Source organism: Cupriavidus sp. D384 (assembly GCF_001652915.1).
Taxonomy (GTDB): Bacteria; Pseudomonadota; Gammaproteobacteria; order Burkholderiales; family Burkholderiaceae; genus Cupriavidus.
Genome location: NZ_BBQI01000030.1, coordinates 57,672 through 115,342, shown reverse-complemented (window position 1 = coordinate 115,342; position 57,671 = coordinate 57,672). Strand labels below are relative to the sequence as shown.

Sequence of the window (57,671 nt, the reverse complement as noted above, 5' to 3'; positions counted from 1 at the left end):
TGCCCCACATCTTCTTGCGCAAGGCCTTACCTTGCCGTGTGACGGACACGAACGCGGCGCGGCCGTCTTCCTCTGACCGGATACGGGTCACCAGCTCTTCACGCTCCAGCCGGTCAATCAGGCGAGTCAGGTTGTACCGCTCGATGGCAAGCACATCGGCCAGCTCATGCATCCGGCGGCTTTCCTCCGGCCCGCTTTCAATCCCCCACAGCACGTCGTACCACGCGTAGACAGGCAGTCCAGCCTCGGCAAGACGCCGATCCACCTCACGTATCAAGGCCCGGTGCGACCGTACAAACGAAAACCACAAATCCGGCTTCTCAGTCGACATGGTATCTCCAATAGTTGCAGTTGCAATTATGCCGCAGAGCGCTCACAATGCCCAGACGATTGCAACTGCAATTTATTTGAAGCGCAATGGCCACGCCTATCCGACCGGGCCTGATGCGAACCGAAGCCCCGTCAATCCCATGGAGACAGAGATGAATGCCCCGGTGTTGCCGCTACACGTATTGCCGCTGGATGTGGACCCGCAGGAAACCCAGGAATGGATTGAGGCCCTGGCCGCCGTGACCGAAGTGGAAGGCCGCGAACGCGCCCACTACCTGATCGGCCGCCTGCATGAATCGGACGCGGCCCGACACGGGGATTTCCATGGCGCAATCACGACGCCCTACGTCAATACGATTGCCGAATCGGGCGAGCAGCCGTACCCAGGCGACACCTCGATCGAGCGCCGACTGGCCGCCATGGCGCGCTGGAATGCCATGGCGATGGTGTTGCGGGCGGGCAAGCACTCCAACGTCGGCGGGCATATCGCCACATATGGGTTCTCCGCTTTCTTCTGATGTCTACGGGTCGACCTTCGATTCTGTTGTTGAGGGTAAACCCCCCTTTGCGCCACATAGGTAGGCTACCTAACATTAGCCACCAATCGCCCTCGGAGATATTTCCATGACGGAGTCGCCTGCTCCCACCCCTTCCTCCAACCCATCTTCCGCGGTAGAAGGGCGCTGTCCTTTTGATGCGGCTGCGAACGAGCCGAAATCAGCGTGTCCTTTTCACGCTGAGGGCGACAGCGGCGGAATCCCAGATTTCCCCCCTAAGCGCGTAGATCCCTTGGCGCCGCCGCCGGTGTTCTTCCAGATGCAACAGAAGGGCGAATTGGCACAAGGTAAGCTTTGGGACGGAAAGATCGCTTGGCTTGTCACGCGTTATGACGATGTTCGCGCTGTCTTGTCGGACTCTCGCTTTAGCTCCGACGTCTCACATCCGGGATTTCCCTCTTCCAGCGCCGCAGTAAAGGTTGTTCGGAGTAGTAACCGGACCTTCATTACCATGGATGAACCCAAGCATTCAGAGCAACGGCGGATGCTGACCAGCGAATTCACGATCCGAAAGATCGAGAATCTGCGGCCGCGACTTCAGGCCATCGTGGACAAGCTCTTGGAAGATTTTGCGATGGGGCCGCAGCCTTCTGACCTGGTTAGCGCCTTTACATTGGCGACACCAGCATTGGCTATCTCAGAGTTGCTTGGTGTTCCATACGACGATCACGACTTCTTCCAAGAACAGGCGATGATCATGACGTCGAGCACCGCGACGAGGGAAGAGGCTAGCGCCGCGAATCAAGCGTTGTGCGAATACCTGCGTGAACTGGTGGCGAAGAGATCCGAAAGCCCCGGGGAGGACATCCTCAGTCGCCTTATCGTTAATCATGTACGGAAGGGCGATATCACTGAAACAGACGTGGTCTCGCTTGGAAGGCTTCTGCTGATTGCCGGGCACGAGACGACGGCAAATACGACGTCGATGGGGGTGCTCTTCCTACTTCAGAGGCCGGACATCTGGGAAGAGCTTCGCCAGAATCCAAGCCTCGTTCCAAACGCGGTGGAGGAGATGCTACGCTTCCTGGATGTCATACAGTCCGGGACGCGACGTGTCGCACTGGAGGACGTTGTCGTGAATGGGCAATTGATCCGAGCCGGTGATCCCGTTGTCGTGCTTAGTATTTCCGCAAATCGCGACCAGGAGCAGTTCAAAGATCCCCACGTCTTTGACCTCCGCCGTGATGCCCGGACACAGATCGCATTCGGATACGGCCCGCATCAGTGCATGGGACAAGTTCTCGCCAGAGTCGAAATGCAGATCATGTTCACCGCCCTACTGAAGCGCCTGCCGAATCTTCGGCTGGCCGTGCCCATCGAGAGCCTCGCGTTCAAGAGCGATTCGCTCATGTATGGTGTTAGGGCACTGCCCGTTAGCTGGTAAATCCACTACGGCGAATCACGATGAAAATCACAATCTATCCCGAAAAATGCTGCGGTTCCGGCCAATGCGTCGTCAATGCGCCGGATCTGTTCGACCAAAAGGATGACGGAATCGTCATTCTTTTGAATGCCGATCCGTCGGCCGATCAATACAAAATCTGCACGCTTGGCTGCTGGGATCTGTCCGGCGTTGGCAATCGAGATTCACGAGGCTCTCTGATGATTCCCCTAAGCAAATCGTAGTCATCGGGGCAACGGCCGCCGGCATCACGGCGGCACGAGCAGCCTGCGCGCGCGAGGCTGGGGCGGATGGTACTTCCATCGCAAAAGAGGGCGGCCTGCCCAACGGCCGCCCATCTCTTTCGAAGCGGTTGATGGCTGGCAAACGTTCAGTAGAGCTCCTCTAAATAGATCGCCTAGCGGGCATAAAATTTCATTCCGCAAATAACATCTGCCGAAACTTTAAATCTATTATAGAAAGATGACTCAAAGTCATAGGATTGGCTCCACCCAATTCTGTTCGAAATATCCGGTATAGATCTTTCCAGTCCTGCCAATTCGAACAGCGAACGCATAAGCCGCTGCGTGTTACATATTTCCGTGAAGCAATTGCCCTGGCTGAAGAGGGTCCGCCTGACTCTCGAGGATGTTGTCTGCAAACTATCCGCTATATCTGCAATATTCCAAGCTTCCTTTGGATTCATAAACACCGACAATGAAATTGCCTCCCAAAGCGGCCTGGAATCCCACAGATCGTGCATTGGTTGATCACGCACCACAGAATAACTAGTTACATCCAGATCGAAGCTGCAATGCGAGCTCTTAAAAATAGAGCCGCCCAAGAACAGACTCGCAGGAGAAAAAGCGGGGAGCTTCACGAACTTCCCCTCTTTAATTACGCGTGAATAGCCTTGTCGGATGATTATCTGCTCGCCACTCAACGAAGTCACTTTCATTGGAATTGGAAGAAAAATATCATGGATCCCGACTTGGCTTCGTGACTGAAGTTGCGTCTGCATCAATTACGCTACTATCCCGGTCCGATACTATGAGCAGCGCGAGGATGTACCACCGCGCTGCCGGAAACGATGAGGGTCACCCGCCATCGCAATTCATCGAGCACTTACTCTTCGCGGCGCCTTAGGCAGCCTTGTCAAGCTCGGGATGCATGGAGTCCGACATCTGCGCCAGATGATGCAGCGTATCTCCGAACACCGATTCCATTTGGGTAAGGCGTCTAAAATAGTGGCTGACGATATACTCATCCGTCATTCCAATCCCACCGTGCAATTGCACGGCCTGCTGGCCGACGAATCGCATCGACCCGCCCAACTGATATTTCGCTTGTGCCATGGCGCGACGTCTCTGGTTCGCCGGCGCGTTGACGTTGAGCGAGGCGTAGTAGCTCATAGACCTCGCGAGCTCTAGACTCATCTTCATATCTGCGACGCGGTGACGCAACGCTTGGAAGCTCGCGATAGCGACGCCGAACTGCTTGCGCGTCTTCATGTAATCCACCAGAGCCTCCAGGGTTACGTCCATCACGCCCACGGCCTCTGCACACGTCATTGCAATGCCAAGATCCACGGCATACGACAGGCAATCCTGGCCTTCGCGGGTGACTAGCGTGCCCGGCGCCTTCGACAACGTCAGCTCCGCGGCGCGCGAGCCGTCGACAGTTTGATAAGGGTGTACCAATACACCTGGGGCGGAGCGCTCCACAAGGAACGCTCCGAGAGTGTCAGCAATCATGGCGGGTACAATGTACGCAGCAGCATGATCGCCAACCGGCACGAGGCTCTTACTCCCAGTAAGCTCCCAACCTTCCGCCGTCTCGACTGCTCGCGTCTCGCACGTATCGATGCGATAACGATTCGCGCGCTCCTGCTGGGCCAGTACGACCAGACTTTCTCCAGAAGCGATCGTAGGCAGCCACGCCGCACGTACGCTTGCTTCGGCGTAGTTCGACAGCACTGCACCCGCAAGTAGAACTTGCGCCAGCGGTTCGAGTACGATGCCCCGCCCCAGTTCCTCCATAACCACCATAACGTCGACCGGCCCCATACCGACGCCGCCATACTCTTCTGGGACGTAAAGTCCAGTCAGCCCAAGCTCCGCAAGCTCCGAATACGCGTCCGGGGAAAATCCGCCGCTGCTCTCGGAACTGCGACGGTGCTCAAACGTATAGCTACGCTTTACCCACTTTCTTACTGCATCTCGCAGTTGGTCCTGGTCGTCAGTGAATTCGAAATCCATGCTCTACTCCTTTATCCGAGGACCACTTGCGAAACAATGTTACGCTGCACTTCATTGGAGCCACCGTAGATAGTGGTTTTCCGCAGATTAAAATATGTCGCGGCAAGCGGAGCGTTCCGTCGCTCTCCACCTGGGAACTCGCCATCCCACTCCGTCAACATAGCGTCTTGAATAAATGGGAGGCTATAGGGACCTGCAGCCAGCATCATCAATTCACTGTAGCGCTGTTGAATCTCACTGCCTCGGATTTTCAGTAGGCCTGCGATATCCAATGGATTCTTCCCGGATTTTTCTGCCGAGATAACGCGAAGAACCAGCATTTCGAGCGCGATAATATCTACCTCGAGCTTCGAAACCTCGTCTTTGAAACGAGGGTCGTCCATCATGCCTTCTGCAGCCGCGATTCGCTTCAGGCGTCGGAGCTCACGCTTGGCACGCCCGACTTCTGCAATGTTCGAGCGTTCGTGACTGAGAAGGTGTTTGGCATAGGTCCAGCCCTTATTTTCTTCGCCAATCAGGTTCTCAACGGGGACCTCAACATTGTCGAACCAGACCTCATTGACCTCGCACTCGCCGTCCAGCAGCTTAATGGGCCGAACCGTGACGCCAGGCGAACGCATGTCAATGAGCAGGAAACTGATCCCTGCCTGCGGCTTCCCTTCTGTATTGGTCCGGACGAGACAGAAAATCCACTCCCCGTACTGAGCCAACGTGGTCCAGATCTTTTGACCATTGACTATGTACTTGTCTCCCTTTCGCTCCGCTCGTGTCTTGAGCGAAGCCAGGTCGGAACCCGATCCCGGCTCGCTGTAACCCTGGCTCCACCAAACATCGCCCGTCACAATGCCGGGCAAGAAGCGCGCCTGTTGCTCAGCGTTACCAAATGCCATGATGACTGGTGCCACCATGACAGGCCCATAGGGCACGAGTCGCGGTGCTCCTGCCAACGCGCACTCTTCCTCGAATATGTGCCGCTGCACTGGTGTCCAGCCCGTGCCGCCGAACTCGACTGGCCACTTATACGTCAGCCAACCCTTTTTCCCCAGAATTTGGTGCCAACGCTGCATATCGGTGCGGGATAGCTGCAGTCCGTTGTGCACCTTGTGCGAGATCTCCTTCGGCAAATGGGCGTCGATCCACGCATGTACCTCTTTTCTAAATTCCTGCTCTTCTTCTGTGAAATTCAGATCCATTTCTCAGTCCCCTACTGTGTTAGTTAGTCCTAGCGGCCCACGAAAACGGGAGCGCGACGCTCCTTGGCCGCCAACGCCCCTTCCCGGGCGTCTTCACTCCTGGCCAGCATCTGAGCTTGGTACTGGGCGCTATAGCCTGCCTCAACCAGTCCTACCGGAATCGAGTGTCTCGCCGCCTGTTTGAGGAAACGCAGTACCAGCGGCGCTGCGCTCGCAATCTGACGCGCTGTCACTAGAGCTGCCTCTGTTTCGCTTCCTGGTTCACAGAGTTCGTTTACGAATCCGACTTCATAGGCCCGTTGGGCGGATACCGGGCGCCCGGTCAACATGAGCTCCATCGCGATCTTGTGGGGAATCCGACCGACCAGCGAGCTAATCAAGCCGGCTGCCATGCCTAGGCGACCTTCGGGATAAACGAAGGTCGTTGCCGAAGTCGCTACACAAAGATCGCAGAATGCAAGCATCGATACGCCCGCCGCTATCACGGGGCCATTAACCGCTGCAATAACCGGCTTTCCAATGTCAAATGCGACATTGGGAATGGCATGCCAAAAGGAATCCGGTGGATCGTTCGTGTCGAGGCCTGCCGTAAACACCGACCCCTCTGCACGTAGCAGGGCAACGCGATCCTCTGAGCCCGCGAAGTCTTGCCACGCGTCGTGCAACGCGTCGCACATTTCCGAGTTCAGCGCGTTTCTCTTATCCGGCCGATTCATCGTAATGACCCGGACGAAATTTTCTGATTCGATTTTTATCAACTCGGCCATGGCGTTCTTAACGCTTCTTGTTCAGGAAGGATTTGAAGATTTCCTGAGTGGCTTCGGTATTCAAGAGTTCGGCGAACATCTTCACTTCCAGGTCGAGCGCAGAACCCACAGCGGCACGATTCTCGTGGTTCAACATCCGCTTTGTCGCGCGTACCGAAGCCTTGGGAAGCTTTGCCAGTTCGGCAGCCGTTTCGCGCGCCCGTGCAAGGGCTTCCCCGTCCTGCGTCAGCGACGTCAGAAGCCCGGCATCGAAAGCTTCTTCTGCATCAAAGAACTTTCCAAGCATCAACCACTCACGTGCCTTCCGGACACCTACCAGCGATTCGAGCAGGTAGCTGGATGCGCCCTCGGGGCACAGACCCAGCGATACGAACGGCATGCGGAAGCGCGCATCTTGGGATGCGTAGGCAAAATCGACGTGTTGCAGCATCGTGGCGCCGATTCCAATCGCCAGTCCCTCGACTGCTGCGATTAGCGGCACATCGATCGCGGCCATCTTCCGGAGAAGCGTGACAGCAGGGGAATCTTCATTACCCCGCCGGGTCTGGAAATCATTGATATCGGCACCGACAGTGAAGTGTCCGCCCGCACCATGCACGATGACTGCGGCACATTCCTTGTCCGCGTTGGCCTCATCCAGAAGACGGGTCAGTTCCTGGTACATCGCGGCGCTGATCGCATTGCGCTTTTCTGGACGCGCAATGCAAATCTCCAGGACGTTTCCGACATTATTAGCTTGGATGCTCATGATTGCTCCTGAAGTGTCTTTTTTGACGTTTGGCAACTAATCACCCCACGTTCTTCGAGACCGGCGATGTGGTCCGCGGAAAGTTCTAGCAAGTCGGAAAGCACGTCTTCTGTGTGCTGACCGAGTTTCGCGGGCGCCCGAACGTAGTGCACCGGCGTTTTACTGAATTTGATGGGATTGGCGATGCCCCGTACCGAGCCGATACCTTTGTCAACCGGCACGTCGATCGCCATCTGACGGTGGATGACCTGTGGGTGAGCAAAGGCTTCCTTGTAGGTATTGATACGACCGTGCGGGATATCCGCTGCGGAGAACGCGGCAAGCCAATGCTCGGTTTGGCGCGCCGCAAGAACCGACGACACCTGCGCAATTAGCGCCTCTCGATTCCGAATGCGTCCGGATGCGGAATAGAACGTCGAATCCCGGGCCAGTTCTTTGGCGTCGATCGCTTGGCAAAAGCGTTGCCACTGGGAATCGTTCCCCACAGCAACTACCACCTTACCGTCTGCCGTATCAAAGACTTGATACGGTACGAGAGACGGATGCGCGTTCCCCCACCGGTGCGGTTCGGCGCCATTGATCAGGCACGACAATCCCTGATTCGACGACAAGCCAACCAGACAATCGAGCAGTGCCAAATCGATGTGCTGACCTTCTCCCGTGACATTCCTGTGGTTCAACGCGGCGAGGATCGCGACCGTCGCATACAGTCCCGTCGTCAGATCAGCAATGGCGATCCCGACCTTCTGTGGCCCACCACCAGGCTCGTCATCACGCTCGCCCGTTATGCTCATCAGCCCGCTTTCCCCCTGGAAAACGAAGTCGTAGCCGGGGCGGTCAGCGTACGGCCCGGATTGGCCGTACCCGGTGATAGAGCAATAGATCAGGCGCGGATTGATCTTTTTCAGACTGTCGTAGTCAAGCCCTCGACGAGCCAGATCACCAACCTTAAAGTTCTCTACAAAGATGTCGCACTCAAGAACGAGCTTACGGATCAGATCCGCACCGTCTGGGTTGGCGATGTCCACGCCAACCGATCGTTTGTTCCGATTTGCGGAAGCGAAGTAGGTGGAATCCTCAAGCACTTCCGCTTCACTCGTCATCGCATACGGCGGCCCCCACTGCCGCGTATCATCCCCTCGCGATGGGTGCTCAATCTTGATGACATCGGCTCCCATGTCGCCCAGCATCTGGGTACACCATGGCCCTGCGAGCACTCGCGTCATATCCAATACGCGAATGTTCCCTAGAGCTTGTTTCTGCATAAGAGACATCCCGTCATCCCTCGTTCATTTGGATAGATTTGTACTCGAGGAACTCATCCAAACCGACGTGACCCGCCTCCCGGCCAACACCGCTTTGTTTGAAGCCGCCGAAGGGCGCTACGGGGTTGAATCGGGCGCCGTTAATATCGACCTGTCCTGCACGAATCTTCTTAGCGGCGTCGAGTGCGAGGTCAGGATCGCCCCAAACGGCCGCCGCCAGGCCATACACCGTTGCGTTGGCGATGCGGATGCCGTCGTCGATTTCGTCGTAGGGAATCACGCAGAGCACGGGGCCAAACACCTCTTCCTTGGCCAGATAGTTATGTTGATCTGTGAGAAACACCTTCGGGCTGACGAAGAATCCTGCAGGCGGAACATCCTGGCCTGACGCGATGAGCGTGGCGCCCTCCGCTACCCCTTTTTCCGCTAGTTCCTGCACGCGGTCACGCTGCTTGCCAGAAATGAGCGGGCCGATCCGATGGCCTTCGACGAGGCTGGATCCGACAGAGAACTTGGCGAGTTCTTGCTTCACCAGGGCTTCGACGGCCGACACATCACGCGAGTGAACAATCAACCTGGTCAGCGCGCTGCAAGTCTGACCGTTGTTGAGGAAGCAGGAAGCGAGCGTTCCCTTGACGGCCACAGTCAGGTCCGCACCCGGCAATACCAAGGAAGGCGACTTGCCGCCCAATTCCAGCGTCACCTTCTTAATGGTCGACGCGGCCAAGCAAGACACTGCACGACCCGCTTCCGTGGATCCTGTGAAGCTAACCATGTCCACGCCGTCAGCTCGCGCCAACGCTGCGCCCACTACCGCACCCAAGCCGTTCACAACGTTCACCACGCCCGAAGGAAAGCCTGCGTCATTGATGGCATCGCAGATAAGGCGCGTTGTTCGGGGCGTCAATTCACTTGGTTTGAGCACGACTGTGTTCCCGGCCAGAAGCGCGGGCACCACCTTCAGAATGATCTGATGAAGCGGGAAATTCCATGGCGTGATACATGCCACGACGCCGAATGGCTCCCGGACGATGACAGATGGGCCCGTTCGCGATTGCCATGGAAATCCTTCCGCCAGCTTTACGAAGTTCCCAATGTTCCGAATGGGCGAGTCGACTTGAACGATGCGTGAGATCTTCAAGGGCGTGCCAACCTCAGCCGCGATAGCATCGGCCAACGACTCCTGCCGATTTGTGAGTTGGTCTTTTAGGCGATTAAGAATTGCGCATTTGTCCGACACGGATGTTGCGGACCAGCTGGCCAATGCGTTCTGCGCGGCACCCAAGGCGAGACCGACGTCCTCCTCGGTACCTGGAAGAATTTGGGCCGATACCAGGCCAGTATTCGGGTCCTCTACGTCGATGAGCTGTGTGCCAGAAGCACGGCGCCACGATCCCCCGATGTATTGCTGATCGAAGATCTCCGGCATCACGACTGCACCTCTGAAATCTCTTCGACTTTCTCGGGGCTACCGGACCATCCCCACGCCAACGAGGTTCGGGATACACCAAGTAGGACGCCATTCAGCGCGCTCGGATGGATCCAGAGGCCGTCCTGCTCGGGCTTGCCCGTGTCGGTCCTTCGGGTCCACTTTGCGTTGCGCGATTCGAGTCGCCTGATTACGTCCGCCAAATCATGCGTTTCGATGTAGCACATGTAAAGTGCGTCACCTCGCTTGCCCGAAAACCTGCCCATGGCAAAGGCGGGATCATGCGCTTCAGCCAATTCGATGCGATCGAGACGATCCGGCGCGAACATCAGCAGCGTGCCTTCATAGCCAAATCGCGCGAACGTGATGTCTACTGCCTTGTCGCGCTGCAGGCCCAGTTTTCGCGCGTAGCAATCCGCGACTTCTCGCCAGTCGGTGCTGAGAACCATGGTGAGCTCGTACAGAAACGACACAGGACCATTCGCTCGAACCCGCGCTGCCGCTTCGCTGACAACGAGTGGCATGCCATAGAGGCCGCCCGCGTTCAAATAGAGACGGCCGTCGGCTTCAGCAAATCGGATACCTTGCTCGGCAAGGAACCTCTGGCATTCAGCCAGGCTAGCTGTCGAGACCCCTCCAAAGAAGAGGCCTTCCCCGAAGCTATCAAGATGATCACTTACGACCCCTGCTCCCCGCGGGGTCCAAAGTTCGACCGTGCTTTCGCCGATTACCAGGCTACGGCCACGGGCATTCAGATGGTCGCTTGCAAGCTCATCAAGATACTGCGCCCCAAGTACTTCCCTGTAGTTCTGCTCTGCTTGATCGAGGTCGCGCACCGCAACGAGGATTCTGTCAACCGAGTTCAACATTGCTTCTTCCTTAAAGTAACTGACCTACTGCACGGTGATGTGCGCGGTACGAATGAGCTTTTGCCATTTCGCCGACTCCTGCTGGATGAATCGGCCGAACTCATCTCGTCCTGCGCCAGAGATGATTCCGCCGATGTCGCCAATCTTGCTGCGGACGTCAGGCATCTTGAGTACAGCTTGAATTTCGGCATCCAAACGGGTGACGATCGGCTTCGGCGTTGCGGCAGGTACCAAGACGCCGAACCAACCAGTGATCTGATAGTTGCTCAGACCAGCTTCAGTCATCGTTGGGACGTCCGGCAGCAACGGGGAACGGACAGCACTCGTGATGGCGAGTGCGCGAACCTTTCCGCCTTTTACGAGATTCAATGCCGAAGGCATGTTGTCAAACATGATCGGTACATGGCCTGCCATCGTGTCGTTCAGGCCGGGGCCGCTACCGCGGTATGGCACATGAACCATGCGCAGGCCCGCTGTCGAAGCGAACAGTTCACCCGCCAAGTGCAAAGATGTTCCGTTGCCAGGCGTTGCGTACGACAAGGGATTGGGCTGTTGCTTCGCGTACTGAACGAGTTCCTTCACCGATTTGACCGGCAGTTGCGGGTTGACCACCAGCAGGTTGGGAACCTCCGCCAGGAGCGTCACCGGCGCGAGATCTCGCGTGGGAGAAAAGCGAGCGTCGGGAGTAAGCGTGGGGTTGATGGCAATAGGACCAATATTGCCCATAACGATGGTGTATCCATCAGCGGGCTGTTTCGCAACATAGGCCGTGCCAACATCGCCCCCAGCGCCTGGCTTGTTCTCGATCACCACGGGCTGCCCGAGTCGTTCAGAGAGCTTGGCACCGACGATACGTGCCAGCATGTCAGTGGTGCCGCCCGGCGGATACGGCACGACCCACTTGATCGGGCGACTCGGCCAGGACTCGCTGGCGTTCGCAACAGATTGACCGGTCGCTGCCCAGCACCCCACCACAGCGGCGCTAAAGCCCAATATCCATCGTTTCATTCGTTGTCTCCTGACCTCAAGAAGCAGGTTGCATCTCAAGGGCACCTGGTTTATGATGTTCACTAGGTGAACTAGCGGTACACAGGGTGTACGAATGAAGAATAATAGATCGATCCAACGCTGTCTAGCGGTGCTGCGCGCTTTCCGAGAGAACGGGCGACCTACGTTGGCGGAGTTGTCGCGTGCCGTAGACCTGCCGCACCCGACCGTTCTGCGCTTTCTATTGACTTTGGAGGAGGAGGGATATGTCGCGCGCGAGGGCAACCAATGGCGCTTGACTACCCGAGTCTTCGAAATCGGCTTTGCTGCTTTGGAAAGTTTGGGAGTGACAGACTCGGTTCAGCAGATGCTCCAGCAACTGGCTGACACGTACGCAGGAACATCCAACCTGGGTGAAGCGAACCCCGACGGGGTGATCATTATTGGAAGGGCGATGGCACTCGCGGAACGCCGTCGCCTCGTGGTGATGAATCTCCGGGTTGGAAGCATCCTGCCTCCAAGTAGCGCGCTCACACAGGCGTTGACCCTCGGGGTCGGTGAATGGGCGATGGTCGAGTATCCAGAGAGCAATCAGATCTCAGTTGCAGTCCCGCTTGCTCGGGTTGGCAACCGCCAGCTGGCTATCGGGATTTCCACATCGCCAGCCGAGGCGACACCCGAAAGGATCGAGAATGAAATCATTCCAACACTTCAGAATGCCGCAGCGATGGTCTCAAGGCTTGTTGGGATGGGGCCAGCGTAGGGAGTTCGCTCATCGCCCCGGGTGCGGAACCGTCGACTGATCAACACGAATCTGCCCGCTTGGCCGCTGGGATCTGTCCGGCGCTTGCAATCGAGGTTCACGAGGATCTCTGATGATTTCCCGTGAGCACATCGTAGTCGTCGGGACACCCGCCGCCGGCATCACGGCATCACGGCATCACGGCGGCACGAGCGCTGCGGGCGCAAGGGCTGGCCCGGACGCCTTACTCTCATCGGAAAAGTAGGCGGCTTACCCTAGCATGGCGCTCATTGGACACGCCGACGAGGCCAGTTTCGCGACGGCTTGTGAAACGCGACGCATCATACTGACGCACGATTCTGATTTCTTGGATGATCAGCGCTTCCCATTTCACCGTAACCCAGGCGTGGTCGTTCTACTAGCTGCAACTGGCAATGGGACGCTGGAAATCGCATTAGCAGATCACTTGCGCATACTAACGCCCCGTACGGCAACGCCCATGTTGGCGCCAATATCTTCGCAACAGACGATCGAGAATGGACCGTCCGCAGGCATACTCGCGCCGAAGGAACGCACGTTGAAACCCGCATCAAGCTGCATCCAGGAGATGACGCCCTAATTTGGGAGTAGCGGAGGCGTACCTAGCTACGCAGACGATTCTGCGACATGAAAGTTGCCGGGCAGGATCAATCTTCGAAGCTGTTCTGATGCGTGGTGTCTGCGACACTGCCGCTTTGGCTGGCGGTCAACGTAAAGGCATTGAGATCTGGGGCCGCTCAGTAGCCAGTACTTTGAGCCCGCATCCGATACTCCAGATCAATGCGGCCACCTTGGTTGTCAGCGTGCTCGTACTGATGATGGCGCGACAACCCGGTGTTCTGGCGATGCACAACTGTCATAGTTGCTGCGGCGCGATCCGTCACTAGGGAATCGCCTTATGTGGACGCCTCCCGGATTGCAAGCCGATTGACATGGTGGTCGACAGGTGAAGGCAGCACGCCTATGTCCGGCCCTTTTGTGCAGGCCGCTCAGCCTGCTGGCCCATATGGAATTCGCTGGCGAGGTCCTCATCTGATCATCGAGCGTTGCTGCTCACATTCCCTATCGGGTTTTCCTCGCCCCGGTCCAACCTGTTAGCCATCATGCGATCAATGCTTGCGCTCCTTGAGAAGAAGTCAGTTCAGGCGGGCCACGCACCTGGCTATGCAGCCATGGCGGGTGCCGTGTATCTCGTATCCCTTGCTAGCACCGCCCAGATGGTCCGGGCGAGTTTGTTGGCTACGGCAGCCACCACTACATTGAAAGGACGTCGCTGAAGCAATCCGTCGAGCCAGGCGGTTCATGCGCCTTTGATGATCACCGATCTGGCGCCGTGTATGAGTAGGGTGCGCAGGTAGGTGTCACCTCGCTTGCTAATGCCAAGCTGGCGCACGTGACCACCGGTGCCCGTTTGTTTCGGTACCAAGCCTAACCAGGCAGCGAACTCACGCCCGGAGCGAAACGTTTTGGCATCGCCGATCGCAGCCACCGCAGCCGTGGCGGTTAGCAGCCCCACGCCAGGAATTTCAGCGATCTTCTGGCATTCCTGATTGTCGCAAAGCGCAACCTTGAGCCGACGTTCCAGCACAGCGATTTCCTTGTCGGTTGCCTGCACGCGTGCCCATTGCTCTCGTAGGCTGTCGATCAGTATGGCTGGCAAGCGATTCGCGATCTTGGCAAGCGCACCAGAAATTTTTTCGGCAAATTCCCGAGATCCTTCCGGAAGGACTTCACCAAACTCATAGAGTAAGCCGCGCAATGCGTTCGTCTGCATGATCCGGAACTTCATCAGTTGAGCCCGGATGCGGTGCAGCGCCAGAATGGTCTGTTGCTGCTCGCTCTTGATCGCAACAAACCGCGCCTCGGGCTGCTGGACTGCTGTCCAGATAGCTCTGGCATCGGCAGCGTCGGTTTTATTACGCAACACAAAGGGACGAACCGATCGCACAGAGATGAGCTTCACTTCGTGGCCGAGCTTCTGCAGTTCTCGTGCCCAACGGTGGGCGCTGCCGCAAGCTTCGATGGCAATGAGTGAACGCTCCCGCTGAGCAAGGAAGTCGGTGACCTGGCTCCGCTTCAACTTGATGCGCTCGATTTCACCGGTGTTGGCATTCACCGCATGAAGTTGGAAGACATGCTTGGCAATATCCATGCCGATGACGGTAAGCTTCATTTTGGATCGTCCCGATCAGGGTCGTTTGCAATCGACACCTCCACTTTGGCATAGGGATGCCATGGCAGCGAGGACCCTTACAGTTACTCTTGCAGGTAAGCGGCGCCCCGTTGCCGGGGGGAGGCGTCCATACCATCTGATTAAATCAGTGCGCGAGTCATCGAGGCATTGGGTGAGCGCGTTGTCATGAGCGTGTCCATGATTCAGGTCCTGTGATGAAGCGACAGATCAGTTTTGCGGAAGCGGAAAGTCACGGCAAGAAGCGTGTGACGCGCCGCCAGCGCTTCCTGTCGGAGATGGAGAGCGTGGTGCCGTGGGCGCGCCTGATTGCGGCGGTCGAGCCGTACTACCCCAAGGGCAAACGTGGCCGGCCGCCGATCGGCCTTGAGCGGATGCTGCGCATTTACTTCCTCCTGCAGTGGTACGGGCTGTCGGACGAGGCACTGGAAGACGCGCTGTACGACAGCATGGCGATGCGGGCGTTTGCCGGGATCGACCTGGCAGTCGAGGCGGTGCCAGACGCGACCACGCTGCTGAAGTTTCGCCGCCTGCTCGTCGAGCATGAACTGACGCGAAAGCCGACGGCTTCGGGAAGAGTTTGCCAAGTTGCAGGTCGAGGTCAATGAAGAGAAGAGTCGCACGGTGGATTTGGACTGCGGTGAGAGCTTTGGCTTTCTGGGATTCGACTTCCGTCGATTGCGCAGCATAAAGAGACAGGTGTGGCGAGCGCACTATACGCCCAAGTTGAAGAAACGCACGGCGTTGCTGCGCAAACTCAAGGAGGTGTTCAGGCGATACCAGTCGCAGCCGGTGGATCGGGTGGTGCAACTGATAAATCCGGTGCTACGTGGCTGGGTGAACTACTTCGCGGTCGGACACTCCAGTGAGTGCTTCAGCTTCATCCAGGACTGGGTGGAAAAGAAGGTCAGGCGCCATCTGGAGCGCTCCCGGAATCGTCGGGGCTTCGGCTGGAAGACGTGGAGTAGGCGGTGGCTCTATGACGAACTGAAGCTGTTCAACGGCTATCGGGTTCGTCGTCGACCATCGACGAAAGCGGCCCCGGCATGATAGGTCCCATATACCTTGACATGAAGCAAACAGGAAAGCGTAGTGCGGGAAAACCGCATGCTGCGTTTGACGTGGCGGGAGTTGGAAACGTGACTATGGTCGCCGGATTGCGGGCCATCGCGAAAGCGGTGGAATCACCACCGGCACCTGAAGGTGCGCGCGCCAGTTCTCGACCCTACCTTAGGGGGCAGTGGCGCAGAAATGCGCCGCTGCTACCCGACGTCGGCGTGGATGCGGCCTCTGGGCTGGTGCATAGCGTGGTGGGCACAGCGGCCAAGAGTCGGACGTGTCGCAGGCCCATGCCTTGCTGCATGGCCACGAGGAGCATGCGTTTGGCGACGCGGGCTACACGGGCGTGGACAAGCGCGAGGAGATGCAAGGCAAGACCGTGAAGTGGCAGGTGGCCGTCAAGCGCGGCAAGATCAAGGCGATGTGTGACGGAGCCGTCAAGGACTTGCTGATCGCCGTCGAGCGGGTCAAGGCACAGATTCGGTCGCGGGTTGAGCATCCGTTCCACGTTATCAAGAATCTGTTTGGTCATCGCAAGGTTCGCTACAAGGGCCTGTTCAAGAACACGGCGCAGTTGTTCAGCCTGTTTGGTTTGGCGAATCTGGTGTTCGCCAGGAGGCTGTTGTTGTCCTTAGAGGGGAGCAATCCGTCCTGAGCGCGCAAAAGCGCGACCAGGAAAGGTGCGAAACGCGAGAAAGACGGCTTGAATCGGCCCATCTCTCCCGGATTGCGAAAGCTGAAGTCCTTGGCTTGTGCAACATCAAGCGCAAACCTCATTGATCAGCAATTCCTTAGTGACAACGGTGCCGCTCATTATCGTCACAGCAGCAAATTCGCCAATAAAGGACCTGCGCCAACTAGTCTCGATGGCAAAGGCTAGGCCAGGGCAGATCACCTTTGGATGCGCCGGCAATGGTTCGGGCAGCCATCTGGCCGGGGAACTCCTTAGTACCATGGCTGGCGTCAAGATGAACCACGTTCCCTATAAGGGAGACGCGCCTTCGCTCACAGACGTGCTCGGTCAGCAGATCAATGTTGCCCTTCCCACCTCGCTCGCGGGAATGCCGCAAGTCAAGAGTGGAAAGCTCAGGGCGCTCGCGGTCACGAGCAAGACTCGATTACCGTCACTGCCCGATGTGCCCACGGTAGATGAAGCACTCGGGATAAACGGCTACGAAGCCGTTTCCTGGGGCGGGTTCATGGTCCCGAGCGGGACATCACAGGCCATCATTGCTAAGATGAACAGCGAGTTCAACAAAGCCCTTCAGGATCCGGAGGTCCGCGACAAGCTGATGGCTCAAGGAGCGCAGATCGCAGGCGGCACGCCTGAGGCGTTCAATGCGTTGCTTCGCGCCGAAGTTTCGAAGTGGAAGCGAGTGGCAGATTCAGCAAAGGTCCGGCTCGACTAGCCTCACCAGGGATGTCGATCCGTCTTCGGGAACCCTCCAACGACGGGAACTGCTTTCGACTACCAATCGTTACAATGGATGGCAGACGGCCGTCATTCCGGCTGAAGATAACATCTGACCCGATATGGTGAATGTCAAGCAAGTCGCCCTCCTCGCCGGCGTTTCCTCGGCAACAGTCTCCCGTGCACTGACATCGCCGGATAGGCTGCGACCTGACACGCTGGAGCGAGTGCAGAACGCTATTGCAAGCCTCAACTACGTTCCCTTCTCGGCGGCTCGCGAACTACGTCAGGGGCGCACGCGATCGGTGGGCATAATTGCGCCGACACTGATGAATGAACTTTACGCCAAAGCAGTAGATACCTTGGAGGCCCAGCTCGACCGGCTTGGATATACCGTTCTGTTGACTTGCCATCGGGACGACAGTGAGACCGAATTGCGCTGCGCCCGCGCCCTATTGGAGCGTAGAGTGGACGGGATCGCAATAATCGGTTCACAACATCATCCCGAAGTCTTCTCGCTGATACACAAGCACGCTATCCCGTATGTACTAATGTGGGCCGTGGACCGCGAAGGGATGCATCCGACGGTGGGGTATGACAACCGCTTGGCTATGCGCAGGCTAACCACCTACTTAGTCAAACAAGGACACCGGCAGTTTGCAGTGCTCCCAGGTCCTCTCGAAACTCAGTTTCTATCGTCTCAACGGCTTCTGGGGATCCGAGACGTCCTCAGCGAGAACGACATTTCCTTACCCGATAACCGCATTTTTCCGACCCCTTACGATGCATCTGCTGTGCGACAAGCGGTGCGCGTCTGCCTGCAGCGCAAGGACTTGCTGTTGCATCGGGAACAGCCGACCGCCCTGATATGCATCAATGACTTCATTGCTGTGGCGGCGATCGCGGAGTGCCGCACATTGGGACTTTCGGTTCCGAGCGACATCTCTGTCACAGGCTTCGGCGACTGGCAGATGGCGGAACTGGTAACACCCGCGCTAACGACAGTGCACTCGAATCCCGTTCTGATTGGCGAGCTTACTTCGCGCAACTTGATTGAGCAGATCGAAGGAGGAGCCAAAAACATCCAGACCGAGTTCGAGCCTGACCTAGTAATTCGCGAAAGTACTGCGCCACCTCGACAATAAATGGCGGCCTCAAATCAAAAGTGCAACACCTTGCCATCATGCATTACTGTCCTGATCGTCCCAAGGCTTCCCATAGCCGCATGATTTCGCGAGCCTTGGTCTGACGGTCGATGACGTTGAACGGTCTTCCATCGAGGCCCATCGCCTCACGAGGGAATTCCGCACATCCTGCTGGTGCAAGTTGGACGATCGAGATGCCCTTTCAAAACGGCATAAAGCTGCCTTGCGGCAGCGACGCATTCTTGTGGCGTTGTTGCTTGTGACACGACCCCGGTCCCCTTTGATGCAGTGGGTAGGATTTTATCGCGCGAGACCTATGTGCCACACGAGCAAATGGGGCACGAAGCAACTGTAGGCGCAGGCAGGACATGGTTCCAGATGGATCGCGGCGATCCAATCGGGTTACATGGCGGTTACATAGACCGCAAAATGCACAAGGGTTTACAGGAAAACCCCTGTAAACCCTTGATTTTATTGGTGCGGCTGCAGGGCTCGAACGCGCCGCCCGATTTCCCGACACAGCGCAGGCAGCGCCACTATGGATTCAAAGATCCATCGCGCAGGCAGCCCAATGAGGCCCGCCACATCAGCTCGATTCGGTCTGTGCAACTTGCGCAATTTGCTCCTTCAGCCATTGCAGACCAGACATGTGTTGTTGTTGACGGTGCCATATCAAGCTGACCTGCACCGCAGGCGTTTCGAAAGGAAGCTCCGCGAGCTGCAAGCCATAGTTGTGCACGAAATGCCTGGCCAAGTGCCAGGGCACGGTACCCAGCAAATCGGTGCTGGCGACGATGGCTGGAATGGTCAGGTAGTGCGGAACTTGCAACTGCACATGGCGCTGCACTTTGGCCGAGCCCAGGACGATCTCGAGCGGACTGCCGCGGCCGGCTCGCGGCAAGAGCGAGACGTGCTGTGCGGCCAGATACGCCGTCTTGTCGAGGCCTTCCCTGAATGCAGGGTGGCCCGGTCGGCCGATAACTGCGAGGCGCTCTTCGTGAATCGGTTGGTAGAGCAAATCGGCGTCGTCGAAGTACAGGTAATCAATCGCCAAGTCCAGATCTCCGCTGGCCAGTCGCTGCGGGATCAGGGCACCTTCGTCCGACAGTACCTGCAGCTTCACCTGCGGCGCCAGCGCCATCAGCCGGGTCATCAGGCTCGGTAACAGCCGTAGCTGCCCATAGTCATTCATCGACAGTCGGAAGGTTCGCTCCGTGTCCGGCTGAAAACTCTCTTGAACGGCAAGCCCTGCCTGCAGCAAGCGCAGGGCTTGCCGTACCGGCACGTGCAGCGTCATCGCCCCGGCAGTGGGCTCGAGTCCCTTAGCGGTACGGCGGAAAAGAGGTTGCCCCAGTTGCTCGCGCAGACGACTGAGCGCATTGCTCACCGCCGGCTGGCTCTTGTGCAGTCGCTCGGCCGCGCGTGACAGGTTGCGCTCCTGCATCAGCATGTCGAACACGAAGAGGAGATTGAGATCAATCTGCTGCAAATTCTGATTCATCAATAATTCTCATCATCAATATCCATTGGAATGAAAATGATCGCACCAATAGACTACAACACCAAGCGACCTACTGGCGCCAGACGTCAGAAAGGTCCGCGGGGGCTTGGCGGAACTGGCCACGTATCGCGAGCCCGACAGCGCAACAGTCTTTGAGAGCCGATCATGTCTTTTGATACCCAAACCTTCCGGAAGAAATACCGGGCGAACATTTCGCCTTACTACAACCCCTGGCTGCATGCTGGCTTCGTTCTTGTTTTCGGCGTGACCTTGATCCTCTTCTTGCTGAACAAGTTGGACCACGTCAGCGCGGTGGAGTGGCTAACTGTGCCGGCCACCTTAATTTTCTACAGCAGTGGCGAGTACCGCACCCATAAGGGTCTCGGGCACAACAAGAAGCGATTCGCGAAGGCGTTCTACCAGCGCCACACGGGCGACCATCATAGTTTTTTCGCAGATGACCAGATGCGCTACGAGTTCGCCAAGGACTGGCGGGTGATTCTGTTCCCGGCATGGCTGATCGTTGTCTACAGCATTGGCGCGCTGCTCGCTTGGTCGATCATCGGCCTGGTCAATGCGAACGTCGCTGCGCTGTTTGCCGCCACGCTACTGGGCGGCTATCTCAGCTACGAGATCTTTCATGCCTGCGAGCACCTCCCGCCGCAGAATCCGATCTGTCGCCTGCCGTGGATTCGCCACATGCGGCGGTTGCATGAGTTGCATCACCGCCGTGACCTGATGCAGACCAAGAACTTCGCCGTAGTGTTTCCACTGTGGGACTGGATCTATGGAACCCTTCATTGGGAGCCCGAAGAAGCAAGCGAGAGCCTGGTCCCCACCGTCAAGATGCAGCATTCCATTGATATCGCCCGGACGCCAAGCCAGGTACTGGCCTACGTGAGTACTCCGCTTCGTTGGCACGAGTGGCATCCTTACCACGTAGCGATCACCGGGCAGGGAGGGTCGCTGCCGGTTGGGAGCCACTTTGCGTACGTCGGCGGCCGTGCAGGCAAGTTGCAGTGGGAAGTCGTGGAAAGTCTTCCGGATCGGCTCTGGCGAACCCGGGCCCGTGGCAACCGGGGTCTTGAGATGTTCGTCACGTATGAGTGCATCGGCACAGCCACTGGCACGCGCTTCGTGCGGACGCTGGAGTATCGGTTTTCCAGTGTGGTGGCCCGCATGGCTGATCGGCTGGTTTTGCGTAAGCGAATTGAGCGCGACTCTGTTGCCTTGCTTCACAAGCTGCGCAGCGTCTCCGAGAGTGTTCTTCCCGCGGCAGAAACGGATTGTGCTTCCAAACAGGCGACATGAAGGGCATGGGGGCATGCAGGCTCCACCGCGCGTGTCAGGCTGCAATGGAGCAATGGCCAGACGGAGGGTCATGTCAACAGGCTCAAGCTCCTCAAGCGCCAAATGTATGGCCGCGCCAATATCGAGCTTCTGCGGCTGCGGGTTGTTACGTCCCGCGCAATCTGAGGTTTGGGGAGGGCCGTTTATCCCGCGAACGGCTGGGGCGATTTTCTGAACATCTCCGCAATCAGCGCGAGACGCAACGGACATAAGGAAGGCCAGTACTGCTCTGATATCGTGCGATGTTTTCCAGGCGCCACACGACAACCAGAACAGACTGGCCTATGCATCGCATTGTATTTGCGTTTCTCACGCTCGAACAACATCTTCTCGCTATCCGTTGGAGAGCGTGCAAAGGTTGGGGAGGACACCAAGAAAGTGCCGCTTAGGCACCGCGCCGGTTGTATGTGAACTAGGCTGATCGGTATCGCAACGGTGGGAGCAAGCCATGCGGTTGATCATCGAAGCCAGGTTGGCGGACGAGGGCAGCGATATTGGCCATGCCGGTGAGGGCGTTTTGGCAGTGATCGAGCGCCGTGACGGTAGTCTTGCGGATCTGGGCCTGACCCTCGCGGAGGGCCGCTCGCTGTTGGCCAAGGTTCAGACCGAGCTGGTTTCGAAACAAGTCGCGGGATGGCTTTCGGGCCAGACTCATTGCAGGAGTTGCGGGGCGGCTTTGAGCCACAAGGACCAGCGCTCGACGGTGGTGCGCACGGTGTATGGCAAGGTGATGGTGAACAGTCCGAGGCTGTGGTCGTGTGCTTGCCAACGGACTGTGCCGACGCCACGATCCGTGATCCATCCCTTGTCTAAAGCGCTGACTAATCGCGCCACGCCAGAGCTGGAATACCTCCAGGCGAAGTGGGCAAGCCATCTGCCATATCGGCAGGCCACGGCGATGCTGAAGGAAATACTGCCTCTGGACAAGGGCATTTCGTTCAGCGGCACTCGAAATCGGATTCGTGCTATCGGAAAGCAACTCGACGCTGACATCGAGCGTGATATTGCGAAGCTGCCCCCTTTCGACGGAGGCGTCCAGGTTCGCGAATCCAGCCATGTCGCGACCGTGAGCGTTGACTCGGCGTGGTTGCGGCATTGCGACTCGGTGAGGGGCCTTGGCCGACATGTCAACCTCATCGCTGGACGAGCGACGTTCACCGACAGGCCGCCAAAGTTCTATGCCTATGTGCACCGGGAAGTTACCTCGGCAGTAGCGCGGCTGGATCAATTTCTCACTCGAAACGGTGTGGCGACCGACGAGCGCGTTACCGTGATCAGCGACGACGCCGGTGAATTTGAGAAGACCATCCGGGGCAGTCAGCTCGCACGCGGCAGGATTCTCGATTGGTTCCACATCGCTATGAAGTTCAAAGCGGCGCAGCGTTCCGTGTTCGGCAGTAAGGTTATCGATTCACTGGAACGAGAGTCGATAGAGACCGAAATCACGCACGCCAAGTGGCTCGCGTGGCATGGCAAGGGCCGCAAAGCGTTGGAGCGCATCAAGGCATTGGACGCGCAGCTCCTGACCAGAGCGGGGTATGAATTCAGTACGCTGTGGTGGAATCTAGATAAGGTCTGCGGGTACCTGCGGAGCAACGCGTCTACGTTGGTCAACTATGGCGCCCGGCATCGAAAGGGCTTGCCCATCGTAAGCGCCAGTTTCGGCACACCTTGAGTGCGACGAGCGTATTCAGGCAGGATGCGGCGGGGCGGCTTTCGGCGGGGCGAAGCTGAACGGCAACAGGTCGCTGATGTCGGCGTCTGGCGTTCGCTGTGGCAACTCTGTGAGCACGTGGAGCAGATAGGCATATGGCTCGACGTCACAGGCCCGGCACGTCAGCATCAGGCTATAGATCATGGCGCTTGCCTTGGCGCCGGCCACGGTGTCTGCGAAGAGCCATGCCTTTCGATTATGGAAGCCCTTCCATAATCGAAATTATCGTAAGTTCGCAATTATGGAAGCTTCGCGGGAGCTATATCGAACGAACACGCGTCGATCCATGCCGCGGCCCTGCATTTGCTGGGCTACGGCATCGATGCGGATGCATGTCCCGCCGCGCGTCAGCTATCGACTGCCGATAACTAAAGCGCCTGTGCGTCGGGACGGCGACAACTTCCAGGCCCGGATTTTCTGGCGCAAGGCCGTTTGCCTGCTTGACCCTAACAGCCCCGTCATTCGCGTGGGTTTCGAATCCGGTCCCAAAGGCTTCGACGACGTATGGGTGGAATATGACCCCAGCCGTGCACCAAATGACCCAGAAGGAAAACCAATCCTGCGGGAGTACACGCAATGCAAGTGGCACGTTTCGGTAAGCGACTTCGGACATAGCGACCTCATAGATCCCGAGTGGATCAACGCCAATCGTTTTTCCTTTCTTCAGCGGGCCCGAAATGCTCAGCACGCCCACGCGAAAGACGGGATCGGGGTCCGATTCAAATTGCTAACCAACTGGCGGATCGCGCAGACCGACCCGCTCCGACCCCTTATCCATCAGCGTCACAAAGCCATTCGCCTGGAGCAGTTGTTTGGCACGAAGACCGATGCGTCGGCGACAGGCCGGATCCGGAAACTGTGGCGGGAACATCTGGGCATCGACGATGCCGAATTGCGTCTACTGGCCCGCACGCTTTCGCTCGACACCGACTCCACATCGCTGGATGACCTCCGCGAACTGTTGGACATGCACTTCGAGAACCGGGGACTGCTTCGCATACCGCTGAACGAGAGTAGCTTCCGGTATGACGACATCGTCTTCCAATGGCTCGCCCAGGGTCGCCTCGAGTTCACGCGGGACACCTTTCGGGACGCCTGCCAGCGCGAGAATCTGTTTGCGAAAAGGAACTCTCCAAGGACACTAGTGGGTGTCAAGTCGTTCGAGCACGCGTTCGACCGACTAGAGGAACGATGCAGCACCGTCCTGGACTTGATACCGTATTTCAACGATCGGGCCATTCGCGACCAGCAAGATTGGACCGGCAACCTGTACCCCGCGCTCAAGCGCTTTCTCATTGACGCGGCGCGCGAACCGCAACCGTTACTCCTGGCGCTAGACGCCCACTTGACGCTGGCGTTTGCCGCTGGGTCCGTCGTCAACATCAAGTCTGGACGGCACGTGGAAATCGAGCAGCGTACGATCGACCGGCAAAGCTGGAGCGCGACGGACACTTTCACCAATCCAGACTGGCCGACGTGGAACTTTGAAGTGGAAGACTTGACGTCAGAGTCAGGAGAGATGGCCGTGGCTGTTGCGCTCACCCACGATATTCCCGACGCGGTGCGCGGCTATATTGCCACCGCCTTGCCTGGCGTCAGCAAGCTATTAGTCGCGAAACCGTCGTGCGGATCGGGAGCGCAGTCGGTCGCAAGCGGCAGGCACGCTTTCGAACTCGCCGAAGCCTTGGTTCAGCGCATCAATATGGAGCGGAAGGACGTGAAACCTCCAATGCATATTTTTATTGCGGCGCCCAACGCCTTTACGTTCTTCCTGGGCCAGCGTCAGCCGGGTATGGGACGAACAACCTTGTATGAGTATGACTTCGAGGGCGCGTTTGGCGGCGGCTATCAAGCCTCCCTGACGCTCCCGACCTAGCACGCGCGTCAGGCATTGCCGAATGACTGGGCCGATGTGGCTTTGGTGTGGGACATATCTGGCGAAAGTGATGGCAAAAAGCTACCGAACGGTGAGCCACGTCGATGGCTGGACTGGCCTCCCGCAATACGAGATTCGCGACAACAAGGTCTACCGGGCGGTGTCCCATGTTAGCGGTTGAACTGGCCTGCCTCAGTATGAGATCCGTGGCGATAAGGTGTACCGTACCGTGTCGCATGCAGACAGCTGGAGCGCAGTTCCTCAATATGAAATCCGAGGCAACAAGTTGTATCGCACGTGCTCCCATGCACAGGGTTGGACCGGCTCTGCACAATACGAATTACGCTAGCGCAACCAGCGCGTACGCGGAGTGGCTCACGTCGCATGTACCGTCAGCTTTCTTAGAATCACTCGTATTGGAGCGTGCGGCGGCGTTCCAGCCATTGAAAGCGCCGATCAATGTCCAACGTTGGGTCAGTTGCCGAGAGTTGATCGGGCACTCGGCCTACTGGTCGGTATGCCCTGGAGAAGCTGGCCCGCACAGAATCCATAACAGTTCGAGGCAAGACATCGCTGCCGATCGGGTGACATTCGCTACCTCCGGAACTAGTTTTCGTTCCAGCCTGCCTCCAACGAAAACAAAGTGATGGCGGATACCCGCCAAGGAAGCTCGAAACGCTGCAGCGGCACTGACGCAAAGCCCGGCGAGTTCATGAGAAACGGCCGGACGTCTAAACTGTGCTTCCTTCGGCCACACAGCCTCAAATATCGGCCCGTTGAAGGTCCGACCACGCCCTCTCGGGATCATAAGGGGCGTGCTGGCTTTCCCGCTTTCAAGGTGCTTTCGCTGCTGGCGAGTTGGCGCATGACTCCGACCACCACCGTGCGATGCCCGATTTCAGATTTCTTACGCAGAAATGCGGGGAAGATTCGGCAAAGGCCGAAACGGAGCCAAAGGCATTCCCACGGGCATCCGGAATACTACGACTCCCCGCTCGACAGTCTCCGAGTATTGATGGGCCATGACGACACCTTGTACCAGTTCGATCAGACGATCCCATTTCACAAATCCGGAGGTCGCTGCTTCTCGAATCGCACGATGCATTGTCGCATACGCCAATAGAATTCCTGCTCGGGTCGATGCTCTCGAGTTCTCGTCCCTGGAGAGAAACCATCCCAAATCTCTACTTGGCGACACCTGTTCTACTGCTGAATCAAGCGCGATAACACTATTGGCAGGTTGTTCCACAAAATAGCGTAGCAGCAGGTAGGCCTGTACTCGTGCATCCCCTGTGCTGACTTGTATTCCGTCGCCCTTCCTGAAGACGACAAATTGCTTCAGCGGAACCCTCCCGGAGCTCGCAATACCCGCAGCATAAGAACGCAGAAGCCGCAAAGTGCAGCAATAGACAACGCGTATAAGCTCGTCTTCGCGCCGTCTAATAGTAAACAAAGGCACGAATGACATATTTCCCGCCAAATGTCGTTGCCAGAACAGGGCTACGCCGTTGCATGATGGCCGTTCCAATATCTCCGGAGGCTTTGCCAGCGCACATGCAATCGCAAAGGCACATTCCGCATCCGCGGCCCATATTTCGACGTTGGAGTAGGCGATCCAACTGTCACCGCGAGCGGAGACATCCTCTACCCACTCATTCAACGTAGAGAATGCTTGTCGATATATTTTTACGTGGGTTCGATGTTCGTGGAGGTAGCTTTCGACAAAAACTCCTGGACTAAGGGGCGCCCCCGATAATGCACAGTGACATACCGGACAATGAAGCGCCTCTCTGAAGTTTTCCAAAATACCTATATCGGAGAGAAGGCTACTACACTTCATGCAACGATCATGTATATCAACATTGTGAATCGGGCATCGCGCTAACTTGCTACACTGAAACCAGATCGAGTGATATCCGGACTCCAAACAAACGGGACAAAATCTAAGGCGACTAGTAAAAATGGCGCCCAACAAATTTGAAACCTCCCCAGCCACCAGCGAACGCTCCTCTGGAAACCTAGTACTATTGAAGTTAACTCGCTCTATGACATGGCGGATTCGTTTCAGCTTGCCGAAAAAAGTCTGCGTGCGCGTGGGAAAATTCGGAGCATCGAGTAACCTCATTGCGGCTTGCATGCCAACTGCATTCAGCCAACACAACCGATGAAAATACCCGAATGAAGACTCATTTGGTATCGAATCTAATCCACCACCGCACCAGTGAGCGTCTTTCATGCCTAAGCTTGAGAGCAGTCTGGTCTATCCGTGGCATCCGGTTTTTCATCCCAGGCCGATTTAGCTGCAAACTTAGCGGCACTCTGCCAATCTTCCTTTGGAAACTCGAAGTTTGGGCAATCTTTATCCATACCCTTAAACGCTAAAAACCCAAGAGCATCGAAAATACGCCTCGAAAGCAATTTTCCATTTTGACTTGGTTCTGATATTTTATCGTCTCTTATAAGATGTACCTCCTTCATTGCCTGCCAAAATAAACTGGCTTGATTAGCTAGGCGAAAGCCAGAGGCATATCCGAGTGGAAAACAAAATTCTGTCCATGTTGGTCCAAAATCCGTCGGCCATCTTTTCACGTCGATCACCTCAAGCAGATCTTGCAGCTCTTCCAATCCATATCCGCTGAGTCTCAGCCGATGCCTAAAATACCGATCCAGGCAGCCTATTTGCTGCTCACTGGATAAGGTTCTGAATAATTCACGAATTTTTGGAGACTCGCCACAACAAATCACGACGAAATCAATCCTCACCTCTTCTAATTCATTATGCAGATCTTTGATAAAACCGAAATCTATAGGACGAAGGGCCTGCGCTTCGTCAACCAGCATCACAATTAGCTTCCAATTAGTCTCCAGTGCAGAAGCCACAATGTCATTAATCAATCTCCGACTTAATTCGTATGAATTTCCATCAAGAGCAGCATGATTAACCGTATAAAGCAAATCCCTCACAAATCCACCATGAGAAAATATTTCCCTATTTAAGCCTCTATAAGAGAGTACGTGAATTTCGCTGAGATCTCTTGGTAACCGCTCACGAAGGACATTCATCATGATGGTTTTTCCCTCGCCAGCGATCTCTTCTATGAAAAAACTTTGCCTGAGAAACAATAAAGTTCTGGCGTTGTCATAAAAATTCGATATCGGGAGTGTCCATAATGGTGATTCCGCTCTGCTCTTCTTGGATATAATCGGGTGCTGCAGCATTAATGCTCGAAGATGACCCTCATCCATTTCTTTCTCCACGATCGCACGCAATCATTTCTTATTCCCCGAATCCAGCTTGAATATTCCGCGCGGATTTATATTTGGAAGCAGATCGTTATCACTCCCAACATTATTATTGTGGTTATCTTCTTCGGCCGGCTTTAGGGATGCTGATTTCGAACCAGTAAAGCTATCCCGAGCTACTTTCGCTATCGCAAGCGCAGTTTTTTTTCCGATATTTTCGCCGCTATTTTCGCTCGTTACAAACTCATAATCTACTTTTCCGGATCTAGCATAAATATCGGGGCTCCGGCCTCGGGGCCGTCCCTTTGCTTTTGCGCCTACCAGTTCTCTGACCCGCAATGCACATCGCCAGTTTTCCCATTTTTCCTCACCGTATAGCTTGCCCAAATTCTCGCCAGTTTCCGCGTCACTTGCCCATGCCTCTCTCGCATCGAGACGATTGATGTAGACAAACACTTTTCTTCCTATCATAGAAAAATCAGAAGCGATACGAGGATTTGTATATCGGCAGTATGCCGTATTAATGTACGGCCTACGCGTATGGACGCCCCATTCTCCCCTAACCTCCACCTTTCGTCGGTGCATAAGGAGTCGATCATTTGAATTGATAGATCTTGGTAGAGGCTGTGGAACCCATAGAAGCTCATGCTTATCTACGAATCTTTGCAGAACATTAATTACAGTTGCACCATTAAGTCGATCACCGGTTGAGATAGTATTATGTTCACGGACAACGGCATTCAACATATCGACCACAAAATCAAGGTCGATTCCGTCATTTAAACCGAGCTGTTCGACATCGGGGGGCCGGCGAACATCGTCGGGGCCCGACGCGTATGTGGCCTTCAGGCGATGCTCTCCGCGTTCTTTTGAAACCCCAATGATCCTTTCGACTAACGACCTTCCCCACCAGGCACGTGGGGGGCCGAACTCAATGGCACAACCAAATACATCAATAACGTTATTTACAAAATCATTTGCAATATTGCACCAACCGTTATCCACCCTAAGCAAACTGAATGCTTGCCCTGCCAACTGCGGTATCAACGAGCATATCAAGGTGGGGCCGCGTGCAACAAAATCCATATTGGTGCTACGTACCTCAATGCGAACGTCACCAGAATTCCGTGCGTCTAACACGACAGGCACACTGCTCAACATCGTCTGCAACGCACAATCGGCGCTCGGGTTAACTTCCAGAGAGATATGTGCGCCCAAAATTGCGCTTGTTTTTACCTCGACCAGCAACCCTAGATACCAACGAGATATAGGTATCAAATGCCCTGTACCGTTGGGATCAATCACCCTAACATGAGTGGGAATATCAATAACTGTGTAATCAAGCTCTACGACTGCAAACGGGAGAAGTGGCGATATGAGAGCATTAGGACCCATACCATGTCCTAGATTGTTAGTCGCCTCAGCACCCATTCTGGCTTTTACCGCACGCTCTGATCTTTCATTCTTCAAAGAATGAAGGAAGCGCAAAAGGGATCGTCTACCCTTGTCTTCCGTCAGGAAGGGCCATTCATTCTCTCCAACCCCTTTTGTCCGTAATTCAGAAAGAAACTCGCCATGTATTTCAATATAAGGCTGCGGCCCTAACTGCGGCGAACGGCTATTTTTTGACTTCTTTTGTTTATCCGGCTGCAGAAAGAATTTTTGTATTAAATCTTTCTTGACATCAGGAAACTTTTCGAATAACTGCGCCAGCGCGCCAGCGTAACCACTAGAGCGTTGATCGGCCAATGGATGCTTCGCAATAATGGGTTTCGTTCTGAAGTAAGGCTTAATGCGAAAACTCGGAAGCAACGCATAAAATCCTACAATACACCCCTCCCCTGCTGATGCCACGCATCGTCGGAGCAAGCGCCTCACTTCGTTTGGCGAGAATTTTGTCTGTTCTTGAATCTCACCGTAGGGAATATCGGCAGCATATAACTCAACGGCAAGCTTTCGATTCAGAAACGTTCGACGAGTCGCATCGTCAAGAACGGTGATATCGGGATGGGGCCAGTCGACAAGCTCACCGTGATATTGTTGAATCAACGATCTCCGCGCGCCCCCGCCCATTATTCAACCCGTTCTAGAAGGGAACGTCGGTGAAATGCGCTAGTACGAAGTTCGGTTTTAAGTTTCCCGTTTGCCAAGTAGCGCGCCACACTAGCAAGTAAGTGTGCGGGATCACAATCTTCTAGTGCGAGAACCTCCTGGAGCGTGAAGCTACTTCTGGCGCTAATTAATCCTGGGAGGGCCCTGGGATTCGGGTCTATAGCTCCTCTAACGCGTGTTCGATAGGAACATAGCAACATCCAATTATGGGGCAGCCATTGCGCCATTCGGATTTCGCCTTCGGTCTTGGTTATCCTATTCTTGTGTCGCGTGGGTTCCCCGTTCCTAGAGTGATTGAAGTGCCAACACTCCGTCTTGCCAGACTGATATAAAACATCAACTGTTTGTTTGTATTTTTTTTCAGATTTTTCTTTTGGTGGCCTGGATGGAAGATACGACAGTATTTCAGGATTTCCTTCGGCTAGCAATAAATGCGAAAATGCAACCACGCCGAAAATGCCAAAGCGACGATCATTTTTTGGGGAATCAAAAAAATAGACCGACGCGTGGCCGCGATTTGGATTTCTAACAAATTCAGCCGGGCTCAATCTGTGCTGGTCTGCGGCGTGATACATGATGAGTCACAACGGCGAGTCTTGGAGAATATATGGTAGAAAATTTTGTGAGTAGATAACGGTATCAGTAACCCTATGAAACTGGTTGCATAGTGCGCATAATTTTAATATTTTTTATTATCAGAAAATCGCAAAATTCGCATTTAAACCCAAGGACTTTCCCCAAAAAAATACTTTCGGTTGCGGGGACAATGTGTGGAGTGGAGCGGAATGAACTCCATGAACTGCAGGCGATTACTAGGAGCTCTGAGACAAGAGCGCAGAACCAAGGCTTTCGCCGTTTGCCTGCAAGCTCAAGGGAGGTAGGGGCGGGTAGGCGGCGCTCACACGCCAGCGGAGACATAGGCAGCATGACAACGGCTGCGGTCGCTCCCGAAAAAGACACACAATTACATCTTCGGCGTAGAACCGATAGAATATTTCATCCCCAAAAAAGACGAAAATATGTGTTGAATGCAGCGACAAAGTCTACGTAAGTAGATAATTCTTATCAGATTTTACCCCATCACTTTTCTCGTCGTCTGACTATGCCCCCCCCGCTGGCAGGAACCACTTGTCCCCGCCAGCGCAGGACTCTTTCTGGCGTTATTCCTGAACCACCCGCATCGACCTCGGCCGCGAGAAGTCGAGGGTTTCGCCGTTCCAGGCTCTTTTGCTTTTTAGTTCCCAGTTCTGCACGAGGCCGGGAAATGTCGCGAGGCGGCTATACGAGAGATTATCCCAGTCCGATAGCATCACTGCAGTGCCGGGTGCAGCATCCACGAGCACTTCGTGCCTGTAGATCCAGGTCGGCAGCGAATAGCCGGAGCTGTGTCCGGCAGGCAGGCAATACTTCGCACTGGATGTCATGCTGACGATGCAGCTGACTGGTGTTGAATCGGACTGGACGCGCATGGAACGTGGCTTCGAAAAATCGAGCGTGAGTCCGTTATACGCCTTCACCCCCTTGAGTCGTTCATGCTCTACCGTCCCGATAAACGTTGCTAGGCGGCTATACGACAGATTATCCCAGTCGGATAGCATCACTGCAGTGCCGGGTGCGGCATCCACGAAAACTTCGTGCGTGTATATCCAGGACGGCAGCGAATAGCCCGACTTTTCCCCCGCTGGCAAGCAGTACCGGGCACCGGTTTTCCGGGAAACAATGCAGCCCAACGGGCGCTCGGCCGACAATACGCGTACGTCCGAATAGATGGATTGAATCCACTTCACGTATTTCGAAACGCGCGCACCGGTACTCGCGCGCGCCGAGTTGCCATTGGTTGTTGCGATGATGACTGGCTTGCCGCCACGGATCTGCCACCACGCTGATCCATTGTCGGTTGCGGCAGTGCGGGCCCAGGACGGCGACGGTCCAACGGAGTCGTACGTCGCCGCGAGTGCGTGGTCGGATCCGTAAATGCCCTCGACGCGGCTGCGCCCGTACAGCCGCCGCGCGCTCGTACTGGAACCGAATGAGCGGCTGATGTTCGTGCCAACGCCCCAGACCCCGTGGCTCACGAAAATGACGTCACGGCCGGGCTCATCAAGCGCATCGTTCAGAATTGGCCGCTCGATCGGATTTCCCTTTGCATCGATCATTGGATTTCGCGTGGGCAATACCAGGACGGCGATATCGGTGGATGCGCCGCCGTGGCTGCGAGGCTGGATCATCCGCTGCGGCGGTACGTGCGCCGTACCTGCTCCCGATGCGATGACACGCCCTTTCCAGTCAGTAAACGTCCTGTTTGCGGCGGTCCTGGTGCCGTCATGATCCACGCAATGCGCGGCAGTCAGCACGTAAGTCCAGCCGCCCTTGTCGCCAAGCCATGTTGCCGTGCAGGCTCCGATGGTGCCGACGGCGAGCCAGGCCGTTTCGTAGCTGAACTCACGCAACTTGTTGCTACGCGTATCGATGCTTTCGGTCACTGTGGCCGTATCGCCGCCATAGTATCTAAATGTGGCTTCATCGATGACCAAAGCTTGCGCCGATGACCACGTTGCCAGCGCCACCAGCCCGGCACCAAAGTACTTTCCCTTCATTATCCTGTATTGCCCTTCGATAAACGGATTATCCACGGCGCACAGATCAGCCTATCAAAGACTGCTCAATCTGACCTGTCTGACTTGCCGCCTGAATATTGCGTTCTGACGTGTTTCAGTGAAAGACTGGCGCCGGCGAATCGCGACCTTACCCTGAAAATTCTTGGGATCTGGATTCATGACGAATCCTTTTGACAGAGGCCCGCCCTCTTTTTGATTTAGGATTTGTCCGATTGAATTCAGGCGGTGGTTTTAATATATAAGAGATCCCATCCGACTGATTATTGAAGTTCTGTTGCGACTATCTCTGCAATCGGCGCGGACGAGATAATATGTGCCGCTGAAATGCTTCAATTGTCACGCACAATTGCGATCGGACTGGCACATTACCTCTTCGTGCAATGAATGCGTCACATGATTTGGTCAATGCCATGCCAAGTGCCGCTTGCGCTTGAATCGGAAAATGGCCCGCCTAGAATCCATGTCATGCGCGAAGGCCAATTCCCCCGAACGATACCGGCTCGAAAAACGCCGGAGACTCGCAAGCGTGCTTCCGGCCAGCGCGTTGCGGAAGCGCCTGCGGCGCCCTTTTTCCTGGCTACCAAGACCATTCCGCCGCGACTATCGGCCGGTTTGATCGATCGTCCACGATTGCTCGAACGGCTCGCCCAGGGGCGCGACAAGCGGCTGACGGTCATCAAGGCGCCGGCCGGCTTTGGCAAGACATCGCTGTGCATTGCGTGGCTTGACCAGTTGCGGGCCGATGGCGCACGCGTGGCCTGGCTGTCGGTTGACCAGGAGGACGACGAACCGGCGCATTTTCTCGGACATCTGGCGCAATCGCTGTACCGCGCCTGTGCCGCCGAAGGTACTCCGCCGGGGCAAGCCGGCGATGTGTCGCTGCTGGTGCCTCGCGCGGTGGTTGCCACGCTGGTCAACGCGCTGGCCGAAGTCGATGACGAGTTGTTCCTGTTCGTGGACGACTACCACCTGATTCACACCGAGTCGATTCACGAGGCCGTGGCGCTGCTGCTGGCCCACGCGCCGTCCAACTTTCATCTTGTGCTGGGCACGCGCGAGGACCCTCCCCTGGCGCTGGCACGGCTGCGGGCCAGCAATGCGCTGCTTGAAATCGATGCGGCGATGCTGCGCTTCAGCGCCGACGAAACCCGGCGCTTTGTCCAGCGCGAATGCGAGGGCGGCCTGCCGCAGCCTTCGGTAGACGCCTTGCATGCTTCGACCGAAGGCTGGGCGGCGGCATTGCGCCTGTCCGCCCCCATGCTGGCCCGGGGTCAGCCCGGCACTTGGGTGCCGCCCTCGGGCACGGCGCGTCCGATCGCGGCCTATCTCGAGGAAATGCTGGCCTGCCAGACCCCGGCACTGGTCGATTTCATGGTGCGCACCGCGATTCTCGACCGGTTGTCGGCGTCGCTGTGCCTGGCCGTCACAGGCGCGGCAGACAGCCAGACCATGCTTGAAGCACTAGCCACGCGCCAGTTGCTGCTGGATCCGCTGGATGTCGAAGGCCGATGGTTTCGCTATCACCAGTTGCTGCGCGACTACCTGCGCCAGCGGCTTGAGGTATCGCCAGACATCGACGTTGCCGATCTGCACCGGCGCGCGTCGCGCTGGTTTGCTGCACAGGCGCTCTGGACCGACGCCGTCTGGCATGCGCTGGAGGCAGGCGATGCCGCCGATGCCGTCGCCCTGATTGGCCGTTGTGCGATGTCGCTCGTGCGCAAGGGGGATCTGATGACGCTGCTTGGCTGGCAGCGGCACCTGCCGGCCGACATCATGCGAGGCCAGGTTGACGTGCGTCTGGCGCTGGCGCGCGGCATGGCACTGGCGATGCGTTTCGGAGAGGCATCGGAGATGGTCGAAGCCATCGAGCAGGACGCGGTGCAAGGCCCCACCGGGGATCGCGAGCGTTACCTTTGGGAATGCCGGGCGATACGCGCCCTGCTCACTGCCCTGCGTGACGATGCCCAGGGCGCGCTGCGGCTTGCCGAAGCCTGCCTGAGCCATCCGCTGTCGGACGATCCGTGGATTATCAACGTGCTCAGCAATGTCGTGCGGTTCGCGCACTGGAAATCCGGCGATCTCGAACGGCTTTACGCCACGCACTGGATCCCCTACTCGCCCGACGAAAACCGGCGGTATCCGCTGTCGTCGGTCTACAGGCTCTGCCTGCTTGGCCTGGCCGAACTGCAGCAGATGCGTTTCGACGTGGCCGAGCGCTACTTCCTGCAGGCGATGCGGTTTGCCGAGGAGCACGCCGGCCCGGCCTCCACGGCCGCCGCACTGTGCGCGCCGGCGCTGGCCCAGTTGCGCTACGAGCAGGACCGGCTAGAAGAAGCCGAAACGCTGCTGGTGGAACGCATGTCGGTCATCGATGCGGCGGTACTGCTGGACAGCGTGCTGGTGGCCTACACGCTGCTGATCCGCATTGCAGCGGCGCGCGGCCATCTCGACCAGGCCCATGTCTGGATCGAACGGGCGCTGAATATCGGCCATCAACGCGGCTGGCACCGGCTGGTGGCCGCCATCCTGCTGGAGCGTGTCCGGCTGCTGCTGGCCGAAGGCCGCGCCCGGGAGGCCGCCTCGTGCGTGGAGCAGATCGACCGCCTGGTGAATACCGTCGATGCGCCCGATTGCGAGGCCTGCGCCAGCGAACTGGACCGCTATCGGACCCTGGGTGCGGCCAGCCTGGCCATGGCCGGAGCGCGCCCCGACGAAGCCGTGCGCCTGCTGGATGCCCTGCTCCAGCGCTTTCCGCAGCGGCGGCCCGACTATCTTGCATTGCGCGCACGCACGTTGCTGGCGCTGGCCTGTCAGGCCAGTGGCGCGGTGGAACGGGCCGTCGAGGAATGCAGTCGGGTGCTGGCCTCCATCGAATCGGCGCGTGCCTACCGGACCATCCTGGACCAGGGGCCGGGCGTCAGGGCCCTGCTCGAACTGGTCCGGGGGGCCACCGGCGCCACCGGCGACAGCAAAGAACGCCTGGCCTGCATCGACGAACTGCTCGAGCGCTGCAACGAGCGTTACCAGATGCGGCAAAAGGCGTCGTCGGCGTCAGTGCGCGAGGCACTGAGCGCGCGCGAGGGCGGCATCCTGACGTTGATTGCCGCCGGCCAGTCGAACAAGGAAATCGCACGAACCCTGGGGATCGCCCCCGAGACGGTCAAGACCCATATCAAGAGCATCTTCGTGAAGCTGGCGGTCGAAAAGCGTGCGCATGCCGTCGCACGCGCGCAGTCCCTGGGCCTGGTGGCCGGGCACTGAGCGCGGCGCCAACGCCACTTTCGGCTTCGCTCTCCCCCGCCTCCCCCAAACGCGCTGCCCCGACCCGGTCCCCTGTTCGGGGGATACGGCTACGCCCGGCGCCCCGCCAACATGGCATCCATACAAGGCGCCGCCTGAATCCCGCCAGGGGTGACGGCTCCGGCGCACCACAGACTTTCCCCTTTCGTCTGGAATTCGCAGGAGACACACCCATGGACGCGATGCATGACACCGCCCCCACCGCTTACGCCTATCCGCTGCTGATCAAGCAGCTGCTGCACACGCCACTCGGCCAGAACCCCGATCAGGAGATCGTGTATCGCGGCACGCACCGCCAGACGTATCGCACGATGCGCGAGCGGATCGGGCGCCTCGCCAACGGGCTGTCGCGCCTGGGCGTGCAGCACGGCACCACGGTGGCCGTGATGGACTGGGACAGCCATCGCTACCTGGAGTGCTATTTCGCGGTACCGATGATGGGCGCGGTCCTGCAGACCGTGAACGTGCGCCTGTCGCCGGACGAGATTGCCTACACAATCAACCACGCCGGCGCCGAGGTGCTGCTGGTGCATACCGACTTCCTGCCCGTGCTGGAATCGATCCGCAACCGGCTCGACACCGTGCGCGTCTTCGTGCTGATCGACGACCTGGACGGCGCGCCGGCCCCGCTCACCATCCCGTTCAGCGCCGAGTACGAAGACCTGCTGGCGGCCAACGCGGTGGCGTACGACTTCCCCGATTTCGACGAGAACACGCGTGCCACCACGTTCTACACGACTGGCACCACGGGCCTGCCCAAGGGCGTGCATTTCTCTCACCGCCAGCTGGTGCTGCACACGATCACGACGATGGCCGCGCTGGCCAGCCCGATGTCGGGGCAGCGGTTTCATCGCGGCGACGTCTACATGCCGGTCACGCCGATGTTCCACGTGCATGCCTGGGGCATGCCTTACGTGGCTACCGTGCTGGGCGTCAAGCAGGTGTACCCGGGCCGCTATGCGCCCGACGCACTGGTGAAGCTGGCCAGCGATGAAGGCGTGACCTTCTCGCACTGCGTCGCCACCATCCTGCACATGCTGCTGAACTGCGAGGCCGCGAAGACCGCCGATTTCAGCCGCTGGAAGGTGATCATCGGCGGCGGCGCCCTGCCCCATGGCCTGGCGCGTGCCGCAGTGGAACGTGGCATCGATGTCTTTGCCGGCTACGGCATGTCCGAGACCTGCCCGCTGCTGAGCCTGGCCCAGATTCCCGAGAACACCCAGCCGCGCGATCTCGACGACGAGATTCGCCTGCGCTGCAAGACCGGCCGCCCGGTGCCGCTGGTGGACCTGCGCATCGTCGACGACGCCATGGACGACGTGCCGCACGACGGCAAGGCCAGCGGCGAGATCGTGGTGCGTGCGCCGTGGCTGACCCAGGGTTATCGCAACAATCCCGAGGCCTCCGAGGCGCTGTGGCAAGGCGGCTACCTGCACACGCAGGACATCGCGAACATGGACGCCACCGGCAGTATCCAGATCACCGACCGCATCAAGGACGTGATCAAGTCAGGCGGCGAATGGGTGTCGTCGCTCGAGATCGAAAGCCTGATTTCGCAGCACCCGCGCGTGTCGGAAGTGGCCGTGATCGGCATCAAGGACGACAAATGGGGCGAGCGCCCCGTGGCGCTGGTGGTGCTCAAGCCCGGCGCCGGCGTCACGGCCATCGAGGAAGACATCCGCGATCACGTGATGACCTTCAGCAGCACGGGCCGCATCTCGAAATATGCCGTGCCACAGACCGTACGCATCGTCGACGCGCTGGAAAAGACCAGCATCGGCAAGCTCAACAAGAAGCTGATGCGCGAGCGCTTTGTGGCCTGACCCTAGCGAACCCATGAACGAATGCACGAGTGAACGAGTGCGAGGAGACAACAACATGACCATTGCTGGCTACAGCATGAACACCCTGGGCGAATTCGTCGGGCGCGAGCTTGGCGTATCGGGCTGGCTGATCGTCGATCAGGCTCGCGTGGATGCCTTTGCCGACTGCACGGGCGATCGCCAGTGGATTCACGTCGACGTGGACCGCGCCCAGCGCGAGAGCCCGTTCGGCGGGACCATCGCGCACGGCTACCTGAGCCTGTCGCTGCTGGCCGCGCTGTCGATGGAAGTGGGCGTGGTGCCTCACGACGCCAGCGCAGGGCTGAACTACGGCCTCGACAAGGTGCGTTTCCTGGCGCCGGTCAAGGCAGGTGCACGGGTGCGCAACCGCGTGACGCTGGCGGCGGTGGAAGACAAGGGCGACGGCCGGGTCATCGCCCGGATGATCAATACGCTGGAAATCGAAGGTGAAACCAGGCCGGCGCTGCTGGCGGAATCGCTGGCGATGCTGATGGCGGCGCGCTGAGGCCGCAGGCCAGAGCCGAACCGATGTGGTGTGAGGAACAGTAGAACAATGCAAGCCAATCTTGAATCCCCCGTACGCGCACTGGCCGCGCCGGAAGGCGTGAACCAGGAAGCCGGCCGTGCGGCCACGAACCAGCCCAGGCTCAATCCGTTTATCGGGCTGCGCCCGTGCGACGTGCTGGACACCGTGCGCCAGGTGGGCGCGCAGACTGTGCGCCAGCCGGGCCTGCTGGTCGAGCAGACCGCCGCGCTGACGCGCGAACTGGTGGCGGCGCTGGCCGGCACCGGCGGCCCCGCGCCGCAGAAAGGCGACAAGCGCTTTATCGACAGCGCCTGGCAGAGCAACCCGTTCTATCGGGTGGCGATGCAGAGCTATCTGGCCTGGTGCAACGCGCTGGGTGGCTTTGTCGATCGATCGGCACTGGACGATCGCAGCAAGGAGCGCGCGCAGTTCGTGCTGCAGTTGATGACCGACGCGCTGGCACCCACCAACACGCTGCTGGGCAATCCGGCCGCGCTGCGCAAGATCATCGAATCGGGCGGCACCAGCCTGGTCTCGGGCGTGAAGAACGCCGTGATGGATGCCGTGCGCAACCAGGGCATGCCGTCGCAGGTCGACACGTCGGCCTTCGAGGTGGGCAAGAACCTGGCCACGTCGCCCGGTGCGGTGGTGTTCCGCAACGAGGTGCTGGAGCTGATCCAGTACAAGCCGGCCACGGCCAAGGTGCATGGGCGCCCGCAGCTGATCGTGCCGCCGCAGATCAACAAGTACTACGTGTTCGACCTGTCGAAGGGCAAGAGCATCGTCGACTACCTGCTGCAGAGCGAATTCCAGGTGTTCGCCGTGAGCTGGCGCAATCCCACGATCGAGCATCGCGACTGGGACATGGACACCTACGTGTCCGCGCTGATCGAAGCCATCCACGCGGTGCGCGAGATTACCGGCAGCGACGACGTGAACCTGCACGGCGCCTGTTCGGGGGCCATGACCATGTCGGCGCTGATGGGCCACCTGGAGGCACGCGGCGAACGGCTGGTCAACGCCGCCACGCTGATGGTGGCCGTGCTGGACAGCAGTGCCGAATCGCAGATTGGCCTGTTCGCAACCCCCGAGAGCATCTCGGCGGCCAAGCAGAACAGCATCATGAAGGGCGTGCTGGAAGGCAACGAAATGGGGCGCGTGTTCGCGTGGATGCGACCCAACGACCTGGTCTGGAACTACTGGATCAACAACTACCTGCTGGGCAATGCGCCGCCGGTGTTCGACATCCTGTACTGGAACAACGACACCACCCGGCTGCCGGGCAAGTTCCACGGCCAGCTGCTGGACATCTTTGCCGGCAACGTGTTTTCCCGGCCCGGCGCGCTGACCGTGCTGGGCACCCCGGTCGACCTGTCCAAGGTGTCATGCGACAAGTACATCGTGGGTGGCATCACCGACCACATCACGCCCTGGAAGGGTGTTTACAACACGGCGCGCATGTTCGGCGGCAATACACGCTTCGTGCTGAGTTCGAGCGGCCATATCCAGAGCCTGATCAACCCGCCGGGCAATCCGAAAGCCAAGTTCTTCGTGAACGCCGATGCGGCGCTGCCCGAAGATGCCGACGCCTGGCTGGGCGGCGCCACCGCGCAAGCGGATTCGTGGTGGGACAACTGGCGCGTATGGCTGGCCGAGCGCTCGGGCGACCGGCGCGATGCACCGGCCCAGATGGGCAGTGCAAGCCACCCTGCCCTGTGCAATGCGCCGGGCACCTACGTCACGGGCGCCTGATCGCTGGCGATCGTCGCATCGAACGTTTCTTTTCTCAACAGCACCACTAGCATGAAGACCATGGAAACTACTGCATCGAAGTCATCGTCGGCCAACCCGGTTGGCGGCCTGTTTTCCGCCTACACCAGCGCGCTGCAACGCCTGCGCCTGCCCGGCTTTGACGTGGGCGCCATTGGCGAGGCGCGCCGCAAGGACCTGGCCGCGCTGGCCACGATCAACCTCGCGCTGCTCGACGGCGTGCAGGCATTCAGCCAGAAGCAGGCCGAAATCGTGCGCGGCACGTTGTCCGGCCTGCAGGACCGCATGCTGCAGTCGGGTGTGGCAGGCGGCAGCGCCACGGCCACGGGCGCGGTGGAACTGACGCAGAGCGCGCTGCACAAGTCGCTGACCAACCTGCGCGATCTGGCCGACATCGCCCAGAAGACGCAAGTCGACAGCGTGGCGGCAGCCACCAAGCGAATCGCCGAGAATGTGGAGGAACTGAAGGCGCTGTTCAAGCCCGCGCAGTGATCGCGGATCATCATGCAAGCCCGGCGGGCGCCTACCGGGGCGCCCGCGACAAGGACAACCAGATGAATCAGGCAGCGTGCCAAGCCCAAACCGGCGGCAAACTGGACATTCGCACCATTGACCTGGACGGCCGGACGCTGCGCGTCGGCATCCGTCGCGGCAGTGGCGGCACCCCGCCCCTGCTGCTGTTCAACGGCATCGGCGCCAATCTGGAGCTGGTGGAACCGCTGATCGCGGCGCTTGGCGACGTGGAGGTCGTCATTTTCGATATTCCCGGCGTCGGCGGTTCGCCCACGCCGGTCATGCCGTATCGCTTCTCCAACCTTAGCCTGCTGGCGGACAACCTGTTGACGCACCTGGGCTATGCCGGGCAGGTGGACGTGCTGGGGGTCTCGTGGGGCGGCGCGCTCGCACAGGAGTTTGCGCATCTCTATCCCCAGCGCTGCCGGCGGCTGATCCTGGCGGCAACGTCACCCGGCGTCATCATGGTGCCGGCCAGGCCGTCGGTGCTGGCAAGGATGATCGGGCCGCGCCGCTATACCGATCCCGCCTATCTGGAAAAGATCGGCGGGGATCTGTACGGCGGTGCCTATCGTCATGACATCGAACTGCTGCGCGAGCACAGCCGCCATATCGAGCCGCCGCGCGGACGCGGGTACGTCTACCAGTTGCTGGCCGCCTGGGGCTGGAGCAGCCTGCCGTGGCTGGGCGGCCTGCGCCAGCCCACGCTGGTCATGCATGGCAACGACGACCCGATCGTGCCGCTGGCGAACGCCAAGATCCTGGCGGCGCGCATCCGTCAGGCCAGGCTGCATGTGATCGACGATGGTCACCTGTTCCTGGTGTCGCGTGCGGCAGACGTGGCGCCCGTGATCCGCGGGTTCCTGCGGCAGGACCTGCATTGAGCCGCGCATGAGCGACCGCGCCGGACTTCCGCCAACCGAGTCGGAGACGTCCGGCGCCCTGCCCGCCGCTGCGGGCCAATCTCATCGACCCGACCAGCGCAGTGACCGCGACCTGCGCCGCATGCGCACTACCGCAACCGGCCTGCTGCTGGCGATGCTGGCGCTGCTGGTGGCGAGCGTGCTGGGCCAGCCCCATTACCCGTGGCTGGCCTGGGTACGCGCCTTTGCCGAGGCCGGCACCGTTGGCGCGGTGGCCGACTGGTACGCGGTGGTGGCCCTGTTCCGGCATCCGTTCGGCGTGCCGGTGCCCCATACGGCGGTGATCCCGCGCAACCAGCAACGCATCGCCGAAAGCCTGGGGACCTTTGTGGAGCGTAATTTCCTGACGCCCGAAGTCATCGTCAGCCGCTTGCGCACGCATAACACCGCACAGGCGGTGGCCGCGTGGCTGGTGACGCCAGGCAACAGCCGCGCGCTGGCCGATCCGGCCGTGGACGCGTTGCCGGCCCTGCTGCGCGTGTTCGACGACGACGAGGTTGCCCGCCTGATCCAGCGCGGGGCGCTGCCGGGCCTGCGCGCGCTCGATGTGTCGGGCATCGCCGGCCATCTGCTGCAGATCCTGACCGAGACCCAGCGGCATCAGCCGCTGCTGGAGCGCGCCCTGACCGCGCTGGAGCAATGGCTGGCCGAGAACGCCGGCCTGCTGCAGGCCAAGTTCAGCGAGGCGTCGCGCTATACGCCGGTGCGGCTCGATGCGTACATCGTCAACAAGTTCGTGGAAGGCGTGATCGCACTGCTGCACGAGGTGCGCACCGAGCCTGATCATCCGCTGCGGCAGCAATTCGACGAAGCCGTGCTGGCCATGATCGACAGGCTGCGCACATCGGAACGCTACCGGCGCATCGGCCGGCTATGGATGCGCGACTTCCTGCGCCACCTGGAACGTGAGGACAGCTACCGCGCGCTCTGGCAACGCGTGCGCGACTGGATCAGCGCCGATGCCGTTCGGCACGATTCTCTGGCGCGCGCCATGCTGGCCGACCTGCTGGCATCGCTCGGCGCCAGCGTACGCGACGATCCCGCCTTGCAGCGCAAGCTGAACGCCTGGTGGCTGCATTGCGTCCAGCTCACCGTGAGCCGTTACCGTCATCTGGTGCCCATGCTGATCGCGGAAGTGGTCAAGGGTTGGGATGCCAACGAGATCAGCCGCAAGATCGAACTCGAAATTGGCAGCGACCTGCAGTACATCCGCATCAACGGCACCTTCGTCGGCGGCATGGTTGGCGTGCTGCTGCACGCGGCGATGCTGCTGATCGCGGGCTGACCCAAACGGCGCAAAACGAGGCTTCGACTGCTGCGGCGCGTCATGACCGGCGGCCGGCCGGCATCCGGGAAAGCCCCATACCGCATATTGGTAATACCACTTTACCTGTCCAATACCCTGACCTAGACTCGGTTCAACTCGGCATGCGTGCGGCGCGGGATTGGGTCGCGGGCATCCGGATCTGCACCCCCTAAAAGAAGCAGAACGCAGGAGACCCGAGTGAACGACGACAATCCGCCGGGGCCGCCCAAAAGGCGCAGCCAGGCATGGTTTGGCCGACTGGATCGCGATGGCTTCATCTATCGGTCCTGGCTGAAGAATCGCGGCATTCCCCATGACCAGTTCGATGGCCGGCCGGTCATCGGCATCTGCAATACCTATTCCGAACTGACCCCCTGCAACTCGCATTTCCGGACGCTGGCCGACCAGGTCAAGACCGGCGTGTGGGAGGCCGGCGGCTTTCCGCTCGAATTCCCCGTGATGTCGCTGGGGGAAACCATGCTGCGCCCCACCGCGATGCTGTTCCGCAACCTCGCCAGCATGGACGTGGAAGAATCGATTCGCGGCAATCCCATTGACGGCGTGGTGCTGCTGATGGGCTGCGACAAGACCACCCCGGCGCTGATGATGGGCGCGTCCTCCGTCGACCTGCCCACAATCGGCATATCGGGCGGCCCGATGCTCAGCGGCAAATTTCGCGGGCAGGAACTGGGTTCCGGCACCGACGTCTGGAAGATGTCCGAGGAAGTGCGCGCCGGGCAGATGTCGCAGGAAGACTTCTTCGAGGCCGAAGGCTGCATGCACCGGTCGCACGGCCATTGCATGACGATGGGCACCGCCTCCACCATGGCCTGCATGGTCGAGTCGCTGGGCATGGCCCTGCCAGGCAACGCGGCAATTCCCGCCGTGGATGGGCGCCGCAATATCCTGGCGCGCGCCTCGGGCCGGCGCATCGTCCAGATGGTCAAGGACAACCTGGTGATGTCGAAGATCCTGACACGCCAGGCCTTCGAGAATGCCATCAAGGTCAATGCCGCCATTGGCGGGTCCACCAATGCGGTGATCCATCTGCTGGCCATTGCCGGGCGCATCGGCGTGAAACTGAACCTGGACGACTGGGATGCGCTGGGCCACGCCCTGCCCTGCCTGGTCGACCTGCAGCCGTCCGGCCGGCACCTGATGGAAGATTTCTACTACGCCGGCGGGCTGCCCGCGGTGATCCGGGAACTTGGCCCGCTGCTGAACCGCGACGCGCTGACCGTCAACGGCAATACGCTCTGGGACAACTGCAAGGACGCGCCGAACTGGAACCGCGAGGTCATCCACGCCTTCGACGCGCCCTTCAAGCCGCACGCCGGCATTGCGGTGCTGCGCGGCAACCTGAGTCCCGATGGCGCGGTCATCAAGCCGTCGGCAGCCACCCCGGCGCTGCTCAGGCACACGGGCCGCGCGGTGGTGTTCGAGGACAGCGAGGACATGCACCGGCGGCTCGACGACGAATCGCTCGATGTCGACGAGAACTGCGTGCTGGTGCTGAAGAACTGCGGCCCGCGCGGTTATCCGGGCATGGCCGAAGCGGGCAACATGCCGCTGCCGCCCAAGGTGCTGCGCAAGGGAATTACCGACATGGTGCGGATTTCCGATGCCCGCATGAGCGGCACCGCCTACGGCACCGTGGTGCTGCACGTCACGCCCGAGGCCGCTGCGGGCGGGCCGCTGGCGCTGGTGCAGAACGGCGACATGGTGGAGCTGGACGTGGAAGCCCGCAAGCTGCACCTGCACGTATCGGACGAGGAGCTGGCGCGAAGGCGCGCGGCCTGGCAGCCGCCTGCGCCGCCCATGGAGCGCGGCTGGACGCGGCTGTATTTCGAGCACGTGCAACAGGCCAACCTGGGCGCCGACATGGATTTCCTGGTGGGCAAGAGCGGCGCTGCCGTGCCGAAAGACAACCACTGACGCACCATCCCGGGCACGGCCGCCCCGCAGGGCGGCGCGGCGCCCGACAAGGAGACGCAACGCATGGCATCGGTTCAGATCCGCGATGTGCAGAAGTCCTTTGGCGGCACGCAGGTCATACGGGGCGTCAGCATCGACATTCCCGATGGCGAGTTCACGGTGCTGGTGGGCCCGTCCGGCTGCGGCAAGTCCACGCTGCTGCGCATGCTGGCCGGCCTGGAGGAGATTACCGGCGGCGAGATCGCCATCGGCGACCGCGTGGTGAACCGCCTGCCGCCCAAGGAACGCGACATCGCCATGGTGTTCCAGAACTACGCGCTCTACCCGCACATGTCGGTCTACGACAACATGGCCTTCTCGCTGAAGCTGGCAGGGGTGCCGCGCGAAACCATCAGGACCAAGGTGGACAAGGCGTCGGGCATCCTGGGCCTGGGCCAGCTGCTGGACCGCTACCCGCGCCAGCTTTCCGGCGGCCAGCGCCAGCGCGTGGCGATGGGCCGCGCCATCGTGCGCGATCCGCAGGTGTTCCTGTTCGATGAACCGCTGTCCAACCTCGATGCCAAGCTGCGCGTGCAGATGCGCGCCGAGATCAAGGAACTGCACCAGCGGTTGCGCACCACGTCGGTCTACGTCACGCACGACCAGATCGAGGCCATGACGATGGCCGACCAGATCGTGGTGATGCGCGACGGCCGCGTGGAGCAGCGCGGGCGGCCGCTGGCGCTCTACGACCATCCCGACAACCTGTTTGTGGCCGGATTCATCGGGTCGCCGGCCATGAACTTCGTGCCGGGTGTGCTGCGCCGCCAGAACGGCGAGGCCCGGGTGGAGTTTCCCGACGGCACGCTGCTGCCCGCCCCCGCCCGCCTGCAGGACGGCGCCGGCACCGACGGCCAGCGCGTGATCTACGGCGTGCGGCCCGAGCACCTAGCCTATGGCGCGCCGGGCCAGGGCTTTCCGACCACGGTCACGGTGGTGGAGCCAACCGGCGCCAATACCGAGGTGTACTCGCGCTTCGGTGAGACCGATTTCATTTCAGTGTTCCGCGAACGTCACGACTTTGCTGCGGGCCAGGCACTGCATCTGGTGCCCGACCATCAGCACACGCACCTGTTCGACGCCGAATCGGGCCAGGCGCTGCCCCGCCAGACCGCACGGCAATAACCACCCTTGGCATGACCATGGAGGAGACACAGCAATGAGCCATTCCGGAAACTTCACAAGGCGCGATTTCCTGGTATCGACGGCGGCCGTGGCTGCCACCACGGCGCTGGGCACCCCGGCGTATGCCGCCACCCAGCTCCAGTACAAGCCCGAGGCCGGCGCCAAGCTGCGCGTGCTGCGCTGGAAGCGCTTCGTGCAGGGCGACGAAGACCTGTGGAATGCCAACGCGAAGAAGTTCAGCGAGCTGACCGGCGTGGAAGTGCGCATCGACAACGAAGGCTGGGAAGACGTGCGGCCCAAGGCGGCCGTGGCGGCCAGCGTGGGCACCGGGCCGGACATCGTACTGGGCTGGTTCGACGACCCGCAGCAATACCCAGACAAGCTCGTCGACGTGACCGACGTTGCCACGTACCTGGGCAGCAAGCACGGCGGCTGGTACGACGTCTGCAAGAAATACGGCATGCACAGCGGCAAGTGGATTGCCGTGCCGCTGGGCGTGGTGGGCAATGCGCTGGTCTACCGCGAAAGCCACGTCAAGGCCGCGGGCTTCGACAGCATCCCCAAGGACACGGCGGGCTTCCTGAAGCTGTGCCAGGCGCTGAAGGCCAAGGGCACGCCACCCGGCTTCGCGCTGGGCAAGGCCGTGGGCGACGGCAATAACTGGGCGCACTGGCTGCTGTGGTCGCACGGCGGCATGCTTGTGGATACCAAGGGCAAGGTGGTGGTGAATTCGCCCGAGACCTGGGCTGCGCTGGAGTACGCCAAACAGCTCTACCCCACGTTCGTGCCCGGCACGCTGTCATGGCAGGACCCGTCGAACAACAAGGCGTTCCTGGACGGGCAGGTCAGCCTGACCGCCAACGGCATCTCGGTCTACTACGCGGCCAAGAATTCGAAGGAGCCCAAGCTGCAGGAGATGGCGAAGGACATCCAGCACGCGCACTTTCCGATCGGCAAGAGCGGCAAGCCGACCGAGCTGATGCAGATCACGCAGATGATGATCTTCAAGTACTGCAAATATCCGAACGCGGCCAAGGCGTTCCTGCAGTTCATGATGGAGCCCGAGCAGTACAACCCGTGGATGGAGGCCGCCATCGGCTACGTGAGCCAGCCGCTCAAGGAATACGAGGCGAACCCGATCTGGACGGCCGATCCGAAGCACACCGTGTACCGCGATGCGGCATCGCTGATGCTGGATAACGGCCACGCCGGCCCGCTGGGCACGGCATCGGCGGCGGCCATGGCCGACTACATCGTGCTCGACATGGTGGCCGAGGCGGCCAGCGGATCGAAGACGCCCAAGGAAGCCGCGGCCCGCGCGGCGCAGCGCGCCGAGCGCTACTACAAGGCCTGACGCGATGCAGAATACCGCTGCGACGCCGCCTGCCTCGCAGCGGCCCCCTGCCCAGCCGGCCCGGCGATCGATGCTGTCCCGGCTGTCCGACAACCGCCAGGCGCTTGGGCTGCTGTTCATGTTGCCCACGGCGCTGCTGCTGCTGATCTTCCTGACCTATCCGCTCGGGCTGGGTGTCTGGCTGGGCTTCACCGACACCAAGATCGGCCGGCCCGGGGCGTGGATCGGGCTGGACAACTTCGCTTACCTGGCCAGCGATTCGGTGACCCAGCTGGCGCTCTTCAACACGATCTTCTACACACTGTTCGCCAGCGTGCTGAAGTTCGCGCTGGGGCTGTGGCTGGCACTGCTGCTGAACCGCAACCTGCCATTCAAGTCGTTCTTCCGGGCCGTGGTGCTGCTGCCGTGGATCGTTCCCACGGCCTTGTCGGCGCTTGCGTTCTGGTGGATCTACGATGCCCAGTTCTCGGTCATCAGCTGGACGCTGGTCAAGCTCGGGCTGATCGACCGCTATATCGACTTTCTGGGCGACCCTTGGCTGGCACGGTTTTCGACGATTGCGGCCAATGTCTGGCGCGGCATCCCGTTCGTTGCCATCTCGCTGCTGGCCGGGCTGCAGACCATCTCGCCCACGCTGTACGAGGCGGCCTCCATCGACGGCGTGACGCCGTGGCAGCAGTTCCGCTACGTGACCCTGCCCCTGCTGACGCCGATCATCGCCGTGGTGATGACGTTCTCGGTGCTGTTCACCTTTACCGATTTCCAGCTGATCTACGTGCTCACGCGCGGCGGTCCGCTCAATGCCACGCACCTGATGGCTACGCTGTCGTTCCAGCGCGCCATTCCGGGCGGGTCGCTGGGCGAAGGCGCGGCACTTGCCACGATGATGGTGCCGTTCCTGCTGGCGGCCATCCTGTTCTCGTATTTCGGCCTGCAGCGGCGCGCGTGGCAACAGGGAGGCGACAAATGAAAACCAAGGCGGTGGAGAACGAATCGCAAGGCATGGAGTATCTGCAGTCCGTGCCGCGCCGCTGGGTGACGCTGTATATCCCCATCGGGGTATTCCTGTTCGTGCTGCTGTTCCCGTTCTACTGGATGGGCATCACGGCCTTCAAGCCCGATGGCGAACTGCTGATGCAAAGCGCCAATCCGTTCTTCGTGATGGCGCCGACACTGGCCCATTTCAAGAAACTGCTATTCAACACGCCCTACCCGGCCTGGCTGCTCAATACGGTCATTGTCTCGACGGTGTCCACGTTTGCGTCGCTGGCGGCCAGCGTGCTGGCGGCCTACGCCATCGAACGGCTGCGCTTCCAGGGTGCCAAGCAGGTGGGGCTGGCGATTTTCCTGGCCTACCTGATTCCGCCGTCGATCCTGTTTATTCCGCTGGCGTCGATCGTGTTCCAGCTTGGGCTGTTCGATACGCGCTGGGCCCTGATCCTGACCTATCCGACCTTCCTGATCCCGTTCTGCACCTGGTTGCTGATGGGATATTTCCGCTCGATTCCGTACGAACTGGAGGAATGCGCGCTGATCGACGGCGCCACGCGCTGGGAAATCCTGGTCAAGATAATCCTGCCGCTGGCCGTGCCGGGGCTGATTTCGGCAGGGATTTTCGCGTTCACGCTGTCGTGGAACGAGTTTATCTACGCGCTGACGTTTATCTCGTCGTCGGAGGTAAAAACCGTACCGGTGGGTATCGTCACCGAACTGGTGGAAGGCGACGTCTACCACTGGGGGGCGCTGATGGCCGGAGCACTGCTGGGTTCTCTGCCGGTGGCCGTGGTGTATTCGTTTTTCGTGGAGTATTACGTGTCGGGCATGACCGGGGCGGTCAAGGAATGACCGCCCAGACTTACCCTGGCCGATTCATCGCGGCTGGCCGCCGGTCACGATATGGGTGGCGTCGGCCACGCTGCCTGTATTCAGCCTGACACAGCGTGTCCTCAGCATCTTGTCGATTCGCCACCATTGCACGGTTTCGACGCAGGAGTTGCCAGGGCAGAATAGTTCCGCGTGAACCGGCGCACGATTCATCAGGGATCGGACGATACGCAGCGTATATCCGTCGTTCAGCAACTGGACGAGGCGTTTTTGTTGTGGGGACAATGCCATGAATAGTGCGGTCAGAAAAATACGGGCAACGTGCGGGAAGCCGTTGCCCGCACATGAAATCGCCAGCGGGTACGCAGCGATTTCGCACTAACGACCGATTATGCCGGTTGATTAATCAAACGGCGCTGCACGTAATCTGCACATTTCGGACATTTACGTGATCATGGCAGCACTAAATGTTGTGTCAGACGCATACCTACCCAAAAATAACTATTTTGAGTGAGGCACCAGGGGCGGCGTCTGGGTCATGCCCAGGAACGCGAAGGCAATCTGGATCAATCCGACGGTCAGGCCCAGCGTGGCCCCGACTTTCCACGCCAACGCGTAGTTGTGCATCAGGTCATAAAGCCAGCCACCCCCAAAAGCCCCGATAAAGCTGCCGATCTGGTGACTGAAAAACGCCACCCCGGCAATCATGGCCTGCCAGCGCAGCCCAAATGTCTGCGCAATCCAGCCCTGCACCAGCGGCGATACCCCCAGCCACAGGAAACCCATGACTGCCGAGAAAATCATCGTGCTTTCCGGGGTTGGAGATACGTGGAAAAACCAGATAAATCCGATCGAGCGGCAAATATAGATACCGCCAAGCAAGAGCAGTTTGTTGACCCGGCCGCCGGCCCATCCGAAAAACAGGCTGCCCAGCACGTTGAATCCGCCAATCAGTCCCAGCGCCTTGGCCGAGAGCATTGGGTCCATGCCGCAAATATCGAGATACGCCGGCAAATGGGTGGTCAGGAATACCAGTTGCATGCCGCAGACGGTATAGGCCAGCGCCATCACCACGAACGGCGGATGGCGCAGCGCGGTCATCAGCGCGTGCCGGCCGCTCTGCTCTGCCTGCGCGCGGGTGGGCACCTCGCGCACCTGGTCGACCCGGCCACCAAACCAGGCAGCCGGCAGCATGATCAGCGCCAGGATCACGAACGACGCCAGGCCCATGCGCCAGCCCCACTCGCCCGAAATGCCCTGGCCGAGCGGCGCCGCAATCATCGCGCCCAGCGAGCCGGACGCCGACACACAGCCAAGCACCAGGCTGCGCACCTGCGCACTGACCGCGCTCGATGCGGCGGCCATCGCCATGGCCGTGCCCGTGCTGGCCATCGCCATGCCGATCAGCACCCCGCCTCCCAGCACCACCGCCCACATGCTGTGGGCCGTCGCCAGCAATACCAGCCCGACGATATACAGCAGCGAGCCGCCCACCATCAGCGGCCGGAATCCGCTTCTGACCGCCAGCGCGCCGGCAAATGGCTGAAGCACGCCCCAGGTGAGGTTCTGCACCGCCACGGCAATCGTGAAATCGCCCACGGAGATCCCGATATCGCGCGTCAGCGGCGGCACGAAGATGCCAAGGCTCTGCCGCAAGCCCATGGCGAGCGACAGCATGACGGAGGCGCCGATCAGGATCGGCATGACGGGGCGCAGCGAGGATAGGCGAGACATGCGTAGGCTCTTGTTATAGGCGGCATGCCGGGGGAGCAGCCGCTTCAGCCATTTTCGTTGAATCGTCAAGGGTTTTGTATGCTCGGGAATACTGAGAAGGCACTGCCCTGCAGAAGCCGGAACGGATTTCGGCCCATATGTAGAACGGATCGACCACATTTGTGCAGGCGCACCGGAATTCCGCGTGGAATTGACGCGCTGCCTGGCTGCTGGGGCCTGTTTCGGATGCCCTCCTCGATGCCCTGACAACAGCCCTTTTTTGTCCCCTTCTCAATCACATTGCGATAAGTTTTCTTATCGCAATAGTTCTGCGGCGATCTGAAACGATACCTGCAGAATCGGGGCCCCAAGGCCGGCCCATCCACGCATCCTTCAAAGTGCTCCCTTGCAAGGTCAAGACGCGGGTCGACCGGGCTCCCGACATCCATCGCCAAAAAGCCTGTAACCCTGTGATCTGTCGGGCGAATTCAATCTCGAAGCCCAGGGGTGAAACCTGACGCTCCAGGCGTCATTACTGAACGTTCGTGCGGAACGCGCGGCACAAAATGCCATGCCCCAGCCTCGGGATCAAAGACGGCGATCTGGTTCATGTCCCGCACATCGATATCACCTCGAAAATCTCTTGCCGGTCGACACATTTCTTTCAGCGCGCGGTGGTATCGCGCTGCATCCCACAGGCTCTGGTTGGCAGCGGTCTCCTGCCACGCAAACAGCCCCGTGCTCTCGAAGATGAGATCGACCTCTTGCCAGATATGAAGATCGGTGCGCAGCGACACACGCTCCCCCATTGGGTACGCATGCACCGCATCTGGAATGCTATAAGCCTCCAATCCGCCGTGCGGCCCCCTGATCAGATGCTCATCTTTCGCGCAGAACCCGCAGATGACCTCCACACGAACAAAACCATCCGCGCGGGCGAGACTGAGCCAACCGGGATCAAGCTCATCGAGCCGAACGTGGGTGTGCGTGCTTGACGATGCTTTGCCGCTGCGCGACGAGTGCAGCATGGCATCGAGCGGCGACAGGTAAGTCGTCAGCATGATTTCACCTTCCCAATGATTCGCAAGAAGGCGCGCACTTTCCTTGCCGTTGGGCAACCGGTCCGTGAGACGCACGCAATAAAGCGTGGGCGGCGTCAGGATCGTCGTCATGCCGCGGCCTCCGTCTGCTGTCGAATCAGGTCTTCCGCCTCGGCGCGCGTCAGCGCGCCGTCGCGCTGGCGCTGAGGCTGTTGTACCCACATCCGCTCCAGGTCTTCGCGCGAGGGTTTCCCTCCTGGTCTACTGCGCTCACCGATATAGTCGTCGGCATAGGGACGCGCGTACGGATCGTTGGGCATGGGCTTGCAGGCCGCCTCGATCTCCGGTGGCCATACGGGATCGCTGCAGGTCACCAGCACGAGCCAGCGGGCGAAGGCATCGAGCAGGACGAACGGAAGGAATATGATGTCGCTCAGGGCACCGAGGGCGCTGGAGCTTTTGCCGCACCGGCAGATCTTGTACCCCTCCCAGAAGGTCTCCCGTGGCGCCCAGAAGTGATGAGGCTCAGGCAATCCGGCTGGGCCATTCTGCATGTAGCGGCGGTAGTACTCCCATTGTGCGTGGATCGCTTCGAGCGACAGCGCGAACTGGCCGAGCACGAAGGCCCGCACCACGTTGCCGTCGGCGTCAAGCTGGTAGTGGCGGATATCGTACATGTCATAGGCGCGCGACAGCCCGCCCATGCGTCGGTGGCCCACACAGAAGAATTCGTCCTCGCTCCAGGGGACTTCCCAGATGCCACCGGCGTCCTTGGTACGGATGGCGTAGATGCGGCGCGTCTTGCGGTTCAGCCGGATCGGGCGGCGCTTCAGCGTGAACATGTTCCGCCGCATCGGATCGAAGGCCAGCAGGCCGAAGAAGCCGCCAGCGGACAAGGTAATTAATGCACCGATAATCGTGCCAGGCCAATATCCGCCCTTCGCCATCATTTCGGCACTATCTCGGAACGGACTCGTTGCGGCGAGCAGGCCAAGAGTAAGGAGTAACACAGTTGCCGCTGAACAGATCAACCAAAGCATCCCCACGTTCTGCATGCGCGATTGCGACTCGTCAGTGATCTCCAGGCAAGTCGAGTCGATGCGATAGACGTTACCGTACTCCACGGCTTCGTCAATCGCGGGGCGGCTGATGGATAGCCTGTGCTCCAACTCCCACTGCCCCAGCGGCTTGCCTACTTGCCGAAAATAGAACGGCGTGCGTTCATCCTTGGTCGGAAATTTCATCGCTTGCCCTTACTTGATGTCCTGCGCGAATCTGCGTAAAACTCGCCGTGCGGGAAACCAGTCGCACTCCACTGAACAGGCTCATGCGCCGCTGATCTCGCGCGTGCCGGCGCCAATGCTGCCCGCCGGTCCGGTGCCCATGCCGTTCAGCTCGAGACGTACGGTCAGTTCGCGACCGTTCATGGCACGCAGATCGAAATTGCCCTCGGGCCCGTGGAAGTTGTAAGCCTTGTCGGGGGTCTTGAGTTCGATCTCGTACTGGTAGAGGCTGCAGAGGTGTTCCGCGCCCTCCATGCGCACGAAAGTAAAGGGGGATTGCCCAGGAATCTCCGGCAGCGCAGGGCCGGAAACCGTCACGGTGCGGGCGAACGGCAGGTTGTCGCGGATACCCATGCGGGCGGCCTCCTGAGAATAGGATTGCCACGGAGGGTCGGTGATGCGCGCAAAGCACCCTCTGCGGAGCAGCAGTGATGCTAGCCGCAAAAAGTGCGTTGGAAGCGCTAATTATTGCTGGATACGTGTAAATTAAGGCATTTTAAGACTATTACTAGTCGTCATTAGCCACATTTTGCTGTTGCCCGCCGATGCGGCGCCCCAGCCTGCGCTGCCGCGTGCCGGGCGTCGTCCCGGCAGTTTTGGCGGGGGATCTACGAATCCCGGCCGACCCTCAAGACCGCACTGGCTTAGCATCACGTCATGATGCAATTCACAACCGCACCCCACGAGGACCGGATTGCTCGCCAGTACCCTTACCGCTTGTTCAATTCGCCCCAGTCACACTCTGATACACAGTCGTTTGCCGCCCTTCGTTGCGGCGCTGCAATCGACCGTTGCCGTCAGCCAGTTGAAAGGCTTTGTACTTCTCACCGTGCAAATCTGTTCGCGCACTACCCATGCTTGCAAGATCTACCTGCGCGCAGAGGCCTCGGCTTAATTTCGCGCTAAGGCACGCCACTTCTGAATCAGCGGCTTACTACAAACAGCCGTTTTCGCAGGCCTCAAATCAAGAGATGTAAGTGGATCGATATACAGCCCTTACACATTCTTACAGCAAGCAAAGTCCAAACTGACTAACTTTGAATCGCTCCAGCGTTGCATCGCATCAATCCGGCGATGTTGTGCTGTGGGCTTCCATGGCGCGTAGCGTCTCGTAGTACCTGTCTGCACGGGTTCCGTTCTGGGCTTGTGTCGACAGTTCAATGGATCGGCACACACGATCCACTCGCCTGTCCTGGCGGCGTAGCAACGGCCCGGGGCAAACGGCGCATAAAAATTGTTGGGGGACGTAGGCACTGAATCGTCCGAACGAGCTCATGCGCTCGCGCGGTGGGACAGTGCTGTCTGCGAATTAACAACCGCGACCGACGTTGGCGATCGCGGAAGGCCACCTATTACCCGGGAGCTCGCATGGACAACAATACTGACCGAAAGCCGACCGTGCCAACGCGGCTACCACCTGCGTCGCCACAGCAGCCGAAGCAGCCCCCGCCCCGCGACGCTGTCGCGAAGCAAAGCAGCCCGCTGAGCCTGCGGCCGGTCTGGCAGGCCATTCCGCGCCTTGCCAGCTATGGCATGGTGGGTTTCATCATCTGGATCATCCTCTCGGTGATGTTCCCCTACGTCTTCGTGCGCTCGTCGGAACGTGCGATCGTCAACAGCCCGGTCAGCCTTATCACCACGCCGGTGGAAGGCGTGGTCACGAAACAGTTGGTGCCGGTGGGTACCACCTTCACTGCCGGGCAGTCCCTGATGACGCTGCAGAATCCAAACATGGATCGCGCCTTGCTGATGGAGCTGACTGGCAAGAAGCTCGACAACGATAAACGGCTGGAAGCCGCCAAATCGAAGCTCGAAGGCAACCAGGCGCGCCTGGCCTCCACCAATGGCGACGTCAAGCGCTATACCTCGGTGGCCCAGCAACAGAACGACTCCCGTGTGCGTGGCATCGAGGCCCGCCTGAGCGCGGCACAGCAGCAGATCGATGCACAGGTCAATGTCGTCACGCGCAACGAAGCCATGCAGCAGGCAGGCGCCGTCAGCCAGGCGTTCACCGATGCATCGCGCAACCAGCTTGCCGTGCTAGGCGGACAGAAGGATGCGATCGAGGCCGAACTCAACGGTGCGCGCAGCAGCAGTGCCGCCACGCGCAACCGCGTCTATGCGTCGAACAACGACGGCGCCGTTGGCGCGCTCTCGCAGCGCTCCGACGAACTGAAGGCCGAAAACATCCAGTTGCAGGCCGAGATCAAGCAGCTTCAGGAATACGGCGCCGAAGTCGACAAGCTGGTAGACACCGAGCAGCAACGCCTGGACCGCGTGTCGAACCTCGACATCAAGGCCTACGCCGGCGGCGTCGTCGAAGACGTCCTGGCGCCACCGGGCACGCATGTGGCGGCCGGCGCCACGCTGATGCGCGCCACCAATTGCACGACGCCAAGCGTGGTGGCCGTATTCCCGCGCAGCCTGAGCAAGGATCTGCTGCCGGGTGCCCCGGTCACGGTCATGGTCGATGGCGTGGCCACGCCGCTGTCGGGCAAGGTCGCCGAAATCCTGCCGCGGGCACCCGATGGCGACCAGGCGCGCTACTTCGTGCCGTTCCCGCCCATCGAGAAAAACGAGCTGTACCTGATTGCGAAGCTGAACAAGCCGCTGCCTGACCTGCCCGGCGCAGGCAAGACAGACCGCTGCGCACTCGGCCACTGGGCCAAGGTCAGCCTTGACCGCCCGTGGTTTCGCCGGCTGATCTGATCGGAGCCGATCACACAGTCATTCACCCAACGCCCGCAGGAAGGAGACTACCGTGCAGCGTACTACCGCAGGAATGCCACACCGGGCCGCGCGCAAGCGGCTGATCGAAGCGCTGATGACAACCGTGCTCACCACGCCGCTGGCGCTGTCCGCCGCGCCGGCGGCTCCGGCCGACGCCGCACGCGATCAGATGCGCGATGCCGGCTGCCAGACGCTGACGCAACGCGTGGCCGCCATCCCGGGCAACGGGCCGGTCATGCTCGCCAGCTACGAACCCGCGCCGGGCGGCGAACCGCTGCTCGGCCCGCTCAAGGAGTCGGCCTTTGTCTATGACAACGCATTGGCCGGCATCGCGCTGATCGCGTGCGGCCAGAAGGATGCTGCCCGGCGCATTGCCGACGGGGTTGTGGCCGGCGTGACGCGCGACCGTCACTATCACGACGGCCGCATCCGCAACGCCTATCGCGCCGGCGCGATGCCTGCCGACGGCCCGGTGCCGATGCCGGGCTGGTGGGACGCCAAGGCCAACAAGTGGTTTGAAGACCGCTACCAAGTGGGCACCGCCACCGGCAACGTGGCATGGGCAGCGCTGCTGTTGCTGGCTGCCTACGATGCCACGCACTCGCCGCGCTATCTCGACACGGCCAGGACGATGATGGGCTGGGTCGACAAGGAGACGTACAACGCCGACGCGCCCGCCGCCTTTATCGGCGGGTACTTCGGCCACGAGCCGTCGCCGCAGCGCCAGGGCTGGAAGTCCACCGAGCACAACGTGGACACGTACGCGGTGTTTCGCTGGCTGTCGCGGTATGACAGCGATCCGCGCTGGAAAACCGGCGCCGAGCGTTCGCGCAAGTTTGTCGAGACGATGTGGCAGCCCGGCGAAGGCCGCTTTGCCATCGGTACGCGTGACGACGGCCGTTCGCTCAACGGCGGCCCCTCGGCACTCGATGCGTCGCTCTGGCCGCTGATCGCCATTCCCGACGCCGCCGGCAACTGGCAGCGCGCGCTGGCCTGGGCGCGGGCAAAACACGGCGTCAAGGGCGGCTATGGTTTCAACGCCGATCCGGACGGCATCTGGACCGAAGGCACCGGCCAGGCCGCACTGGTACTGCGCGCCACGGGCCGCGAGAGCGAAGCCGCGCCGCTCTGGCCGATCCTGACGTCGCAACGCGCGCCGTCGGGCATGCTGTTCGCCACGCCCGAGCAACGTGTGCGCACGGGGCTGCAGATCGGCCCCGATTCGAAGACCGACGACTTCTATTACTTTCACCTGCCCCACCTGGGCGCCACGGCCTGGGCCGTGCTTGCCGCCACCGGATGGAATCCGTTCCAGCCAGGCGGTTGCCGGGGCGCGAGCTGTGCCACGGTAACCCAGGCCGCGGCGTCGCCCGACAATCCACCCAAGGAGTAACGATGCTCGCCGCGAGTTTTGCAAGTTTCCTGGATAGCAGCATGCTCGTGCAGATCAATGCGGGCGCGCTGCTGGTGGCCGTGCTGTGTCTGCGCGGCAACCGGCACCGTGCCGCGGACCGATGGCTTTTTGGCCTGGCGGCGGCGGTCCTGCTGATCGTGTATTACATCTGGCGCGTCACCGAAACGCTGCCGGAATGGCGCATGGAGTTTCCAAGCATCTGGGCCCATGCGTTCCTGGGCTTCGAGACGCTGACGATCCTGTACAC

At 59.6% G+C, this 57,671-nt stretch carries 44 protein-coding genes and 6 pseudogenes (2 of these 50 cut by a window edge); 29 read left to right on the top strand and 21 right to left on the bottom strand.

All coding sequences use genetic code 11. From position 1 onward, the window contains the following. Nucleotides 1-331, bottom strand: the 5' portion of a protein-coding gene (locus A9J21_RS11425) for a MarR family winged helix-turn-helix transcriptional regulator (protein WP_043355349.1). Its footprint begins 113 nt before the window's first position; 331 of the gene's 444 nt are visible here — the first part of the coding sequence; its start codon is at nucleotides 329-331; the stop codon falls past the left edge of the window. Between the two features lie 151 nt (nucleotides 332-482). On the opposite strand from A9J21_RS11425, the pseudogene aceE reads away from it, so the two are divergent. The 3 genes and pseudogenes from aceE to A9J21_RS30875 all read left to right on the top strand — a co-directional run. Further along, nucleotides 483-845 (top strand): annotated as a pseudogene (gene aceE / locus A9J21_RS11420) (pyruvate dehydrogenase (acetyl-transferring), homodimeric type); the annotation flags it as partial. 109 nt (nucleotides 846-954) lie between these two features. Beyond that, the gene (locus A9J21_RS11415; protein ID WP_081201625.1) at nucleotides 955-2,271 is read left to right on the top strand and encodes a cytochrome P450; all 1,317 of its coding nucleotides are present in this window, start codon (nucleotides 955-957) and stop codon (nucleotides 2,269-2,271) included. A 20-nt stretch (nucleotides 2,272-2,291) separates the two neighbouring features. Continuing rightward, the gene (locus tag A9J21_RS30875) at nucleotides 2,292-2,513 is read left to right on the top strand and encodes a ferredoxin (RefSeq protein ID WP_196765233.1); all 222 of its coding nucleotides are present in this window, start codon (nucleotides 2,292-2,294) and stop codon (nucleotides 2,511-2,513) included. A gap of 173 nt (nucleotides 2,514-2,686) precedes the next feature. Here A9J21_RS30875 and A9J21_RS31485 read toward each other — a convergent pair whose 3' ends face one another. The 9 genes from A9J21_RS31485 to A9J21_RS11375 all read right to left on the bottom strand — a co-directional run bounded on the left by A9J21_RS31485 (nucleotide 2,687) and on the right by A9J21_RS11375 (nucleotide 11,805). Continuing rightward, nucleotides 2,687-3,289, bottom strand: coding sequence for a hypothetical protein (locus tag A9J21_RS31485; RefSeq protein ID WP_124684263.1), 603 nt, complete (start codon nucleotides 3,287-3,289; stop codon nucleotides 2,687-2,689). A gap of 121 nt (nucleotides 3,290-3,410) precedes the next feature. Next, nucleotides 3,411-4,526 carry an acyl-CoA dehydrogenase family protein gene (locus A9J21_RS11410; RefSeq protein WP_043355352.1) on the bottom strand — a complete coding sequence of 372 codons (1,116 nt, stop codon included), beginning with the start codon at nucleotides 4,524-4,526 and terminating at the stop codon, nucleotides 3,411-3,413. An 11-nt stretch (nucleotides 4,527-4,537) separates the two neighbouring features. Then, the gene (locus A9J21_RS11405; RefSeq protein WP_043355354.1) at nucleotides 4,538-5,719 is read right to left on the bottom strand and encodes an acyl-CoA dehydrogenase family protein; all 1,182 of its coding nucleotides are present in this window, start codon (nucleotides 5,717-5,719) and stop codon (nucleotides 4,538-4,540) included. 29 nt (nucleotides 5,720-5,748) lie between these two features. Next, nucleotides 5,749-6,486 (bottom strand): enoyl-CoA hydratase/isomerase family protein, encoded by a 738-nt coding sequence (locus tag A9J21_RS11400; RefSeq protein WP_043355356.1) that lies wholly within the window; start codon nucleotides 6,484-6,486, stop codon nucleotides 5,749-5,751. Between the two features lie 7 nt (nucleotides 6,487-6,493). After that, on the bottom strand, nucleotides 6,494-7,234 hold the full coding sequence (locus tag A9J21_RS11395; protein ID WP_043355358.1) for an enoyl-CoA hydratase/isomerase family protein: 741 nt from the start codon (nucleotides 7,232-7,234) through the stop codon (nucleotides 6,494-6,496). Further along, a complete protein-coding gene (locus A9J21_RS11390; protein WP_043358200.1) occupies nucleotides 7,231-8,499 on the bottom strand; it encodes a CaiB/BaiF CoA-transferase family protein in 1,269 nt (422 codons plus the stop codon). Before A9J21_RS11390 ends, A9J21_RS11395 begins: the two co-directional genes overlap by 4 nt. Before the next feature lie 13 nt (nucleotides 8,500-8,512). Then, nucleotides 8,513-9,928, bottom strand: coding sequence for an aldehyde dehydrogenase family protein (locus A9J21_RS11385; protein WP_043355360.1), 1,416 nt, complete (start codon nucleotides 9,926-9,928; stop codon nucleotides 8,513-8,515). After that, nucleotides 9,928-10,797 (bottom strand): VOC family protein, encoded by an 870-nt coding sequence (locus A9J21_RS11380; protein WP_052495072.1) that lies wholly within the window; start codon nucleotides 10,795-10,797, stop codon nucleotides 9,928-9,930. The genes A9J21_RS11385 and A9J21_RS11380 overlap by 1 nt, the downstream gene beginning before the upstream one ends. A 24-nt stretch (nucleotides 10,798-10,821) precedes the next feature. Further along, the gene (locus tag A9J21_RS11375) at nucleotides 10,822-11,805 is read right to left on the bottom strand and encodes a tripartite tricarboxylate transporter substrate binding protein (protein ID WP_043355363.1); all 984 of its coding nucleotides are present in this window, start codon (nucleotides 11,803-11,805) and stop codon (nucleotides 10,822-10,824) included. Between the two features lie 94 nt (nucleotides 11,806-11,899). Between A9J21_RS11375 and A9J21_RS11370 the strand changes: the two genes are divergently transcribed. Further along, the gene (locus tag A9J21_RS11370) at nucleotides 11,900-12,547 is read left to right on the top strand and encodes an IclR family transcriptional regulator (RefSeq protein ID WP_043355366.1); all 648 of its coding nucleotides are present in this window, start codon (nucleotides 11,900-11,902) and stop codon (nucleotides 12,545-12,547) included. A 259-nt stretch (nucleotides 12,548-12,806) separates the two neighbouring features. Continuing rightward, nucleotides 12,807-13,145 carry a DUF5615 family PIN-like protein gene (locus A9J21_RS32690; protein ID WP_373424146.1) on the top strand — a complete coding sequence of 113 codons (339 nt, stop codon included), beginning with the start codon at nucleotides 12,807-12,809 and terminating at the stop codon, nucleotides 13,143-13,145. A 582-nt stretch (nucleotides 13,146-13,727) separates the two neighbouring features. On the opposite strand, the pseudogene A9J21_RS11365 reads toward A9J21_RS32690, so the two are convergent. Continuing rightward, nucleotides 13,728-14,738 (bottom strand): annotated as a pseudogene (locus A9J21_RS11365) (IS110 family transposase). Nucleotides 14,739-14,953: 215 nt separating this feature from the next. On the opposite strand from A9J21_RS11365, the pseudogene A9J21_RS11360 reads away from it, so the two are divergent. The 5 genes and pseudogenes from A9J21_RS11360 to A9J21_RS11340 all read left to right on the top strand — a co-directional run. Beyond that, a pseudogene (locus A9J21_RS11360) lies at nucleotides 14,954-15,316 on the top strand (IS5/IS1182 family transposase); the annotation flags it as partial. A gap of 28 nt (nucleotides 15,317-15,344) precedes the next feature. Next, entirely contained in the window at nucleotides 15,345-15,806 is a 462-nt protein-coding gene (locus tag A9J21_RS11355) for a group II intron maturase-specific domain-containing protein (protein ID WP_224039293.1), read from the top strand. A gap of 221 nt (nucleotides 15,807-16,027) precedes the next feature. Further along, nucleotides 16,028-16,470, top strand: a pseudogene (locus A9J21_RS11350) (transposase); the annotation flags it as partial. Between the two features lie 121 nt (nucleotides 16,471-16,591). Beyond that, the gene (locus tag A9J21_RS11345; RefSeq protein ID WP_231108945.1) at nucleotides 16,592-17,224 is read left to right on the top strand and encodes a tripartite tricarboxylate transporter substrate-binding protein; all 633 of its coding nucleotides are present in this window, start codon (nucleotides 16,592-16,594) and stop codon (nucleotides 17,222-17,224) included. A 124-nt stretch (nucleotides 17,225-17,348) separates the two neighbouring features. Next, nucleotides 17,349-18,371, top strand: coding sequence for a LacI family DNA-binding transcriptional regulator (locus A9J21_RS11340; RefSeq protein ID WP_043355368.1), 1,023 nt, complete (start codon nucleotides 17,349-17,351; stop codon nucleotides 18,369-18,371). Nucleotides 18,372-18,957: 586 nt separating this feature from the next. Here A9J21_RS11340 and A9J21_RS11335 read toward each other — a convergent pair. Beyond that, nucleotides 18,958-19,872: a LysR family transcriptional regulator gene (locus A9J21_RS11335; protein ID WP_043355370.1), complete on the bottom strand. Its 915-nt coding sequence runs from the start codon at nucleotides 19,870-19,872 to the stop codon at nucleotides 18,958-18,960. Nucleotides 19,873-20,037: 165 nt separating this feature from the next. Between A9J21_RS11335 and A9J21_RS32685 the strand changes: the two genes are divergently transcribed. The 3 genes and pseudogenes from A9J21_RS32685 (at nucleotide 20,038) to A9J21_RS11325 (ending at nucleotide 22,897) form a co-directional block, all read left to right on the top strand. Further along, nucleotides 20,038-21,183 (top strand): SRPBCC family protein, encoded by a 1,146-nt coding sequence (locus A9J21_RS32685; protein WP_043355372.1) that lies wholly within the window; start codon nucleotides 20,038-20,040, stop codon nucleotides 21,181-21,183. 27 nt (nucleotides 21,184-21,210) lie between these two features. Beyond that, nucleotides 21,211-21,348, top strand: a pseudogene (locus A9J21_RS32680) (transposase); the annotation flags it as partial. Between the two features lie 322 nt (nucleotides 21,349-21,670). Beyond that, a complete protein-coding gene (locus A9J21_RS11325) occupies nucleotides 21,671-22,897 on the top strand; it encodes a hypothetical protein (protein ID WP_043355374.1) in 1,227 nt (408 codons plus the stop codon). 15 nt (nucleotides 22,898-22,912) lie between these two features. Here A9J21_RS11325 and A9J21_RS11320 read toward each other — a convergent pair. After that, nucleotides 22,913-23,131, bottom strand: a pseudogene (locus tag A9J21_RS11320) (transposase domain-containing protein); the annotation flags it as partial. Between A9J21_RS11320 and A9J21_RS11315 the strand changes: the two are divergent. Beyond that, nucleotides 23,079-24,812 (top strand): SAVED domain-containing protein, encoded by a 1,734-nt coding sequence (locus A9J21_RS11315; protein ID WP_224039289.1) that lies wholly within the window; start codon nucleotides 23,079-23,081, stop codon nucleotides 24,810-24,812. The pseudogene A9J21_RS11320 and the gene A9J21_RS11315 overlap by 53 nt on opposite strands. A 2,238-nt stretch (nucleotides 24,813-27,050) precedes the next feature. On the opposite strand, the gene A9J21_RS31475 is transcribed toward A9J21_RS11315, so the two are convergent. From A9J21_RS31475 to A9J21_RS32575, 3 genes are all read right to left on the bottom strand, one after another. Continuing rightward, nucleotides 27,051-28,058: an ATP-binding protein gene (locus A9J21_RS31475; RefSeq protein ID WP_124684262.1), complete on the bottom strand. Its 1,008-nt coding sequence runs from the start codon at nucleotides 28,056-28,058 to the stop codon at nucleotides 27,051-27,053. A 24-nt stretch (nucleotides 28,059-28,082) separates the two neighbouring features. Beyond that, nucleotides 28,083-30,104 (bottom strand): hypothetical protein, encoded by a 2,022-nt coding sequence (locus tag A9J21_RS31470; RefSeq protein ID WP_124684261.1) that lies wholly within the window; start codon nucleotides 30,102-30,104, stop codon nucleotides 28,083-28,085. Nucleotides 30,105-31,327: 1,223 nt separating this feature from the next. Continuing rightward, nucleotides 31,328-32,800: a hemolysin gene (locus tag A9J21_RS32575; RefSeq protein WP_304440995.1), complete on the bottom strand. Its 1,473-nt coding sequence runs from the start codon at nucleotides 32,798-32,800 to the stop codon at nucleotides 31,328-31,330. Nucleotides 32,801-33,415: 615 nt separating this feature from the next. Between A9J21_RS32575 and A9J21_RS11300 the strand changes: the two genes are divergently transcribed. The 12 genes from A9J21_RS11300 (at nucleotide 33,416) to A9J21_RS11245 (ending at nucleotide 49,265) form a co-directional block, all read left to right on the top strand. Further along, nucleotides 33,416-36,046, top strand: a complete 2,631-nt coding sequence (locus A9J21_RS11300; RefSeq protein WP_231906883.1) for a LuxR C-terminal-related transcriptional regulator — start codon at nucleotides 33,416-33,418, stop codon at nucleotides 36,044-36,046. A gap of 212 nt (nucleotides 36,047-36,258) precedes the next feature. Beyond that, nucleotides 36,259-37,908, top strand: coding sequence for a fatty acid--CoA ligase (locus tag A9J21_RS11295; RefSeq protein ID WP_156545795.1), 1,650 nt, complete (start codon nucleotides 36,259-36,261; stop codon nucleotides 37,906-37,908). Nucleotides 37,909-37,963: 55 nt separating this feature from the next. Then, on the top strand, nucleotides 37,964-38,434 hold the full coding sequence (locus A9J21_RS11290; protein ID WP_066735594.1) for a MaoC family dehydratase: 471 nt from the start codon (nucleotides 37,964-37,966) through the stop codon (nucleotides 38,432-38,434). Nucleotides 38,435-38,482: 48 nt separating this feature from the next. Continuing rightward, on the top strand, nucleotides 38,483-40,207 hold the full coding sequence (locus A9J21_RS11285) for an alpha/beta fold hydrolase (protein WP_082926349.1): 1,725 nt from the start codon (nucleotides 38,483-38,485) through the stop codon (nucleotides 40,205-40,207). A 60-nt stretch (nucleotides 40,208-40,267) separates the two neighbouring features. Beyond that, nucleotides 40,268-40,717 carry a TIGR01841 family phasin gene (phaP, locus tag A9J21_RS11280; RefSeq protein WP_066735619.1) on the top strand — a complete coding sequence of 150 codons (450 nt, stop codon included), beginning with the start codon at nucleotides 40,268-40,270 and terminating at the stop codon, nucleotides 40,715-40,717. 62 nt (nucleotides 40,718-40,779) lie between these two features. Continuing rightward, on the top strand, nucleotides 40,780-41,622 hold the full coding sequence (gene phaZ / locus A9J21_RS11275) for a poly(3-hydroxyalkanoate) depolymerase (RefSeq protein WP_066735614.1): 843 nt from the start codon (nucleotides 40,780-40,782) through the stop codon (nucleotides 41,620-41,622). A 7-nt stretch (nucleotides 41,623-41,629) separates the two neighbouring features. Further along, entirely contained in the window at nucleotides 41,630-42,946 is a 1,317-nt protein-coding gene (locus A9J21_RS11270; RefSeq protein ID WP_066735592.1) for a DUF445 domain-containing protein, read from the top strand. A gap of 219 nt (nucleotides 42,947-43,165) precedes the next feature. Then, nucleotides 43,166-44,902: an IlvD/Edd family dehydratase gene (locus A9J21_RS11265; protein WP_066735591.1), complete on the top strand. Its 1,737-nt coding sequence runs from the start codon at nucleotides 43,166-43,168 to the stop codon at nucleotides 44,900-44,902. A gap of 63 nt (nucleotides 44,903-44,965) precedes the next feature. Beyond that, the gene (locus A9J21_RS11260) at nucleotides 44,966-46,066 is read left to right on the top strand and encodes an ABC transporter ATP-binding protein (RefSeq protein WP_066735590.1); all 1,101 of its coding nucleotides are present in this window, start codon (nucleotides 44,966-44,968) and stop codon (nucleotides 46,064-46,066) included. A 34-nt stretch (nucleotides 46,067-46,100) separates the two neighbouring features. Continuing rightward, complete coding sequence (locus tag A9J21_RS11255; RefSeq protein ID WP_066735589.1) at nucleotides 46,101-47,420, top strand: ABC transporter substrate-binding protein; 1,320 nt, start codon at nucleotides 46,101-46,103, stop codon at nucleotides 47,418-47,420. A gap of 70 nt (nucleotides 47,421-47,490) precedes the next feature. Next, a complete protein-coding gene (locus tag A9J21_RS11250) occupies nucleotides 47,491-48,390 on the top strand; it encodes a carbohydrate ABC transporter permease (protein ID WP_066735584.1) in 900 nt (299 codons plus the stop codon). After that, the gene (locus tag A9J21_RS11245; protein WP_066735581.1) at nucleotides 48,387-49,265 is read left to right on the top strand and encodes a carbohydrate ABC transporter permease; all 879 of its coding nucleotides are present in this window, start codon (nucleotides 48,387-48,389) and stop codon (nucleotides 49,263-49,265) included. The genes A9J21_RS11250 and A9J21_RS11245 overlap by 4 nt, the downstream gene beginning before the upstream one ends. Nucleotides 49,266-49,289: 24 nt before the next feature. Here the strand turns inward: A9J21_RS11245 and A9J21_RS11240 are convergent, their stop codons facing one another. From A9J21_RS11240 to A9J21_RS11220, 5 genes are all read right to left on the bottom strand, one after another. After that, nucleotides 49,290-49,535, bottom strand: a complete 246-nt coding sequence (locus A9J21_RS11240) for a hypothetical protein (protein ID WP_156545793.1) — start codon at nucleotides 49,533-49,535, stop codon at nucleotides 49,290-49,292. A gap of 210 nt (nucleotides 49,536-49,745) precedes the next feature. Then, complete coding sequence (locus tag A9J21_RS11235) at nucleotides 49,746-50,978, bottom strand: MFS transporter (protein ID WP_066735576.1); 1,233 nt, start codon at nucleotides 50,976-50,978, stop codon at nucleotides 49,746-49,748. Between the two features lie 467 nt (nucleotides 50,979-51,445). Continuing rightward, complete coding sequence (locus A9J21_RS11230) at nucleotides 51,446-52,129, bottom strand: hypothetical protein (RefSeq protein WP_066735573.1); 684 nt, start codon at nucleotides 52,127-52,129, stop codon at nucleotides 51,446-51,448. After that, nucleotides 52,126-53,241, bottom strand: a complete 1,116-nt coding sequence (locus A9J21_RS11225) for a DUF6708 domain-containing protein (protein ID WP_066735570.1) — start codon at nucleotides 53,239-53,241, stop codon at nucleotides 52,126-52,128. The genes A9J21_RS11230 and A9J21_RS11225 overlap by 4 nt, the downstream gene beginning before the upstream one ends. Before the next feature lie 81 nt (nucleotides 53,242-53,322). Beyond that, nucleotides 53,323-53,634, bottom strand: a complete 312-nt coding sequence (locus tag A9J21_RS11220; protein ID WP_066735567.1) for a hypothetical protein — start codon at nucleotides 53,632-53,634, stop codon at nucleotides 53,323-53,325. Between the two features lie 1,014 nt (nucleotides 53,635-54,648). Here A9J21_RS11220 and A9J21_RS11215 point away from each other — a divergent pair. The 3 genes in view from A9J21_RS11215 to A9J21_RS11205 are tightly spaced (at most 52 nt apart) and all read left to right on the top strand, a layout consistent with a single transcriptional unit that may run on beyond the window. After that, nucleotides 54,649-55,989 carry an HlyD family secretion protein gene (locus tag A9J21_RS11215; protein ID WP_066735565.1) on the top strand — a complete coding sequence of 447 codons (1,341 nt, stop codon included), beginning with the start codon at nucleotides 54,649-54,651 and terminating at the stop codon, nucleotides 55,987-55,989. 52 nt (nucleotides 55,990-56,041) lie between these two features. Then, the gene (locus A9J21_RS11210) at nucleotides 56,042-57,403 is read left to right on the top strand and encodes a hypothetical protein (protein WP_404851368.1); all 1,362 of its coding nucleotides are present in this window, start codon (nucleotides 56,042-56,044) and stop codon (nucleotides 57,401-57,403) included. A gap of 2 nt (nucleotides 57,404-57,405) precedes the next feature. Continuing rightward, on the top strand, nucleotides 57,406-57,671 hold the start of the coding sequence (locus tag A9J21_RS11205; protein ID WP_066735561.1) for a glycosyltransferase. 1,723 nt of this gene lie beyond the right edge of the window; only the first 266 of its 1,989 coding nucleotides appear in the window; it begins with the start codon at nucleotides 57,406-57,408; its stop codon lies off the right edge, out of view.

Coding starts and splice junctions, on each gene's coding strand:
- A9J21_RS11380 (WP_052495072.1), bottom strand. CDS start 10,797: ATGTTGAACTCGGTTGACAGAATCCTCGTTGCGGTGCGCGACCTCGAT.
- phaP (WP_066735619.1), top strand. CDS start 40,268: ATGGAAACTACTGCATCGAAGTCATCGTCGGCCAACCCGGTTGGCGGC.
- A9J21_RS11385 (WP_043355360.1), bottom strand. CDS start 9,928: ATGCCGGAGATCTTCGATCAGCAATACATCGGGGGATCGTGGCGCCGT.
- A9J21_RS11270 (WP_066735592.1), top strand. CDS start 41,630: ATGAGCGACCGCGCCGGACTTCCGCCAACCGAGTCGGAGACGTCCGGC.
- A9J21_RS32685 (WP_043355372.1), top strand. CDS start 20,038: ATGTCTTTTGATACCCAAACCTTCCGGAAGAAATACCGGGCGAACATT.
- A9J21_RS11250 (WP_066735584.1), top strand. CDS start 47,491: ATGCTGTCCCGGCTGTCCGACAACCGCCAGGCGCTTGGGCTGCTGTTC.
- A9J21_RS11225 (WP_066735570.1), bottom strand. CDS start 53,241: ATGAAATTTCCGACCAAGGATGAACGCACGCCGTTCTATTTTCGGCAA.
- A9J21_RS11340 (WP_043355368.1), top strand. CDS start 17,349: ATGGTGAATGTCAAGCAAGTCGCCCTCCTCGCCGGCGTTTCCTCGGCA.
- A9J21_RS11290 (WP_066735594.1), top strand. CDS start 37,964: ATGACCATTGCTGGCTACAGCATGAACACCCTGGGCGAATTCGTCGGG.
- A9J21_RS11370 (WP_043355366.1), top strand. CDS start 11,900: ATGAAGAATAATAGATCGATCCAACGCTGTCTAGCGGTGCTGCGCGCT.
- A9J21_RS30875 (WP_196765233.1), top strand. CDS start 2,292: ATGAAAATCACAATCTATCCCGAAAAATGCTGCGGTTCCGGCCAATGC.
- phaZ (WP_066735614.1), top strand. CDS start 40,780: ATGAATCAGGCAGCGTGCCAAGCCCAAACCGGCGGCAAACTGGACATT.
- A9J21_RS11405 (WP_043355354.1), bottom strand. CDS start 5,719: ATGGATCTGAATTTCACAGAAGAAGAGCAGGAATTTAGAAAAGAGGTA.
- A9J21_RS11335 (WP_043355370.1), bottom strand. CDS start 19,872: ATGAATCAGAATTTGCAGCAGATTGATCTCAATCTCCTCTTCGTGTTC.
- A9J21_RS11395 (WP_043355358.1), bottom strand. CDS start 7,234: ATGAGCATCCAAGCTAATAATGTCGGAAACGTCCTGGAGATTTGCATT.
- A9J21_RS11235 (WP_066735576.1), bottom strand. CDS start 50,978: ATGTCTCGCCTATCCTCGCTGCGCCCCGTCATGCCGATCCTGATCGGC.
- A9J21_RS31475 (WP_124684262.1), bottom strand. CDS start 28,058: ATGGATGAGGGTCATCTTCGAGCATTAATGCTGCAGCACCCGATTATA.
- A9J21_RS11215 (WP_066735565.1), top strand. CDS start 54,649: ATGGACAACAATACTGACCGAAAGCCGACCGTGCCAACGCGGCTACCA.
- A9J21_RS11220 (WP_066735567.1), bottom strand. CDS start 53,634: ATGGGTATCCGCGACAACCTGCCGTTCGCCCGCACCGTGACGGTTTCC.
- A9J21_RS31485 (WP_124684263.1), bottom strand. CDS start 3,289: ATGCAGACGCAACTTCAGTCACGAAGCCAAGTCGGGATCCATGATATT.
- A9J21_RS11325 (WP_043355374.1), top strand. CDS start 21,671: ATGCGGTTGATCATCGAAGCCAGGTTGGCGGACGAGGGCAGCGATATT.
- A9J21_RS11375 (WP_043355363.1), bottom strand. CDS start 11,805: ATGAAACGATGGATATTGGGCTTTAGCGCCGCTGTGGTGGGGTGCTGG.
- A9J21_RS11410 (WP_043355352.1), bottom strand. CDS start 4,526: ATGGATTTCGAATTCACTGACGACCAGGACCAACTGCGAGATGCAGTA.
- A9J21_RS11255 (WP_066735589.1), top strand. CDS start 46,101: ATGAGCCATTCCGGAAACTTCACAAGGCGCGATTTCCTGGTATCGACG.
- A9J21_RS11245 (WP_066735581.1), top strand. CDS start 48,387: ATGAAAACCAAGGCGGTGGAGAACGAATCGCAAGGCATGGAGTATCTG.
- A9J21_RS11400 (WP_043355356.1), bottom strand. CDS start 6,486: ATGGCCGAGTTGATAAAAATCGAATCAGAAAATTTCGTCCGGGTCATT.
- A9J21_RS11415 (WP_081201625.1), top strand. CDS start 955: ATGACGGAGTCGCCTGCTCCCACCCCTTCCTCCAACCCATCTTCCGCG.
- A9J21_RS11315 (WP_224039289.1), top strand. CDS start 23,079: ATGGCGCTTGCCTTGGCGCCGGCCACGGTGTCTGCGAAGAGCCATGCC.
- A9J21_RS11285 (WP_082926349.1), top strand. CDS start 38,483: ATGCAAGCCAATCTTGAATCCCCCGTACGCGCACTGGCCGCGCCGGAA.
- A9J21_RS11260 (WP_066735590.1), top strand. CDS start 44,966: ATGGCATCGGTTCAGATCCGCGATGTGCAGAAGTCCTTTGGCGGCACG.
- A9J21_RS11295 (WP_156545795.1), top strand. CDS start 36,259: ATGGACGCGATGCATGACACCGCCCCCACCGCTTACGCCTATCCGCTG.
- A9J21_RS11240 (WP_156545793.1), bottom strand. CDS start 49,535: ATGGCATTGTCCCCACAACAAAAACGCCTCGTCCAGTTGCTGAACGAC.
- A9J21_RS11230 (WP_066735573.1), bottom strand. CDS start 52,129: ATGACGACGATCCTGACGCCGCCCACGCTTTATTGCGTGCGTCTCACG.
- A9J21_RS32690 (WP_373424146.1), top strand. CDS start 12,807: ATGGCGCTCATTGGACACGCCGACGAGGCCAGTTTCGCGACGGCTTGT.
- A9J21_RS11390 (WP_043358200.1), bottom strand. CDS start 8,499: ATGCAGAAACAAGCTCTAGGGAACATTCGCGTATTGGATATGACGCGA.